The 57326-nt window shown below is 63.6% G+C and carries 50 protein-coding genes and 1 tRNA gene (1 of these 51 running past the window's edge); 20 read left to right on the plus strand and 31 right to left on the minus strand.

The annotated features are described in order from the left end of the window. Window positions 1–380: 380 nt before the first annotated feature. The gene (locus C7443_RS17470) at window positions 381–1292 is read left to right on the plus strand and encodes a carbon-nitrogen hydrolase family protein (RefSeq protein ID WP_110020014.1); all 912 of its coding nucleotides are present in this window, start codon (window positions 381–383) and stop codon (window positions 1290–1292) included. Window positions 1293–1323: 31 nt separating this feature from the next. Here the strand turns inward: C7443_RS17470 and C7443_RS17475 are convergent, their stop codons facing one another. From C7443_RS17475 to C7443_RS17500, 6 genes are all read right to left on the minus strand, one after another. Further along, window positions 1324–2316, minus strand: coding sequence for a C45 family autoproteolytic acyltransferase/hydrolase (locus tag C7443_RS17475; RefSeq protein ID WP_110020200.1), 993 nt, complete (start codon window positions 2314–2316; stop codon window positions 1324–1326). A gap of 41 nt (window positions 2317–2357) precedes the next feature. Then, window positions 2358–3812 carry a biotin carboxylase gene (locus C7443_RS17480; protein WP_110020016.1) on the minus strand — a complete coding sequence of 485 codons (1455 nt, stop codon included), beginning with the start codon at window positions 3810–3812 and terminating at the stop codon, window positions 2358–2360. Between the two features lie 149 nt (window positions 3813–3961). Continuing rightward, window positions 3962–4783 carry an ABC transporter permease gene (locus C7443_RS17485; RefSeq protein ID WP_110020018.1) on the minus strand — a complete coding sequence of 274 codons (822 nt, stop codon included), beginning with the start codon at window positions 4781–4783 and terminating at the stop codon, window positions 3962–3964. A 4-nt stretch (window positions 4784–4787) separates the two neighbouring features. Continuing rightward, window positions 4788–6035 carry an ABC transporter permease gene (locus C7443_RS17490; RefSeq protein ID WP_110020019.1) on the minus strand — a complete coding sequence of 416 codons (1248 nt, stop codon included), beginning with the start codon at window positions 6033–6035 and terminating at the stop codon, window positions 4788–4790. 57 nt (window positions 6036–6092) lie between these two features. Then, entirely contained in the window at window positions 6093–7133 is a 1041-nt protein-coding gene (locus C7443_RS17495) for an ABC transporter substrate-binding protein (RefSeq protein ID WP_110020021.1), read from the minus strand. Window positions 7134–7228: 95 nt separating this feature from the next. After that, window positions 7229–8335: an ABC transporter ATP-binding protein gene (locus tag C7443_RS17500; RefSeq protein WP_110020023.1), complete on the minus strand. Its 1107-nt coding sequence runs from the start codon at window positions 8333–8335 to the stop codon at window positions 7229–7231. A gap of 372 nt (window positions 8336–8707) precedes the next feature. On the opposite strand from C7443_RS17500, the gene C7443_RS17505 reads away from it, so the two are divergent. Next, window positions 8708–9301 (plus strand): cupin domain-containing protein, encoded by a 594-nt coding sequence (locus C7443_RS17505; protein ID WP_246004705.1) that lies wholly within the window; start codon window positions 8708–8710, stop codon window positions 9299–9301. Window positions 9302–9362: 61 nt separating this feature from the next. Beyond that, entirely contained in the window at window positions 9363–11069 is a 1707-nt protein-coding gene (locus C7443_RS17510; protein ID WP_110020025.1) for a PHA/PHB synthase family protein, read from the plus strand. Window positions 11070–11077: 8 nt separating this feature from the next. On the opposite strand, the gene C7443_RS17515 is transcribed toward C7443_RS17510, so the two are convergent. From C7443_RS17515 to sthA, 3 genes are all read right to left on the minus strand, one after another. Next, entirely contained in the window at window positions 11078–12247 is a 1170-nt protein-coding gene (locus tag C7443_RS17515) for a pyridoxal phosphate-dependent aminotransferase (protein ID WP_110020027.1), read from the minus strand. A 103-nt stretch (window positions 12248–12350) separates the two neighbouring features. Next, window positions 12351–13475, minus strand: a complete 1125-nt coding sequence (locus tag C7443_RS17520; RefSeq protein ID WP_110020029.1) for a PilT/PilU family type 4a pilus ATPase — start codon at window positions 13473–13475, stop codon at window positions 12351–12353. 83 nt (window positions 13476–13558) lie between these two features. Continuing rightward, window positions 13559–14956 (minus strand): Si-specific NAD(P)(+) transhydrogenase, encoded by a 1398-nt coding sequence (gene sthA, locus C7443_RS17525; protein ID WP_110020031.1) that lies wholly within the window; start codon window positions 14954–14956, stop codon window positions 13559–13561. 382 nt (window positions 14957–15338) lie between these two features. Between sthA and C7443_RS20640 the strand changes: the two genes are divergently transcribed. Then, window positions 15339–16079 (plus strand): PEP-CTERM sorting domain-containing protein, encoded by a 741-nt coding sequence (locus tag C7443_RS20640; protein WP_110020033.1) that lies wholly within the window; start codon window positions 15339–15341, stop codon window positions 16077–16079. A gap of 178 nt (window positions 16080–16257) precedes the next feature. Continuing rightward, entirely contained in the window at window positions 16258–18306 is a 2049-nt protein-coding gene (gene metG / locus C7443_RS17535) for a methionine--tRNA ligase (protein WP_110020035.1), read from the plus strand. 680 nt (window positions 18307–18986) lie between these two features. Here metG and prsT read toward each other — a convergent pair. The 6 genes from prsT to mutY form a co-directional block, all read right to left on the minus strand. Next, entirely contained in the window at window positions 18987–21800 is a 2814-nt protein-coding gene (gene prsT / locus C7443_RS17540) for an XrtA/PEP-CTERM system TPR-repeat protein PrsT (RefSeq protein WP_110020203.1), read from the minus strand. 301 nt (window positions 21801–22101) lie between these two features. After that, on the minus strand, window positions 22102–22779 hold the full coding sequence (locus C7443_RS17545) for an acyltransferase (protein ID WP_110020036.1): 678 nt from the start codon (window positions 22777–22779) through the stop codon (window positions 22102–22104). 231 nt (window positions 22780–23010) lie between these two features. Continuing rightward, entirely contained in the window at window positions 23011–23964 is a 954-nt protein-coding gene (locus C7443_RS17550; RefSeq protein WP_170123674.1) for a PEP-CTERM sorting domain-containing protein, read from the minus strand. A 413-nt stretch (window positions 23965–24377) separates the two neighbouring features. Then, a tRNA-Phe gene (locus C7443_RS17555) sits at window positions 24378–24453 on the minus strand. Window positions 24454–24532: 79 nt separating this feature from the next. Beyond that, a complete protein-coding gene (locus tag C7443_RS17560; RefSeq protein WP_110020040.1) occupies window positions 24533–24805 on the minus strand; it encodes an oxidative damage protection protein in 273 nt (90 codons plus the stop codon). Window positions 24806–24821: 16 nt separating this feature from the next. Then, entirely contained in the window at window positions 24822–25880 is a 1059-nt protein-coding gene (mutY, locus tag C7443_RS17565; protein ID WP_110020042.1) for an A/G-specific adenine glycosylase, read from the minus strand. Window positions 25881–25913: 33 nt separating this feature from the next. On the opposite strand from mutY, the gene C7443_RS17570 reads away from it, so the two are divergent. The 3 genes from C7443_RS17570 (at window position 25914) to C7443_RS17580 (ending at window position 28858) form a co-directional block, all read left to right on the plus strand. Then, window positions 25914–26735: an SDR family oxidoreductase gene (locus tag C7443_RS17570; protein ID WP_110020044.1), complete on the plus strand. Its 822-nt coding sequence runs from the start codon at window positions 25914–25916 to the stop codon at window positions 26733–26735. A gap of 106 nt (window positions 26736–26841) precedes the next feature. Further along, window positions 26842–27894 (plus strand): D-alanyl-D-alanine carboxypeptidase family protein, encoded by a 1053-nt coding sequence (locus C7443_RS17575; RefSeq protein ID WP_170123675.1) that lies wholly within the window; start codon window positions 26842–26844, stop codon window positions 27892–27894. 76 nt (window positions 27895–27970) lie between these two features. Continuing rightward, window positions 27971–28858, plus strand: a complete 888-nt coding sequence (locus C7443_RS17580; RefSeq protein ID WP_110020048.1) for a DMT family transporter — start codon at window positions 27971–27973, stop codon at window positions 28856–28858. A gap of 67 nt (window positions 28859–28925) precedes the next feature. Here C7443_RS17580 and C7443_RS17585 read toward each other — a convergent pair whose 3' ends face one another. Beyond that, window positions 28926–29375 (minus strand): c-type cytochrome, encoded by a 450-nt coding sequence (locus tag C7443_RS17585; protein ID WP_110020049.1) that lies wholly within the window; start codon window positions 29373–29375, stop codon window positions 28926–28928. 68 nt (window positions 29376–29443) lie between these two features. Next, window positions 29444–29791, minus strand: coding sequence for a cupin domain-containing protein (locus C7443_RS17590; RefSeq protein WP_110020051.1), 348 nt, complete (start codon window positions 29789–29791; stop codon window positions 29444–29446). A 131-nt stretch (window positions 29792–29922) separates the two neighbouring features. Between C7443_RS17590 and corA the strand changes: the two genes are divergently transcribed. Beyond that, a complete protein-coding gene (corA, locus tag C7443_RS17595) occupies window positions 29923–30885 on the plus strand; it encodes a magnesium/cobalt transporter CorA (protein ID WP_110020052.1) in 963 nt (320 codons plus the stop codon). Window positions 30886–30904: 19 nt separating this feature from the next. Here the strand turns inward: corA and C7443_RS17600 are convergent, their stop codons facing one another. Continuing rightward, window positions 30905–31378 (minus strand): MarR family winged helix-turn-helix transcriptional regulator, encoded by a 474-nt coding sequence (locus tag C7443_RS17600; RefSeq protein ID WP_110020204.1) that lies wholly within the window; start codon window positions 31376–31378, stop codon window positions 30905–30907. A gap of 97 nt (window positions 31379–31475) precedes the next feature. Between C7443_RS17600 and C7443_RS17605 the strand changes: the two genes are divergently transcribed. Further along, entirely contained in the window at window positions 31476–31844 is a 369-nt protein-coding gene (locus tag C7443_RS17605; RefSeq protein WP_110020054.1) for an antibiotic biosynthesis monooxygenase family protein, read from the plus strand. Between the two features lie 18 nt (window positions 31845–31862). After that, entirely contained in the window at window positions 31863–32327 is a 465-nt protein-coding gene (locus C7443_RS17610; protein ID WP_110020056.1) for a hypothetical protein, read from the plus strand. Window positions 32328–32365: 38 nt separating this feature from the next. On the opposite strand, the gene C7443_RS17615 is transcribed toward C7443_RS17610, so the two are convergent. The 4 genes from C7443_RS17615 to C7443_RS17630 all read right to left on the minus strand — a co-directional run bounded on the left by C7443_RS17615 (window position 32366) and on the right by C7443_RS17630 (window position 39822). After that, entirely contained in the window at window positions 32366–35947 is a 3582-nt protein-coding gene (locus C7443_RS17615) for a metallophosphoesterase (protein ID WP_110020058.1), read from the minus strand. 92 nt (window positions 35948–36039) lie between these two features. Beyond that, entirely contained in the window at window positions 36040–36804 is a 765-nt protein-coding gene (locus C7443_RS17620) for a type 1 glutamine amidotransferase (RefSeq protein ID WP_110020060.1), read from the minus strand. Beyond that, the gene (locus C7443_RS17625) at window positions 36786–38273 is read right to left on the minus strand and encodes an aldehyde dehydrogenase (RefSeq protein ID WP_110020062.1); all 1488 of its coding nucleotides are present in this window, start codon (window positions 38271–38273) and stop codon (window positions 36786–36788) included. Before C7443_RS17625 ends, C7443_RS17620 begins: the two co-directional genes overlap by 19 nt. Window positions 38274–38337: 64 nt before the next feature. Then, window positions 38338–39822: an APC family permease gene (locus tag C7443_RS17630; RefSeq protein WP_110020063.1), complete on the minus strand. Its 1485-nt coding sequence runs from the start codon at window positions 39820–39822 to the stop codon at window positions 38338–38340. Window positions 39823–40393: 571 nt separating this feature from the next. Between C7443_RS17630 and C7443_RS17635 the strand changes: the two genes are divergently transcribed. The 5 genes from C7443_RS17635 to C7443_RS17655 all read left to right on the plus strand — a co-directional run bounded on the left by C7443_RS17635 (window position 40394) and on the right by C7443_RS17655 (window position 46987). Further along, window positions 40394–41722 carry a type I glutamate--ammonia ligase gene (locus C7443_RS17635; RefSeq protein WP_146213337.1) on the plus strand — a complete coding sequence of 443 codons (1329 nt, stop codon included), beginning with the start codon at window positions 40394–40396 and terminating at the stop codon, window positions 41720–41722. A 43-nt stretch (window positions 41723–41765) separates the two neighbouring features. Further along, window positions 41766–43232: a glutamine synthetase family protein gene (locus C7443_RS17640; protein WP_110020067.1), complete on the plus strand. Its 1467-nt coding sequence runs from the start codon at window positions 41766–41768 to the stop codon at window positions 43230–43232. A gap of 71 nt (window positions 43233–43303) precedes the next feature. Next, entirely contained in the window at window positions 43304–44191 is an 888-nt protein-coding gene (locus tag C7443_RS17645; protein ID WP_110020206.1) for a phytanoyl-CoA dioxygenase family protein, read from the plus strand. 55 nt (window positions 44192–44246) lie between these two features. After that, complete coding sequence (locus C7443_RS17650; protein ID WP_170123676.1) at window positions 44247–45329, plus strand: PAS domain-containing protein; 1083 nt, start codon at window positions 44247–44249, stop codon at window positions 45327–45329. Between the two features lie 281 nt (window positions 45330–45610). Beyond that, a complete protein-coding gene (locus tag C7443_RS17655; RefSeq protein ID WP_110020071.1) occupies window positions 45611–46987 on the plus strand; it encodes a sigma 54-interacting transcriptional regulator in 1377 nt (458 codons plus the stop codon). A gap of 69 nt (window positions 46988–47056) precedes the next feature. On the opposite strand, the gene C7443_RS17660 is transcribed toward C7443_RS17655, so the two are convergent. Together C7443_RS17660 and C7443_RS17665 are read right to left on the minus strand one after the other, a co-directional pair. Beyond that, entirely contained in the window at window positions 47057–48688 is a 1632-nt protein-coding gene (locus tag C7443_RS17660) for an alpha-D-glucose phosphate-specific phosphoglucomutase (protein WP_110020073.1), read from the minus strand. Between the two features lie 79 nt (window positions 48689–48767). Further along, window positions 48768–49523, minus strand: a complete 756-nt coding sequence (locus C7443_RS17665) for a DUF1223 domain-containing protein (protein ID WP_110020075.1) — start codon at window positions 49521–49523, stop codon at window positions 48768–48770. Window positions 49524–49632: 109 nt separating this feature from the next. Here C7443_RS17665 and C7443_RS17670 point away from each other — a divergent pair, with 109 nt between their 5' ends. Next, complete coding sequence (locus C7443_RS17670; RefSeq protein ID WP_110020077.1) at window positions 49633–50241, plus strand: DUF938 domain-containing protein; 609 nt, start codon at window positions 49633–49635, stop codon at window positions 50239–50241. Window positions 50242–50250: 9 nt separating this feature from the next. Here the strand turns inward: C7443_RS17670 and C7443_RS17675 are convergent, their stop codons facing one another. Beyond that, complete coding sequence (locus C7443_RS17675; RefSeq protein ID WP_110020079.1) at window positions 50251–51018, minus strand: enoyl-CoA hydratase-related protein; 768 nt, start codon at window positions 51016–51018, stop codon at window positions 50251–50253. A gap of 75 nt (window positions 51019–51093) precedes the next feature. Between C7443_RS17675 and C7443_RS17680 the strand changes: the two genes are divergently transcribed. After that, a complete protein-coding gene (locus C7443_RS17680) occupies window positions 51094–51534 on the plus strand; it encodes a DUF3293 domain-containing protein (RefSeq protein WP_170123677.1) in 441 nt (146 codons plus the stop codon). Here the strand turns inward: C7443_RS17680 and C7443_RS17685 are convergent. Beyond that, the gene (locus tag C7443_RS17685) at window positions 51521–51727 is read right to left on the minus strand and encodes a hypothetical protein (protein ID WP_110020082.1); all 207 of its coding nucleotides are present in this window, start codon (window positions 51725–51727) and stop codon (window positions 51521–51523) included. The two genes, C7443_RS17680 and C7443_RS17685, sit on opposite strands and share 14 nt — an antisense overlap. A gap of 121 nt (window positions 51728–51848) precedes the next feature. Between C7443_RS17685 and C7443_RS17690 the strand changes: the two genes are divergently transcribed. Then, a complete protein-coding gene (locus tag C7443_RS17690) occupies window positions 51849–52130 on the plus strand; it encodes a helix-turn-helix domain-containing protein (protein WP_170123678.1) in 282 nt (93 codons plus the stop codon). A 60-nt stretch (window positions 52131–52190) separates the two neighbouring features. Beyond that, the gene (locus C7443_RS17695; protein WP_281279428.1) at window positions 52191–52490 is read left to right on the plus strand and encodes a LexA family protein; all 300 of its coding nucleotides are present in this window, start codon (window positions 52191–52193) and stop codon (window positions 52488–52490) included. Window positions 52491–52536: 46 nt separating this feature from the next. On the opposite strand, the gene fabB is transcribed toward C7443_RS17695, so the two are convergent. The 5 genes from fabB to C7443_RS17720 form a co-directional block, all read right to left on the minus strand. Further along, window positions 52537–53754: a beta-ketoacyl-ACP synthase I gene (fabB, locus tag C7443_RS17700; protein WP_110020087.1), complete on the minus strand. Its 1218-nt coding sequence runs from the start codon at window positions 53752–53754 to the stop codon at window positions 52537–52539. Window positions 53755–53765: 11 nt separating this feature from the next. Next, window positions 53766–54281 carry a 3-hydroxyacyl-[acyl-carrier-protein] dehydratase FabA gene (gene fabA / locus C7443_RS17705; protein WP_110020089.1) on the minus strand — a complete coding sequence of 172 codons (516 nt, stop codon included), beginning with the start codon at window positions 54279–54281 and terminating at the stop codon, window positions 53766–53768. Window positions 54282–54436: 155 nt separating this feature from the next. Further along, a complete protein-coding gene (locus tag C7443_RS17710) occupies window positions 54437–55696 on the minus strand; it encodes a uracil-xanthine permease family protein (RefSeq protein WP_110020091.1) in 1260 nt (419 codons plus the stop codon). An 80-nt stretch (window positions 55697–55776) separates the two neighbouring features. Continuing rightward, window positions 55777–56406, minus strand: coding sequence for a uracil phosphoribosyltransferase (gene upp / locus C7443_RS17715; protein ID WP_110020093.1), 630 nt, complete (start codon window positions 56404–56406; stop codon window positions 55777–55779). A 151-nt stretch (window positions 56407–56557) separates the two neighbouring features. Next, window positions 56558–57326: the 3' end of a L,D-transpeptidase family protein gene (locus C7443_RS17720; protein WP_110020095.1), read on the minus strand. 863 nt of this gene lie beyond the right edge of the window; the window shows 769 of its 1632 coding nt (coding positions 864–1632); its start codon lies beyond the right edge, outside the window — the gene reads right to left on this strand; its stop codon occupies window positions 56558–56560.

Genomic DNA, 57326 nt, shown 5'->3' on the forward strand with positions numbered 1-57326 from the left:
TCGCGATCGAAGCGCTCGACGCGATGCGCCTCGCGCACCCGCGGCAGCAGCCGCTCCTGGCAATAGGCGCGCGCGGCTTCGACGATCTGGCGCTCTTCGCCGTCGAGCTGCGCGTCGAGCAGCAGCGGGTCTGCCCACTGGAAACCGGTGTTGCGGATGTTGGCCATGACGTCCTCGGTCCTCGATCGCTGTTGCGGTGTTGTCGCTTGTTCTACGCTGAGCGTAACACCGTTTAAAATATCGAACAAAATTACAAACGTTCAGCTGATATGCACGATTACATCAGTTGATTGATAGGTAATTTTGTAGCAGAAAGGAAGCTGCGATGTAGCGATATATTCAACATATCGCAGCTCTCGCGGCAACTGGAGGATGCACCGATGACCCCGTTTGGCATTGCTGGCGTGCAGATGCACGTCACCGTAGGCAACAACCTCGAGGCCATGCGTCATCGCATCGACCTCGTCATGCATCTCTACCCCTGGGTGCAGATGATCACCTTCAGCGAACTGTGCATGTACGGTCCGCTGCTCACCCACGCCCAACCCCTGCCGGGCGACGCCGAGGAACAGCTGTGCACCGCGGCGGCCCACCACGGCATCTGGATCGTCAGCGGTTCGATGTTCGAGCGTCGCGAAGGACTGATCCACAACACCACCTCGGTGATCAATCCGCAAGGCACCGTCATCGGCCGCTACCGCAAGCTCTTCCCGTTCATGCCCTTCGAGGAGGGTGTGACGCCGGGCTCGGAGTTCCTGGTCTGGGACATCGAAGGCGTCGGTCGTTTCGGCATCCTCAACTGCTACGACATCTGGTTCCCGGAGAACGCCCGCTCGCTGGCGGCAATGGGCGTCGAGGTGATCCTGCACCCGGTGCTCACCCACACCATCGACCGCGACGTCGATCTGGTCATCGCTCAGGCCAACGCCGCGATGCACCAGTGCTACGTGTTCGACATCAATGGTCTCGGTGCCGGCGGCAACGGTCACTCCAGCGTGTTCGATCCGCATGGCCGGATACTGTTCCAGGGCGGTGGCCAGGAGCAGTTCATTCCGGTCGAAATCGACCTCGATCAGGTGCGCCGCAGCCGCCAGAACGGCCTGCGCAACCTCGGCCAGACCCTGAAGAGCTTCCGCGACCGGCGCATCGACTACCCGATCTACGATCGCGAGCGCGCCGACACCGGCTACCTGCAGGCGCTCGGCACGCTGGAAAAACCGGCCAAGGGCACGCCGCTGACGCTCGGCGAACCGCGGCTGCACGGCGCGCCGCCGCCGGCCATCAACTACTGAGCTGCACCGCGAGGGCCGCGTCAGCGGCCCTTCAGCGTGCCGCGGGCGGCTGCTCGCGGGCGACGAAGTCGACGACGCGCGCGCCCGGTTCGAAGTGCTCAAAGCCCTGCCACCAGGCCGGTTGCTGCGGCCAGTGCAGCGCCATGCGGCCTTCGTGCGGGTAATAGGCGGCGGTATACAGCGTGCCCCAGCCGCGGGCATGGCCGCTGCGATACAGCGGCGGCGAGAGGAAATGCGCCGTCAGCGAGTCGGCGTTCTGGTACGGCGCCTCGACGCAGAAGCGCAGGTATTCGTCACGGCGCTCGGTTTCCCAGGCGCGGGCGTGATCGGGCATCTCGATGCTGCCCTGATGATTGGTGGAAACGCGATCGCGGGTCAGCCGCGGCGGCCGGTCGGGCGCCAGATAGGCGGTGGCCTGCTGGCCGCCGGCATCGATGACGGCGACGTTATAAGACATGTACACCGGCACGCGCCCGAGCACCTCCAGGGCATCGGGCACGTCGCGGCAGAATTCGAGCAGGTAGCGCAGCACCAGCGTGATCGCAAAGCCCTCGCCGACCTGGCGGCGGCCGCCGAAGGCCAGGGATACCGCCAGGCCGTGTTCGTTCATGCCGTCGAGCACGCCCCACAGGCAGTCGCTCATCGCGATGGTGCGCGTGCCGTTCCAGCACGAGGCGAGCAGCACGCCGTCGGTCAGCCGCGGCGAGTAGTCATAGTTGCGCACCAGCACCACCGAATCGCGCGCCCAGGCCGCCTGCGAGCAGCCGGCGAGGAACGGTGTCGGGCAGTACAGCGACAACAGCCGGGCGGCACGATCGCCGCCGCCGACGCATTCGAGCAGGCGCTCGAAGGTCGGCATCAGCTCCGGCAGGTACTGGCGCAGAGCCCGCTCGCAGTCGAGGTAGCGCGGTCGTGCCGCGTCGCCCTCGCGCAAAAACCAGCGTTCGTAACCCGACCAGTGGCGCTCGAACAAACGTCTGAGCTGAGGGCCGGGCTGCGCCTCCTCCATGGCGAGGAAGCGCATCGATGTCACGGGTGCGTTGGCGGCGGGCTCGGGCACCATGATCAGAACATCTTGTTCAGCGTCGCCGGATCGGGCGGCACCACCACCACCGCCGGCGGCAGCGGTACGCAGCGGAACTTGGAGAGAATCCCCGCCGACCACAAGCGCGCCCGCGTTTCCAGCTGGCGGTCATCGGTCTGCATGCGGCCGCGGCTGACGATGATGCCCATGTCGGCGCCGTGGAAGCGGTAGTCGCCGGCGTTGTAGACGCGCAGGTAGAAGGCTTCGTCCTCGCCGCTGACGCCACCCCAGTCGATGTCACGACGGGCAAAATCGATGGTGCCGTCATCGTTCATGCGCCAGATGCCGGACGGTGGCGCTTCGCTGATGATCTCGACGTCGTCGCCGGTGTGCTTGAGGATCAGCTGGCTCCAGGTGTCGAACTCCCGCCAGCGCTGCTGCACCGCGTCGAGGTCGATGTCGTAGTCGACATCCATGAACTCCAGCAGGTGGAACAGCAGCAGCGGTACGCCGCCGTAGGTCGAGGTGATCAGATTGCTCATCGGGCTGGCGCCGGAGACGCGCGGATTGAGCTCGCCGAGCCAGACCTCGCCGGTGTCGGTATCGAGCAGCCAGTCCATGCAGAAGGTGCCGCGATAGCCTTCCTGATACAGCCGGTCGCCGAGCTTGCGCGTCATCTCGTAGACCTTTTCGCGCGAGTCACCGAGTGCGCCCGGGAACACGTCGTTGCCGCACCAGCCGCCCTTGTACGGCGTCAGCGCCTTGAAGCCGGTGATGTCGAACATCAGCGGGCCGACCAGCGTGCCGTGACGGGTGGCCACGCCCTCGATGGTGCCCGGCAGGTGATTGATGCGCTTCATCACCTTGATCTGCTCGCCGATGATGTCCTCGGCGTATTCCTTCCAGTCGGCCTCGCTGGCGATGAAGAAGGTGGTGCGCCCGGAGTCGCCGTAAGGCGTCTGCACCACCAGGTCGCTGCCCAGCCCGGCACCGGCGGCGAGCGCCAGCAGCTGCTCATAGGTATCGGCGGCGCCGAGCGCGTTGGGCACGCTGGGCACACCGGCCTCGTTGCCGATGCGCGTGGTCTCGATCTTCGAGTCCAACCGCTGGCGCAGCGCCGCCGGCGGCAGGGCGATGTCGACACCGAGCTCGCGGGCCAGCGCCTCGGTTTCCTCATCGAACATCACCAGCAGCAGCTTGCCGCCACCGGCCGCACGCATGCGGTCGGCGATTTCCTTGTGCGCCAGCAGATAGTTGTTGATGTCCTCGATGGAGCGGAACTCGCGCGGCCCGGTCTCGCGCGGCACATGAATCTTCGGATGCCAACCGTCGAAAGAGTCGTAGTAGCAGATGTACTCGAACTTGCGCACCCAGCGATCGAGACCGAGCACATTGAATGGCGTCGGCGAAACGAACCAGATCGGCGTGTCATTGGTACGGAAGTAGGTAAAAATTTCCGACAGCCCCTTCAGGTAGGGGCGATTGCTGTTATTCATCGGGGAACCCTCGACGGGGCAAGCAGTGGCAGAGACGGCGGCGGCAGCGGGCGACGGGACGGCGGCTGAATGGCGCGCCGCCCGGTAGCGGCGGCACAACGCCCGCAAGATCTCCAACAAGCGATTCAACAGGCGGGTGGGCACCTCCGTCAGATTCCGCTGCCACGCAGCTTTTCGTTACGCCGACGCAGCCATTCCATCGTCAGCAGCATGCACACCGACAACGTGATCAGCAGCGTGGCGATGGCTGCGATCGTCGGACTGATGTTTTCGCGAATACCGGCGAACATCTGCATCGGCAGCGTGCGCTGCGCCGGTGCGGCGAGGAACAGCGTGACCACGACTTCGTCGAACGAGGTGGCGAAGGCGAACAGCGCACCGGAAATCACACCCGGCGCGATCAGCGGCAGCATGACGCGGAAGAAGGTGGTCAGCGGCGGTGCGCCGAGCGAGGCGGCGGCGCGGCTGAGGTTGTAGTTGTAGCCCTGCAGCGTCGCCGTCACCGTGATGATGACGAAGGGCACGCCGAGCGCGGCATGCGCCAGGATCAGACCGCTGTAGGTGTTGAGCAGGTGCTGTTCGGCGAAGAAGAAGTACATGCCGACGCCGACGATCACGGTCGGCACCACCATCGGCGAAATCAGGATGCCCATCACCACCGCCTTGCCCGGGAAATTGCCGCGGGTCAGGCCGACGGCGGCCAGCGTGCCGAAGGTGGTGGCCAGCAGCGTCGCCGCCGGTGCCACAATGAAGCTGTTGCGGATCGAGGACATCCATTCGTCAGAGGCGAACAGCTCGTGGTACCAGCGCAGTGACACGCCGGCCAGCGGATAGCTGAGGAAGGAGCTGGAATTGAACGACAGCGGCACGATGACCAGGATCGGCACGATCAGGAACACCAGCACGCCGACGCAGAACAGGCGGAACGCCCAGAACCAGACTTTTTCCAGCGGGGTTGCGTAGGGATTCATCGACTTACTTCCTCCCGCTCTGGCCGGTGTTGTCGACCAGCTTGCCGTAGACCACATAGAGCAGCAGCGTGGCGACCAGCAGCAGCGAACCCAGCGCCGAAGCCATGCCCCAGTTGATCGTGCGGTTGGTGTAGAAGGCGACGAAGTAGCTGACCATCTGGTCATCCGGCCCGCCGAGCAGCGCCGGGGTGATGTAGTAGCCGAGCGCCAGGATGTAGGTCAGCAGACAGCCGGCACCGACACCGGCGATGGTCTGCGGTACGTAGACCTTCCAGAACGCCAGGAACGGATGTGCACCGAGCGACACCGCCGCGCGCACGAAATGCGGCGGAATGCCCTTCATCACCGAATACAGCGGCAGGATCATGAACGGCAGCAGGATGTGCACCATCGAGATGTAAACGCCGACGCGGTTGAACACCAGCTGCAGCGGCTGATCGATGATGCCGAGTGCCTGCAGGCCGCCGTTGATCAGACCACCGGACTGCAGCAGCACGATCCACGCCGCGGTGCGCACCAGCAGCGAGGTCCAGAACGGCAGCAGCACGCAGATCATCAACAGATTGGACTTGCTCGGCGGCAGCACCGACAGCCAGTAGGCCAGCGGATAGGCGAGCAGCAGGCAGCAGAGGGTCACCACCCCTGAAATCCAGAAGGTGCGACCGAAGATGTCGACGAACGCAGACGACTCGTTGACCACGATCTGGCCGTCTTCGTTGACCTCACGGTCGACCGAGGCCAGCAGGTAACGGGGGGTATACGGCTTGGCAGCCCGCTCGAAGGCCTTCCAGTAGCGCAGCTCCCCCCACTCCGGCACAGCGTCGACGACGACGTCGCGCACGTTCTGTGCGTCGGGTGCGGGCAGCTTGCGCAGTGTCTTGGTCAGCACGCTGCGAAAGCCGGAAATCTCATAGCCGAGCCGCTTGGCCGGAATGCCGATGCGGCCGGCTTCTTTCAGATCACGCAGGTCGGTGGCGAGAGCGACGAACACCGGCTCCGCCGGAATGGCATTGCCATCCCAGCCGTCGAGCGCGGCCACCGTCTTCGGCATCGCGTCGGCCAGCTCGTGGTTGTCGACGGCGCGATACAGCAGCGTGCTGATCGGCAGCACGAAACTGAGCACAAGAAAGATCAGCAGTGGCGCGATCAGCGCCAGCGAGCGCAGTTTGTATGAGCGCTCGGCCCGACGCAGCCGCACTTTGAGCGGCACGCCGTCGTCGCTGAGCGGCAGCGCGGTGGGGGTGGTGTCCATCGGCGAATCTCCGCAGTCGGTGCGGGCCCGCCCGGGGCGGCCCGCACCGGGTTCAACTCACTTGCCGGCAGCCCAGGCGTTGAAGCGCTCTTCGAGCTCCTCACCGTGGTCGGTCCAGAACTCGGTGTCGACGGCGAGCGCGCCTTCGAGGTTCTGCGGTGCAGTCGGCAGGCCGGCGGCGATCTTCGGGTCGAGCAGCGAGTTGGCGTTCTTGTTGGTCGGACCGTAGGGAATCTGCTCGGCGAACACCTTCTGGTATTCGGGCTTGTTGCTGAGTTCGATGAACTTCATCGCCGTGGCTTTGTTCTTCGAGCCCTTGACGATGGCCCAGTGGTCGAGGTCATAGAGACTGCCGGCCCAGACCACTTCGAGCTTCTTGCCTTCCTTCTGCGCCGAGGCGATGCGGCCGTTGTAAGCCGAGGACATCACCACGTCGCCGGCAGCGAGCCACTGCGGCGGCTGCGCGCCGGCTTCCCACCACTGGATATAGGGCTTGAGCTCGTCGAGCTTGGCGAAGGCACGGGCTACGCCTTCCTTGGTGCCGAGGACTTTGTAGACATCGGCCGGCTTGACGCCATCGGCGAGCAGCGCGAATTCAAGCGTGTACTTGGCGCCCTTGCGCAGACCTCGCTTGCCCGGGAAGTCCTTGACGTTCCAGAAGTCGGCCCAGGACGCCGGCGCCTTGGCGAGCTTCTCGGCGTTGTAGGCCAGTGCCGTGCTCCACACGAAGATGCCGGCACCGCACTCGCTGACCGCCCCCTTGATGAACTGCGTCTCGTCACCGAGCTTCGACCAGTCGAGGCGTTCGAACAGCCCCTCCGAGCAGCCACGCAGCAGCTCGGGCCCTTCAACCTCGACGACGTCCCAGGAGACGTTGTCGGTCTCGACCATCGCCTTGACCTTGGCCAGCTCACCGTTGTACTCGCCGGCGATCACCTTGCCGGCGCCGGAGGCATTGAACGGCTGGTAGTAAGCGACATCCTCGGCCTTCTGCGCGGCTCCACCGAAGGAAATCACGGTGATGTCGGCCGCCTGCGCCAGGCCGCTGACGGCGAGGCTCAGCGCGCACAGGCCGACGCCGATCATGGACTTCTGCATGACTTGGTTCTCCCAGATTTGGCAAGGCCAGAACGGCTGGCCTGCGGGATCGACAGCGCCCGGCGCGCAGCCGGGCACACGGTGAAACGCGCCGCTCAGGCCGCTACCGGATCGAGGGCGCGCAGATCGTCGGCATCCCAGCCCACGCGGATGGTTTCGCCGGTCTTCCAGGCACTGTCGACCTGGCTGATCGGCACCTTGACGGTGAAATCGGTGCTGCCGGCCACATCCAGGCGCAGACGCACGTGGTCGCCGAGGAAAATGAATTCGAGGATGCGCCCCATCAGCACGTTGTCGGCCTGCACATCAAAGCTGTGCAGACGCACCCGCTCCGGGCGGATCGAGCACGAGGTCGGCCGACCGGCCGTATCCACCCCGACGGCGCGCGCCTGCACCGTGGTGCCATCGCTCAGACGCACCGTCGCCCGCCGACCGTCGAGTGCAGCGACGGTGCCGGAGAGGCGGTTGTTCTCGCCGATGAAGTGGGCGACAAAGGAATTCACCGGGTGCTCATAGAGCGCCACCGGTGTGTCGATCTGCTGGATGATGCCGTCGTTGAACACCGCGACGCGGTCGCTCATCGTCAGCGCTTCACTCTGATCGTGGGTGACGTAAACCACCGTCAGACCGAGCTCATCGTGCAGGTGTTTGATTTCATACTGCATGTGCTCACGCAACTGCTTGTCGAGCGCACCCAGTGGTTCGTCCATCAGCACCAGCTTGGGCTCGAACACCAGCGCGCGCGCCAGCGCCACGCGCTGCTGCTGACCACCGGACATCTGCGCCGGATAGCGACCGGCCAGCGAGCCGAGCTTGACCATGTCCAGCGCCCGCTGGACCTTGCGTGCGATCTCATCCTTCGCCAGTTTGCGCACCGCCAGCGGGAAGGCCAGGTTCTCGGCGACGGTCATGTGCGGGAACAGTGCGTAGTTCTGGAACACCATGCCGATGTTGCGCTTGTACGGCGGCAGGCGGTGCAGCTCGGCACCGTCGAGCAGGATCTCGCCACGGGTCGGTGTCTCGAAGCCGGCGAGCATCATCAGGCTCGTGGTCTTGCCCGAGCCGGACGGGCCGAGCAGCGTCAGAAACTCGCCGCGGCCGATATCAAGGTTGAGATTCTTGACGACGAGAGATTCGCCGTCGTAGCTCTTTTGGACGTTGCGAAAACTCACCAGCACGTCTGCGCCGCCGCTCTGCTCCATGGCTCGTTTCTCCCCTCACTGTTGGGTCATGGCAAGATCGCCGCGCATCGCGCAGCTCCGGCGCAGAGACCGCCGCACCCTCGTCGGCAACGGCACCAGCTCTGCATCTGTAAGTGAAGCTCACGCTAACAACGTTTAAAAAAATCAACAACTCCCTCTTTAGTAAAACTGTCAACTTGCGTTCAAGCCTCGGATTTGGTGTGCTTTTGCGACAGATTGGTGCGTGTTGCCGCGTCGCAAGCCGAGAAATCAAAAAGTAGATTATTTTAGACGGCCTCACCGCAAGAACCGTGCCCCAACAAGGCGCATCATGTGCACCAGATGAGCACCAACCATGGTCCTCAGCCCCGTGCCAGTCGAGGAGTCACGAGCATGTCGAGCATCATGGAGAGCGCCCTGGCGGAAACCAACGCGGACACCGACTTCGATGTCGGCGCCCGTCTGCGCTCCGTGCGCGAGGCCCGCGGCCTGTCGCAACGCGAGCTCGCCCGTCGCGCCGGCGTTACCAACGGCACGATTTCACTGATCGAGCAGAACAAGAACAGCCCCTCCGTCGCCTCGCTGAAGAAGGTGCTGGACGGTCTGCCGATGACACTGGCCGAGTTCTTCGCGCTGGAGCAGCCGCCGCAGGATCAGGTGTTCTTCCGCGCCGAAGAGCTGATCGAGCTGACCAAAGGGGCGGTGTCGTTTCGCCAGGTCGGTCCGCGCGAGGGCAACCACAAGCTGCAGGTACTGCACGAGCGCTATGCCCCCGGCGCCGATACCGGCAAGTCGATGCTGCGCCACGAAGGCGAGGAAGGCGGCGTGATCCTGCGCGGGCACATCGAGCTGACCGTCGGCGAACGTCGCCAGACCCTCGGTCCCGGGGACGCCTACTACTTTCCGAGCACACTGCCGCACCGCTTCCGCAATCCCGGCCCCGAGGCCTGCGAGATCATCAGCGCCTGCACACCGCCATACCTCTGAGCGGGCGCTGCTGCAGCTTCTACACTCGGTGCAAATAAACCGAGCCAAGGAGGCTGCTGCAATGCCCGCTCAATCCACGCCCGCCAAACTGCCGGGCTGGGAAGACTTCGCCGCGATCACCGATCCTTTCGGTATCGCCGATTCGTGGCGCCAATCACTGCAGTCGTGGTTAACGCATCCTGACCAGCTCGGTGAACGCTACCAGCAGTTCGCCACTGACTGGCTCGCGGTAAACCAGCAGATCTGGCAGCGCCTCTGCGGCATCACAACCGGAGACGCCATCCCGGTCATCGAGCACGACGAGCGCTTTCATGACCCGGCCTGGTCGACGCACCCCGGCTTCGACGCCCTGAAGGAAATCTACCTGCTGCACACCCGTGCGCTGGTCGATGCGATCTACGCCAGTCCCGGCCTCGACACGAAGACCGCACAACGCGCCGCCTTCTGGGTCAAGCAGTGGCTCGATGCCGTGGCGCCGAGCAATTTCTTCTGGACCAATCCGACCGCCATCGACCACGCACTGGAAAGCAATGGCGAGAGCCTGCGCCAGGGCGCGGCCAATTTCGCCCGCGATCTGGCCGCCGGCGACGTGCTGATGGTCGATCCCCACGCCTTCACGCTCGGTCGCGATCTGGCGACGACGCCAGGCGAAGTGGTGCTGCGCAACGAACTGCTCGAACTGATCCAGTACACACCGACGACACCACAGGTACGCAGCATGCCGGTCCTGATCGTCGCGCCATGGATCAACAAGTTCTACATACTCGACCTGAAACCCCGCAACAGCCTGGTGCGCTATCTGGTTTCCCAGGGCTTTACGGTCTTCGTCACCAGCTGGAAAAACCCCGGCCCCGAAGCACGGGACACCGGCTTCGAGGACTACCTCATCAAAGGCGTGCTGGCGGCGGTCGACACCGCGCGTGAAATCACCGGCGCCGAACAGATCCACGCAGTCGGCTACTGCCTCGGCGGCACCACGCTCACGAGTCTGATGGCCTGGTTCGCCGCCGATGCCGCAACCACGCCGCCGATCGCCCACTGGACCTTGTTCACGACGCTGACTGACTTCTCCGATCCGGGGGAAATCGGCGTGTTCCTGTCGGAAGCCGCCGTCGGGTTCATCGAACAGGGCATGGCCGGCAAGGGCTATCTCGATGGCAGAGAAATGGCGCGCAGCTTCCGCATGCTGCGCCCGAACAGCCTGATCTGGCATTACGTGGTGCACAGCTATCTGTATGGCGAAGCGCTGCCGGCATTCGACGTGCTGTTCTGGAACATGGACGCCACGCGCATGCGGGCGGCGATGCACAGCTGGTATCTGCGCGAGCTGTACCTCGGCAATCACCTCGCCCAGGGAGCGCTGACCATCGCCGGGCGCAGACTCGACCTCGGCAGCATCCGGCAGCCCCTGTACGCCGTCGGCTGCGAGCAGGACCACATTGCGCCGTGGAAGCAGACCTTCCGCACCTGCGGGCTGGTCGGTGGGCCGGTGCGTTACGTACTGGCCACCTCGGGGCATATCCTCGGCATCATCAATCCACCGGTCGACCCGCCGAAACGCCGCTACTGGGTCGGCGATGCCAGCGGCTGCAGCGACGCCGAGCAGTGGCGCGCCAGCATCGCCAAAGTGCCGGGCTCATGGTGGGAGGACTGGACGGCCTGGCTGCACGAGCGCTGCGGAGAGTGGCGCGATGCACCGGCCGCCGCCGGCAGTGCGGGCCATCCACCGCTGGCGGCAGCGCCCGGGTGCTACGTGCTGGAGAAATAGCCCCCTCTTCAGTGGAGGAAGCGCTGCAGCCGATCCACACCGTCCTGCAACGCTTCGAGCGAGGTGGTATAGGCAAAACGCACATAGCGCCCCGCCTGATACTCGCCGAAGTCGATGCCCGGCGTGATCGCCACACCAGTTTCTTCGAGCACACGGAAGCAGAAGCTGTAACTGTCATCGGTGAACCGGCTGGCATCGGCGTAGACGTAGAAAGCCCCCTGCGGCATGACCGGCACCTCAAAGCCGATCGCGCGCAGCGCAGGCACCAGAAAATCCCGCCGCTGCCGGAACGCCAGCCGACGCTCCTCGAAGATCGCTTCGGCTTCGGGCGTGAATGCCGCCAGCGCCGCGTACTGCGCCGGGGTCGGTGCGGCGATCAGCAGGTTCTGCATCAGCTTTTCGACGTCGCGGACGCAGGGCGGCGGTGCCACCAGCCAGCCCAGACGCCAGCCCGTCATGCCGTAGTATTTCGAAAAGCTGTTGACGACGAAGACATCGTCGCCGCCGGCCAGCGCCGTCACCGCCGGTTCGTCATACACCAGCCCGTGGTAAATCTCGTCGACGATCAGCGCGCCGCCGTGCGCCCGCACGATTTCGCGAATCCCCTGCATCACGGCCGGCGGCACCAGCGTCCCGGTCGGATTCGCCGGCGAGGCCAGCATCACGGCACGGGTCTGTGCATCCCAGTGCTGATCGACGAGCTCCGGCGTCAGCTGAAACGCCGTATCGGCCCCGACAGGAATCCCCACGGCCTCCCCTTCACAAAAACGCAGAAAGTGGCGATTGCAGGGATAGGTCGGGTCCGCGAGCAGGCAGCGCTCGCCGGGGTTCATCAGCACACCGGCAGCGAGCAGCAGAGCGCCGCTGGCACCCGGGGTGACGACGATGCAGCCCGGATCAACGTCGACACCGTGCCGACGCGCATAGTTGGCGGCAATCGCCTCACGCAGCGCCGGCAGACCGCAGGCCGAGGTGTATCCCGTCCGCCCCTCGGCCAGCGCCTGCCGGCCAGCGGCAACGATCGGCGCTGCGGTAGAAAAATCCGGTTCGCCGACTTCCATATGGATGATGGAGCGCCCCGTGGCGGCCAGCTGCTGCGCGCGCGCCAGCAATTCCATGACATGGAAGGGGGCAATGTCAGCCATGCGCCGCGCCACACGTGGATAGACGACAGGCATTTTTCGGCTCCTCAAAAAAGGCACTGCCGCGCCGGGAAATCCCAGCGCGGCAGTGCGGGGTTAGGCGAGCGCAACGGCCGAGCCGCTTCGCTTCGCAAACGAATCAGACGTCCTTGGGCGTCACCCGCAACCCGACCGCCAGCGAATCGCTGGCACTGCCGGGCTGCATGCCTTCCGACAGACGAATCTGCAGGCTGACGTTGTTACGCGAATCGGCGTTGCGAATCGCTTCGTCCTTGCTGATCTTGCCCGCACGGTACAGTTCGAGCAGCGACTGATCGAAGGTCTTCATGCCGATTTCGACACCCTGCGCCATCGCTTCCTTGATCGACTCGAACTTGCCTTTGAGGATCAGCTCGGAGACGTAAGGCGTATTCAGCATCACTTCGACAGCCGGCACGCGGCGACCATCGACACCGATGATCAGACGCTGCGACACCACGGCGCGCAGATTGTGCGCCAGGTCCATCAGTAACTGCTGACGCGCCGCTTCTGGAAAGAAGTTGATGATGCGCTCCAGTGCTCCGTTGGCGTGGTTGGCGTGCAGCGTCGACACGCACAAGTGGCCAGTTTCGGCATAAGCGATCGCGTACTTCATCGTCTCGGAGTCGCGAACCTCACCGATGAGGATGACGTCCGGTGATTCACGCAGGGCGTTCTTCAGCGCATCCTCGTAGGTGTGGGTATCGATGCCGACCTCACGCTGCCCGACCACCGACTTCTTGTGGTGGTGGATGAACTCGATCGGGTCCTCGATCGTCAGGATGTGACCGGTTGCCGACTCGTTGCGATGATCGATCATCGCGGCCAGCGAAGTCGACTTGCCCGAGCCCGTCGAGCCAACCATCAGCACCAGACCGCGCTTTTCCATGACCAGGTTCGCCATCACGGCCGGCAGACCCAGCTCATCGATCTTTGGAATCCGCTGCTTGATGTAGCGGATGACCATCGACACTTCGCCGCGCTGACGGAACACGTTGGCGCGGAAACGTCCGATCTCACTGATCGAAAGCGCAAAGTTTGCTTCCAGATCACGCTCGAACTCGCGGATCTGGCTGTCGTTCATCAGCGAGTAGGCCACCTCCCGCACCGAGCCCGGCTTCATCGGCGCATTACTGCACGGAACAACCTGTCCCTCGATCTTGATGTGTACTGGAGCCCCGACATAGAAAAACAGATCGGATGCTTCCCGATCGACCATCAGCTTCAGGTACGGTGTGACGTCCATTGCATCTCCCTCATTGCAAGCCGGCGTCCTTACTCAATTTGCAGGCGGTCCGGAAAGACGACGGGGCCACCACCTCCCGACGTTCACCGTGCCCGATTCAGGCCATTGAGGGCTGCCACGCGATACGCCTCAGCCATCGTCGGGTAATTGAACGTCGTGTTAACGAAATACAATAACGAATTGGCTTCCCCTTGCTGTGACATGATCGCTTGACCGATGTGCACGATTTCTGCTGCCTGGTCACCAAAGCAGTGGATACCCAGCAGCTCCAGCGTATCGCGGTGGAACAGCAGCTTGAGCATGCCCACCGTCTTACCGGTGATCTGTGCCCGCGCAAGGTTCTTGAACCAGGAATAGCCAACCTCGTACGGCACGCAGGCATCGGTCAGCTCGCGCTCGGTACGCCCTACCGAGCTGATCTCGGGAGAGGTGTAGATGCCCGTCGGTACATATTCGACCAGACGGCTTTCGCATCGCCCCTCGACGAGATGCGTGGCGGCAAAGCGCCCCTGGTCATACGAGGCACTTGCCAGGCTGGGATAGCCGATGACATCGCCCACGGCATAGATATGCGGCAGTGCGGTCTGGTAGTTCGCGTTAACGTCGATCTGCCCGCGGCCATTGGGGCGAATCCCCAGGTCTTCGAGACCGATACCCTGCGCGTTGCCGGTTCGACCATTGGCCCACAGCAGGATGTCGCTCTTGATCCGTTTGCCGGACTTGAAGTGGACCACGACACCATCAGACGCCGACTCGACACGCTCGTAGGTTTCGTTATGGCGGATCACCACCCCCTGATCACGCAGGTGGTAATTAAGCGCGTGCGTAATTTCGTCGTCGAGAAAGGACAGCAGCTGGTCACGCGTGTTGACCAGATTCACCTTGCATCCCATGTTGCGGAACATGCTTGCGTATTCGCAGCCGATCACGCCCGCACCGTAAATCGTGATCGACTCCGGCGTATACGCCATGCTCAGTATGGTGTCGCTATCGAACACCCGCGGATGGTTGAAATCGACGTCCGCCGGCCGGTAGGGGCGTGAGCCCGTCGCCAGCACGAAGTGGTCTGCCCGCAGCCGCACGGGATCCTGCCCTGTCCCCCGCACTTCCAGCGTATGGGCATCGATGAACGCGGCCGTTCCCCGATAAACCGGAATGCCGTTGCGATCATAAAAGTCGCGCCGCATCGCCGTCTGCTGGGCAATAACGGATTCCGCGGTACGCAGGAGATCCGGATAGGAGAAGCGCGCAACACGCCCAAGGCTGCGAAACGCCGGATTGCGGTTGAACTCCATCATTCGATTGATGGCATGCCGCAACGCCTTCGAAGGAATCGTCCCCCAATGGGTGCAGCCCCCGCCGACACGGCCGTATTTCTCCACCACAGCGACGAGCTTGCCGCCCTTCGCCGACTTCATCGCCGCCCCCTCACCTCCCGGGCCCGTCCCAATCACGATGACGTCGTATTTCTGCTCACTCATTACGCCCCCTTCCCAAACCGCCTCGATTTCAGGGGCGCACAACAGTTGCCCCACTGCGCCACCAATCAGTCCCCACTGTCCAGCCCAGTATACTAATTGCCCATATCTGAGCATGATTCGTGCTGCATGCACGAGAAACGTCAAAATACTTTACATATTGTATTGTCCCTCTAGCTCTTATCGTACATTTTTATTTATAAAACAAATCGTTAACAACATAGGCATATCCCTTGCTGTTAGAGCTCAGGCGCGCTGCAACACTGAATTTTGGAGCCTCAGGGAAGACCAGGGCCCCATGCCGGAGACGGACTTCGGATTGTCTGGCTGCGCTTAAGACTCTATTTGAGATTCTCTATTTAAGACTTAGCCCAAGGGGTTGAACATGAAGAAACAGTCAGCTCTCGCCTTGTCGGCTGCTCTCGCCCTTTTCGGCACCGGCGCAGCCCACGCAGGGTACTACTCGTATCTTGAGAACTTCACCGGCAGCTTCGACGTATCCGGTTTCGCCGATGCCGATCCGGATACCTTCACCATCACGCTGACCAACCTGAGTGGCGTGGTGGACATCACCCTGCCGCCGGATGGCGTCTGGAGCGCAGCCCGCACCGGCTTCATCGGTGTCGACTATACCCCCGCCAACCCGGGCTACGACCTGGTGAGCAACTCCAGCAGCTGGATTCCGCTCGGTACTGCGACGGTTTCGACGGGCGGCATTACCGGTTCGCATTTCGTCTTCGACTTCGACACCGGAAGCTTCACGTCGGATGGCGTCAGCTACACCAACGGCAGCTTCACCGCCAGCGCCAGCACGCTCAACCTGCTGCTCGGCAGCATGTTCGGCCCGCTCGGTGCCGCCATCGGTACCGGCTCCGTGAGCGTTTCGCACACTCTCACCGCTGACACCTGGACGATCGACATCACCGAAACTGACGTTGGTGGCACGGGCTTCAGCGGTCTGTTCGCAACGCTTGATTCCACCGCGTATGGCGGCAACAACGACGGCCAGATCGATGGCACGTTCTTGGCGAACGCCGCTGTCCATGTTCCGGAGCCGATGAGCGTCGCGCTGCTTGGCTTAGGCTTGGCCGGCCTGGCTTGCTCGCGTCGCCGCAAGGCCAGCTGAGACGACATCTCTCTAGCGCGCTTTTCATAAGTGGTGCAAGGGTGGCCTTTGAAAGAAGGCCACCTTTTTTATTTCTCTCGCCCCCCTCCCCGCGTTGAGGTCAAGCGGACGGTGCAGTGGCCTCTCACGCGGGATATTGTTAATTTAAGAGTTTATCCATCGGTTCTTGGCCAAACTCATGACAATCCCTGTGCGCTCCATTCTTGTCACCAGCGCCCTCCCATACGCGAACGGCCCAATCCACCTCGGCCATATGGTCGAATACATTCAGACGGACATCTGGGTACGTTTCCAGCGACTGCGCGGCAACAACTGCTACTACGTATGCGCTGACGATGCACACGGCACACCCATCATGCTGCGTGCACAGGCAGAGGGCTTGTCTCCAGAAGAGCTTATAGCCCGCATTTCCTCGGAACACCAAGCAGACTTCAGCGAATTCCTTATCAGCTTCGATCAATACCACTCAACGCACTCATCAGAAAATAAATTCTTCGCCGAACTTATCTATGAGCGCCTAACAGCAGGCGGACATATCGAGAAAAAAACCATTCATCAAGCCTACGATCCAGAAAAAGGAATGTTTCTTCCTGACCGATTCATCAAGGGAGAATGCCCACGCTGCGGAGCAGCGGATCAGTATGGCGATTCCTGCGAGGTATGTGGTGCGACCTACTCCCCGGCAGAGCTGAAAAATCCTCGCTCAGCTATTTCCGGCGCCGTACCAATATCAAAAGATTCAGAGCACTTTTTCTTCCGATTAACAGACTTCGAAGCCATGCTGCGCGAATGGATCGCCAATGGTCATGTTCAGGAAGAAATGGGCAACAAACTTGTCGAGTGGTTTCGCGAGGGATTGCAGTCTTGGGATATTTCGCGAGACGCCCCTTATTGGGGATTTGAAATTCCTGATGCACCCGGAAAATTCTTTTATGTATGGCTCGATGCACCTATCGGCTATATGGCAAGTTTTAAAAAATTTTGCGAACGAGAAAATTTAGATTTTGATCACTACTGGAAACAAAATTCTGAAGCAGAGCTTTACCATTTCATAGGCAAAGATATAGCTTATTTTCATACGCTGTTTTGGCCAGCAATGTTAGATGGCGCAGGGTTTCGCAAACCAACTTCCGTATTCTGCCACGGTTTCCTAACAGTAAACGGACAAAAAATGTCCAAATCACGTGGAACCTTTATCAAGGCTCGCACGTATCTTGAGTATTTACGACCAGAATATTTGCGTTACTATTTCGCAACAAAATTAAGCGATCGTATCGAAGATATTGACTTGGCTCTTGATGATTTTCAAGCCAGAGTCAACAGCGATCTCGTCAACAAATACGTTAACATTGCCAGCCGCTGTGCTGGATTCATCAACAAACGCTTTTCAGGCGAGCTCGCTTCGGACTTGCCTGATCCAATTCTCAGACAGCAATTCGTTTCCGCCGGTGAATCTATTGCGACTGCTTATGAAAATCGTGAATTCGGTCGTGCAATGCGCGAAATCATGGCACTGGCTGACAGAGCCAATCAATACATCGATGAAACGAAACCATGGGTACTGGCCAAGCAGAAAAACAACGAACAGCTACTCCATGGGGTTTGCAGTCAAGGTATTGAGCTTTTTCGGCTTCTAACAATTTATCTTAAGCCGGTTCTACCCCAGCTTACAGCAGAGGTCGAGCAGTTCCTGGAGATTCCAGCACTACAATGGTCTGATTTAGATCTCCCACTAATAAACCACCACATGTCATCGTTCAAACCATTAATGCAGCGCATCGACAATACTCAAATTGATGCAATTATAGTCGCGTCACAAGAAACCCTCACGCAAACGCAAACGCAAACGCAAACGCAAACGATAGCTACGGAAAAAAAAGAAACACAAGAAATCATCTTGCCAACAATATCAATAGATGATTTCAGAAAAATTGACCTGAGAATTGCGCGCATAATTACAGCTGACTTTGTGCCTGACTCCGACAAATTGATAAAATTAACGTTAGACATCGGATCAGAAACCCGTCAGGTTTTTGCAGGAATAAGGCACGTTTATGAACCCAGCGATCTTGTCGGCCGCTTAACCCTTGTCGCCGTCAACTTGGCCCCGAGAAAAATGCGCTTTGGCAACTCCGAAGGGATGCTACTCGGAGCCAGCGAAAAGCAGGACGAAATATACTTACTTTCTCCTGATTCAGGAGCAGTTCCTGGGATGCGTGTTCAATAAAACTATTTTTTAATAAAACGACATCAGCCAAAATCAATGGGGATGGTCCGGTAATATTGACCACGTCAATTAGCCACCCTCCCCAACATAGGATAATCAAACCGCGCTCATCGAAGTGTGTGACTAACAGGGCCGGCAGGCTCGATGATATCACTCGCCTCAAAGTTAGTCGCATTCGCTCTGGATTTTAGACGTTTTCACCTCGCGATTCAGGCATTACCTGCCTTTAATAAGCAAAGCCAAATACAGCAACATCAACCACCACTGCACACACAACAGCCATCAGATATCGATCGCCGTTATACAAAGCGAGCCCCCCACCGGGGGATTGATGGATGCTATATGACTAGATCAGGAAATCTTGCGCAAAAGGCCAGATTATATGGAGGCCGTTACCAGCTACGCACACAGCGGATACAAAACAAAAACATGGGGCCATCGCACCTTCTAAACTTGCGCTTTAAAATATACCCCACTCCTCAGTAGTGCGGATTTAGTGAACAAACAACCACGTCAATACACGCTCATTGAAACACCCTGATCATTTTAATTTTTAGACAAAACGCTGTAAAAAATTAACCACCATCATAATAAATAACTTATAAAAACATAAAAACCACATCTCAAAAAAGTCACTGGGAACAAATATTTCCTCATATTTTCAACATTGACCAGTGAAGTCACCGTTTAACGCCAACCAACGACTTTCTTAATTCAGCAACCTTATCAGAAAGCGCCTTAGTACGTTGTGGATCTTTTTGTGCTGAAAGAGAAAGGTCAATTTTATTAAGCTCACTTTCCGCCATGAATGCTCTCCCACTAGCTAGCAATGCTTCGACCTTATGTAGCCGAATTGCAGCATCACCGTTCGAAAGTCTTAACCCTTCATCGAATGCACGCACTGCTTCATCGTAAGCTTTTTGTTTAGCCAAAATAACTCCAAGTGTATCGCGAACAGCGGCAGAGCTCGGATTATTAGCCACAGCCTCCTCTGCATATTTCCTAGCATCACTTGGGCGTGATTCTGTTAAAAGCCAAGCAAGATTATTCAATAACCGCCAATCATGCACCCCATTATTGACAACACCATCGAGTAACTGTATCGCTTGATCCTCTAAACCGATGGCCGTCAAAAGAGTGCTCAATTCGAGCACAATATCAATATCTTCCGCATGTTGCTTACTCTCCGAAATCCACTTTCTCAGCAGGCTTATCGCGTTTTCAGCATTGCCACCCTTTACTTTTGCCTTCACAAGCTCCAACAGCAATTTTTTACTAGGCTCTTGTGCATACGCCTTCTCTAACCGGCTAATTGCATCAGATACATCACCTTCACTCACTTCCATCCATGCACGCTGAATAGACAATTCAGAACTATTCGGGTAACGCTTATCTAGATCAGCCAGTACTTTTTTAGCTTTATTGTATTGAGCCTCCTGGACATAGGCCCTCATTAAAGCGATGCCTATTATCATATTGTTGGCATCCAGCGCATGTGCCTGCTCAAGACTCGCTGTAACCTGAGCCTTATCCCCCTCCAGTGAGTATGCCTTCGCCCTCAGGTACGCAACTTTAGCGGCTACCACAGCCTGTAACCCTGATGGCAGCCGAGCTAGGACACTGCGTACGCCGACACTGTCTCCCGTTGCCAGCAGAGCTTCGGCCATCCCTATCAGCCAGACAGTTTTTTCACCGTGTTCAGACTCAACCGCACGCAACAGTTCAATCGCATTTTCAGGTCGTCCATTTTCGACCGCCCAAGTAGCAAGTAACAATCTCGGAAGCAAAGCTGTCGGATTATTTTTTACTACTGTCTGCAATTGATTAACAGCATCACCAGTTTTTCCAGCCTTTATATCTAATCCTGCCAAGGCTACTGCAGCTTGTACGTTATCTGGGTGTAATTTAATTATTAATTCATATCTTGCCCTAGCATCTTCTGGTTTTTGATCTCCCAAATCCATCGCTGCGAGATTACGTTGAGCAAGTGAATTATCTGGTGAACGCTCCACAACAGAAAGAAAAGCATCACGTGCTGCTTCACGGTTGCCGAGTGCAAGCTGCGTTTGCCCTAAAGCTAAAAATCCCGTCATATCATTTGGCAAGCGATTGCGCCAACGCTCCACAGCCTGCAGTGCTTGATCGTATTTTCCTTCTTTCAACAACACTCTTACCAAGACCAAATCAGGCGTATTGTTTTTTGGATCAATGTTTATCGCTTTTTCTAAAACATCCCGAGCACTGCTCTCATTTCCAGAAGCAAGAAGAGCCGATCCATAAAAAACTAGTGCTCGCGCCGAGTTAGGATCCAGCTGAGTCCATCGTTCCGCAAAGCTCTTTCCATTACTTAAATCACCGCTCCGCAGTAATGACTCGGCATACAACGAAACAAACTCTTCTGAACCATACCCCACATCCGAAAATCTTTTTAGTATATTTTCCGCCTTCACTGGTGCATTTTGGTTTAAATAAAGTCTTGCCAACAGACGAGTTACATAAAAATTATTAGGCTGCCTCACTAAAACTTGCTGAAATGCTTCTTCAGCCTGCATCGGCTGGCCACGAAGGACGAGAATAACGCCAAAGTATGTCAGCGCAGCGGTGCTGTTGGGCTGCATTTGCACTGCAGTGCGCAAAAGATTTTCGGCAATATCGAAATGCTCCTCTCGATAAGCCAACACACCTTTTAAGAAAACGACCTCATATGCTTTCGGAGCATACTGTGCCACATGGTCTATATCGTTTTTAGCATCTTGCAATCTATTTGTATCAAGGTAAATTTGAGCCCGCTTAACATAATCCATCAAGTTATTTCGACGGGCTGCTATTGCTTTAGTGTAAAAAGCCAAAGCTTCATCTAAAGCCCCCATGGAAATTTTTATATCACCTTTTAACGAAAGTGCTTCTGGAAAATTAGGTTTTTTTAACAACAGCTCATCAGTTAATGCATCTGCTTTCTTATAGTCTCTTGTAAATAAAGCCATCAATGACTGACCGAGCTGTATTTGAGCAGAGTCTTTATTTAATCTCTCACCCTCCATAAATTCATCACCGGCCTCCTTCAAATTACCCATTTCCAACTGGGACCGGCCTCTCCATGCATACCACTCAGCGCGCTGCTCAGCGGGTAATCGACCATCAATGCGCATTGCTAATAAGCGTCGATAATCTTTTTGTCGAAAAATAGCCTCAACCATAGGTAATGCGAGAGCCTCGGAAGAAACCTTTAGCTCTTTCGCTCGCTGTAATTCTTTTTCCGCTCCCGCGCCATCGCCGACTTGCAGATACAGCAGCCCTAACAAACGCCTTGCCTCAGCATTATTTGGGTTAACACGAATAGCATTTTTAAACTCTAACTGAGCAGCAGACAGGTCACCAGCCTCTTGATGTAACACAGCTTTTTTTAAATATTCAGCGTCGCTTAAATCGCGAGAACAAGCTGTTATTAAAGCCAGCACTAAGAAAAAAACCTTTTTTTTGCAAGACAAGCTCATAACCACCTCTCAAATCTAATCCTACAATTGATTACTCAGCGAAGAATTAATAAATATATTATTTTATATTTTAAATCCCCTGCGAAGACTTAAAACCAAACAAGCACTAATCACAGCACACATTCTCATATAAAGTCAAAACTATATCAACCATGTCAAAAACTGCCAACTCCCATAAATCCAGAGCACTAAAAAATAGAGAAAGTCATATATAAAGGCAGCATCACACTTCATATTAAAACAACATGCTACTTTCTGATATAAAAACAGCATCTCACAAAAACCATTAATTAAAAACACATCAATTATGCAACATCATGACTGACTTAATTCGCTTAGCGGGAACCCCCCCCCACATTTCACCATCAGGAATGACTGTGCCTGGTGTCGCGACAGCCCCAGCAAGCAATACAGCACCTCGCCCAATTGAAACGCCAGGCATAACGGTTGCGTTAACACCAACAGTAGCCTGCGAATCGATGACAATACGTCCAAAACGAATATAACCACTATTAATTGCATGCGCTGCTATCACAGAATTTTCACCGATGATAGCCTCATCACCGATTTCAATAAGATGTGGATCTACAAGCGTTCCACCAAGAGCCACATTCTTCCCAATACGCGCGCCGAACAAATACTGAACAAAAGGGCGAACAAACATCACATTAAATGGTTTTAATGCGCCGCAGCCAAAATAATAAAGAACTGAATAGAGCTTCCAAATAAAAAACTGTATTGAATCCATAGAATATTCACCGTCTGCTAACGGATAAAAAAACAAAATCAATCTAGACATAATGACACATGAAATACCAAAAAATAAAAGAGCACACAGAACTGCTGCAAGCACACGAAAATCTCCCCATCCCAGGAAGACAGCCAAAGAAGACGATGCCAACCCACCTAAATACCCAATCAATCCAGCGATAGTTAGAACAATCGTAGAAAAGCAGTAATCCAAATAACTCGTTTTCATAACCACCTATAAAACCAAGGATTAGATCGAAAGAATTAACACCCAACAACATCACGATTCATTAGCTAGCACATCACTAAAAAAGTTCAAGACTTCATCCAATTTTAAAACAAAAAAAGAGAGGCTTGATAAGCCTCTCTTTATTTTTTTACTTTATTCAGTGAGTATTTGATCTATTTGATATTTAAACTCTTCTTAAACATCATTTAGACCGACAACCACCAGAATAAATTACTTCGTCTTACGCCGACGGTTTGCAAGAGTACCGATAGCACCCAAGCCGATACCGAGCAGCGCCAAGCTCGCCGGTTCCGGAACAGCGTTCACTGACGTATTGAAGTCGCTAGAGAAGATGAAGTCCACACCACCACTCGTCAGCGAGCCATTCACCGTACCGATATTGGGAGCAATATCAGGAGCCGCCAGCCCAGTGGTCGAATAATAACCCTGAGAAGGATCAACGCTCGTGAACGGGGTGTTGAGAGAGATGTTCGTGGTGATGAAGGTCAACAGCGGCACGCTCTTGAAGAAAGTCGTGTCGATAACTGTCGCCGGAAGAACAGAAGCGACATTACCGCTGATGCCGACACCCGTCACAGTCTGCTGGCCGCCCCAATCGTCACCATTCGCAGACTGATCAAGCGTGGTGGTCGCACCACTCTGATCAGCACTGAAGAAACCGTTCTGTGCGGTGACAGTAGACGAGAAAATCACCTGACCATCACTGAAACCGGTACCGGTCAGAGGATCAGCATCCGGCGTATCGTCGTAGTACATCTCGACGAAATTGGACCCTGCCACCTGAGCGAATGTAGAGATACCCGTTGTAGCATCAGCAAAAGTAACGGTTGCGGTATAGCCGAGGAGCACCGTGATTTCGGAGCTACCGCCCATCGTGAACTGATTATTGCTGTTCAACTGGCCGGTGGACAGCTTCGCCATCGTATACACAGTGAACGTGGTATCCAGACTGGTACCATACGTCGCATTGTAAATGTAATTCTGAATCGCCTGATTACCGCCCACAGCGATAATGCTGGTCGGCGACCAGTCCAGCAGGTCGATCGCATAGGTACCGTAGGCTGCACCGGCACCGTCCGGATCGAACAGGAGAGCAGCCTGTGCACCGAGAGGAGCTGCGAGCGCGAGGCCAACAAGGGCCGAAAGAGCATTTTTCTTGGTCATGACACTAGGTCTCCGAATTGATTCCGCTTCAGGCTGCCAGGATGCACCTGCAGACGCTTCATACAAAGCACACTGCATGCCACATGTCCGTTTTTCTTAAAAAACAGTTAGTTGAAAAACGCCCTAAAACGCCCCCCTGCCGAGACGTAAAAAATACCGACACCCCGGCAAACACACGCAGCACCCATGCGCAAGCGGGTACTTAAACGCACCAACAGCAGCAACACTGCGGCAGCTGCCCAACGGGACACCCCAGCCCTTCCGAAACAACCACAGCAACATTGTCCGCCCCTGATGGGACACACCAGGAGAACGCCAGACATGCGCTGCAGCACGCACTATTCAGTGCCGCTGAGCGGGCTTTTTTGGCAAACAAAAAGGGCCTGCGAAAAATCGCAAGCCCTTGAAAATAATGGTGGCCAGGGACGGAATCGAACCGCCGACACGGTGATTTTCAGTCACCTGCTCTACCAACTGAGCTACCTAGCCACATCCGCGATCTGCATCGCGTCGAGGCGCGCATTAAAGCGGTGTCGACCGTTTGAGTCAAGTCCTATGCAGAGATTTTCTACGCTTTCGGTGGTACGTAACCTTCCGGCACCGAAGCGCCGCTGCCGAAGAAGAACTTCTCCATCTCTTCTTCCAGGAACTTGCGCGCTTTCGGTTCAATCGGCGTCAAACGGTATTCATTGATCAGCATCGTCTGCTGACGCAGCCACAGCTGCCAGGCCTCTTTGGAGACATTCTCGAAAACTCGCTGGCCAAGCGGCCCCGGATACGTCGGGCGGTCGAGACCTTCAGCCTCGCGGCCAAGCATTACGCAGTTGACGATGCGGCTCATTGCTACGCTCCTCTCGTCAGGGTTCGTCACGGAGCGACGCCAGCAAGCGCTGTACCGGTGCGGCCAGCCCTCGGGCATCGGGAAGGCGCGAGTTATACCAAACGCGTTCCGGGCCTTCCATGACTCGATCTGATCCACCCTGCGTGCGCAGATGCAGCGCCCGGATGTCGAGCTGGAAGTGACTAAAGGTGTGGCGAAAGCCAGGGAGTTCGCGAATCACCGCGGCGACGACGCCGAGGCGCTCATGACAAAACGCCGTTGGCTCCCAATCCGGCGGGCATTCCGGCGGAGCCCACAAGCCGCCCCAGATGCCGACGGGCAGGCGCTGTTCGAGCAGAATGCGACCTTCGGCGTTCTCGACCAGCAGCATGGTGGTTGAACGCAGCGGCTGAACTCGACGCGGCCGCGGGGTCGGCAGCTCGCTTTGACGCGCCCCGAGTCGGGCAACGCAGTCGCCTCTGACCGGACACTGCTCGCAGCGCGGCTGAGCGCGGGTACACAGCGTAGCGCCGAGATCCATCAAAGCCTGGTTGTACGGCCCCGGCCGCGTGGTGGACATGCGGGTTTCGGCGAGCGCCCAAAGCCGACGCTGGACCGCCACATCACCCGGCCAACCGTCGATCCCCGCGTGCCGGGCGAACACGCGCTTGACGTTGCCATCGAGAATCGGCTCGGCCACACCCGAAGCCAGCGACAGAATCGCGGCGGCCGTCGAACGCCCGACCCCGGGCAGGGTCTGCATCGCTTCGAGGTCTGTCGGAAACACACCGTCATAGACACTGCAGACATGCTGAGCAGCGGCATGCAGATGGCGGGCCCGCGCGTAATAGCCGAGACCGGACCACAGATGCAGCACCTCGTCGAGCTCAGCCGACGCCAGCGCCCGAACATCCGGAAAGCGGGCCATGAAGCGTTGATAGTAAGAAATGACGGTACTCACCTGCGTCTGCTGCAGCATGATCTCCGACACCCAGACCCGATAGGGTGTCGCAGACTGTTGCCAGGGCAGGTCCTTGCGGCCATGCCGATCGAACCAGGCGAGCAGGCGCTCGGAAAAAGAGAGATGTGCAGTCATGAGATCCAAAGCTGACAACGGAGAAAGACCAGCGTGGCACGTGTTCTGATCGCAGGCTGTGGTGACGTGGGCACCCGTCTGGGCCTGATCCTGGCGGCAGCCGGACATGCGGTCTGGGGGCTGCGCCGCCACCCACAGAACCTGCCGGCGCCGATCCAGCCACTGGCCGCAGACCTGCACCGCGGCAGCGGACTCGATGCGCTGCCCTGCGAACTCGATGCCGTGGTCTGCATGACGGCCGCCGACGACGGCAGCGAAGCAGCGTATCAGCGCGCCTATCTCGAAGCACCGGCGCAGCTGCTCGCCACGCTCGCTCAGCGCGGCGAACAGCCGCGGTTGTTGTTCGCATCAAGCACGTCGGTCTACGGCCAGGATGATGGCGACTGGGTCGACGAAACCAGCCTAGCCGCCGCCGATACGCCCACGGCGCGCATTATGCGTCGCGCCGAAGCGCAATGGCTGGACGGCGGCGGCTGGCGCAGCGTGCTGCGTTTCGGCGGCATCTACGGACCGGGCCGCACCTGGCTGATCGAGCAGGTCCGCCGCGGCGGCAAGGCATCGAACATCTGGAGCAATCGCATACACGCCGAAGATGCCGCGCGCGCCGCCGCTCACGTGCTCGCGCTCGCCACGCCGGAGCCGACATATAACGTCGTCGATGATAGCCCGGCACCGCTCCCCGAGGTTTACGCCTGGCTCGGACAGCGACTCGGCGTCACCCCGCCCCCCAGCCATGACACGACCGTGGCCTCCCGCCGCGGCAGCAAACGCGTCTCGAACCGGCGCCTGCGCGCGAGCGGTTTCGAGCTGCTGTACCCGAGCTATCGCGACGGTTATGCCGATATGCTTGAATAAGCCCGCTGGCGCCACGTTATTTCGCCCTGCCCCGATTTTCGGGCTTCGCATACGGCAGCGCCCATGCCCGGTTTTCCCGCCCTCGTCGTCCTTCAGGGATTTTCCCATGCTTACTTCGGCCATGCTTCGCCGCGTCGGTCAGCCGCTTTGCGCCGTCCTGCTGTTCGCAGCCTCCACGCTCGCCGCTCATGCAGAGGATGAACTGCGCATCACGGCCAAGGCCGCGATCCTGCTCGATGCCGACACCGGTCAGGTCCTCTACGCGCGCGAACCGCATCTGCCCCTGCCGCCGGCAAGCACGACGAAGGTATTGACCGCGCTGATCGCCCTTGAGCGTCTGAATCCGAATGCCATGCTGCCGGTCTCGCCGAGCGCCGCCGAGGCGCCGCCGAGCCGGGTCGGCCTGCGCCCGGGTGACCGCATCAGCGCCAACGACGCGCTCTACGGCCTGCTGCTCAAATCGGGCAACGACACCGCTGAAGTCGTCGCCGAATCCATCGGCGGCTCGGTGCCCGGCTTCGCCCGGCTGATGAACGCCCGCGCCCGCCAGCTCGGCGCCCTCGACAGCCATTTCGCCAACCCGCACGGCCTGCCCAACGACGAGCACCAGAGCACCGCCTACGATCTGGCGGTGATCTTCCGCTACGCGATGCTCAACCCCCAGTTCGAACGCATCGTGCAGACGCAGAACCAGATCCTGCAGGTCGAACGCGCTTCGGCGCAGGGACGCGCGCAGCCGGTGATGGTCGCCACCCACAACCGCCTGCTCGGCACCTACGACGGCGCGATGGGCGGCAAGACCGGATATACCGTCAAGGCCAAACGCTGCTACGTCGGCGAAACCGAGCGCGGCAATCACCGCCTGATCGTCGCCGTGCTTGGTTCCTCGGCCCTGTGGGAAGACAGCCGCAAGCTGTTCGACTACGGCTTCGCCCGCTACGGGCTGGCGACGCCGCCCCAGGCGGCGCCGATTCCGGTGCGTGTCACCGCCCCGGCGCGCGCGGTCAAAGCCAGCACGCGCAGCGCCGTTGCCCCGCGCAAGGCCAGCGCGCCAAGCGCAGCCAAGAGCACGAAGCCCGCGCCGCGTGCCAAGACCGTCGCGCCGAAAAAGCCCGCCCCCCGCCCGGAAAGCCGTGTCGCCTCGCGCGGCCGCGGCTGAAGCCTGCCCACTCAACGAGTTGCGCCGCCAGCGCCCACGCCTGCCGGCGGGTGCTGGCCGGCGCTGACATCCGCCCATGCCTCAGGTTTCGCCTTACCTGCTGCTGATCGCGACCACGCTGTTCTGGTCGGGCAATTTCGTGCTCGGCCGCGCGGTCAACGCCACCATCCCGCCGCTCGCGCTGTCGTTCTGGCGCTGGGTCTTCGCCCTGCTGCTGCTGCTGCCGTTCGCCTGGCGTGAACTGCACCGGCATCGTGCGCTGCTGCTGCAGAGCTGGCGCAGCCTGACGCTGCTCGCCGTGCTCGGCATCACCAACTTCAATACCTTCGTCTACATCGGCCTGCAGGACACCACCGCCACCAATGCGGTGCTGATGGTGTCGACGACGCCGGTACTGATCGTGCTGCTGTCAGTGCTGCTGCTGCGCCAGCACATCAGCGCCCGGCAGACCGGCGGTGTGCTGGTTTCGCTCGCCGGTGTCGCCGTGATCGTCGCGCGCGGCGACTGGTCGACGCTGGTGCACCTGCATTTCAACAGCGGTGACGCCTGGATCATGGCGGCGGTGACGAGCTGGGCGCTGTATTCGGTATGCCTGCGCTGGCGCCCGGCCGGCCTGCCGGCGCTGGCCTTCCTCGCCGCGACGATGGCCATCGGCCTGCTGGTGCTGACGCCGCTGTACCTGTGGGATCTGATGCAGGGTCACCATTTCGCGCTCGATGCCGCGAGCATCGGCAGCATCGCCTACGTGGCGGTGTTTCCGTCGGTCGTCGCCTACATCTTCTGGAACCGGGCCATCGCCGAACTCGGCCCCAACCGCTGCGGCCCGTTCCTGCACCTGATGCCGGCCTTCGGCGCACTGCTGTCCTGGCTGCTGCTCGACGAGCGGCTGGCGAGTTATCACTGGGGCGGCATCGCGCTGATCGCCGCCGGCCTGTATCTGGCGACCGCCAGATCGCGCGCCTGAGGCGCCGGCAAGCATCCGGCAGAAAAGAAAAAGGCCGCCAAGCGGCCTTTTTCGGTGAGCCCGGCGCTCAGTCCTTGCGGAAAGCGTCGTGGCAGGCCTTGCAGCTCTTGCCCACTTCGCCGACCGCCGGCTTGAGGGCACCGGCATCGCCGGTCTTGGCTGCCGCCAGAAGCTTGTCAGCGGCCGCCTCGAAAGCCTGCTGATGCTCCTTGAACTTGTCGGCCTGCGACCACGCCTCGGGCTTGGTATCGCTGTCGACCTTGGCGCTGTCGGCGGTAAAGCCGGCCCACGGTTCCTTGCTCATCAGAGCCAGCAACTCGGCATGGTGCGCCGCCTTGGCGGCGTCGTACGGCACTTCGCCCTTGGCCATGCCGACCAGCGGTCCGAAGTTCCACTTGATCACCTGGAACGCGCCCTGACGATACTTGACGGCATCCTCAGGCTTGGCCGCGCTGGCCATCGTGGCCGTACCGGCAAGGAGCAGGCCAGCGATCCCGGCAGCGAGCAGCTTCTTCATGGTCTACCTCTCTCTAGTTTTGTGAATATCCCTGAATCGCCCGGTGTCAGCGGGCAGCCCGGACTGTATCAGCCGGGCGTCGCCGCCGGATTGCGGATTCGCAGATGCAGGCCAAGCCATACAGCCGCAGGCTCGGCGCTGGTGTACTCCACCCGGTGACGACGGTGCCTTTCGATGTACACCCAGTCGCCAGGTTCCATCGTCAGCTGCGATCCGTCCGCGAAAGCCAGCCGCGCTTGCCCCTGCAGCAGCAGCACCCACTCGTCGCCGTCCTGGTCATACCACTGCCCCGGCGGCGTCACCTGACCGCGCGAGAGGATGCGTTCGAGCCGCACGCCGGGCTGCTCCAGCAGCGTCTCGAAGATCTCCTGCGGGAACACCGCAGGAATGCCCGTGAACAGATTGCCTTGCTGCATGGTCCGATCTCCCGATAACGCGCAAACGGCCGCCGTCCGTAAGCGCATGTAAATGGATGCAGCGCCGGGGCTCGCCCGATACACTCGCCGCGCTGCAACAGTCTTCCGCCCCCCGCCCCGAGGAATTGCCCATGCTGATTGCCTTCGTCATCCGCGACGGACGCCTGGAACAGACGCCGCTCAGCCTTGACGAGGGAGAAATCGGCAGCGAGCAGATGGGCCAGATCGTCTGGGTCGACCTGAGCGAACCGACCGAGGAAGAGCGCGCCTGGGTGGAGCGCCAGTTCGGCCTGGAGCTGCCCGAATACCGCGAGATGAACGACATCGAGCCTTCCGCGCGCCTCTACGAGGACGAGGACGGGCTGCACCTGCATTCGTACTTTCTCAGCGATCTGGAAGAACAGTCGCGCAACATCACCGTCGCCTTCGACATCCTCGGCGGCCGCCTCTTCACGCTGCACGAGGACGATCTCTCGACCTTTCGCCTGTTCCGCCTGCGCGCCCGCCGCCAGGTCGGGCTGGTCAAGGACGTCACCGACATCATCGTCGGCCTGTTCGAGGCCAAGGTCGAGCACCTCGCCGACACGCTGGAGCAGATCTACTCCGACCTCGAACACGTCAGCCATCAGGTGCTCACCGAGGCCGACCCGGACATGGAAGACGTGCTCTCCGAGCTCGCCGAGCAGGAAGACCTCAACGGCAAGGCCCGCCTGATCCTGCTCGACACCCGCCGCTCGCTGTCCTTCCTGCTGCGCTACGGCTTTGCCGGCAGCGCCCGCGGCGAAGACATCCGCGAGATCCTGCGCGACGTCGAATCGCTGACCAGCCACACCGGCTTTCTGTTCGACAAGGTCAACTTCCTGATGGATGCGGCGATGGGCTTCATCAACATCGAGCAGAACAAGATCGTCAAGATCTTCTCGATCGCCGCCGTGGTGTTCATGCCGCCGACGCTGGTCGCCTCGATGTACGGCATGAACTTCCATCACATGCCGGAGCTGGACTGGACCTACGGCTACCCGATCGCCATCGGCCTGATGATCCTCGCCGGCATCGCCCCCTACGTGTTCTTCAAGAAAAAGGGCTGGCTGTAAGCACGCCACCGCGCCGCCATCAGCGCGCGTCTTCCGTCCCCTCGTCCTCCAGCCGCCGCCGCAGCACCGCGACGACGCTGCGCATCGCCGCGATCTGCTCCACCTGCAGCCCCTCGGCGAGTCCGTTGACCCACGGGACCTGCAGGCTCATCGCCGCCGCGTAGACCTGCCGGCCCTTGTCGGTCAGCAGCACGTGCGCGGCGCGGCGGTGGTGCGGATTGGCCGTCAGCTCGACCAGCCCTTCCTTGATCAGATCGTTGACGATGCGCTGCACGTTCTGGCGGTTGGCGCCCATGTCGCGCGCCAGCCAGGCCACCGGCTGCGGCCGCTCGGCGGCCACGATGGTACCGAGCACCTGCCAGCGCGCACTGGTCAGCCCCAGCCCGGCCACCAGCCGGTCACCGGCCGTCAGCATGCGGCTATTGAGGCGGAACAGATCAAGGATCAGTTCAGTCAGGGCCGCCGCGGCCGGCGTGCGTTCGCTGTCGCTCATCATGCACCTTGTGTCGAATAAAATTCATCAGACCAAATTGACACCATAATGTCAATTTGGTCTGATGATTAAACTCACCGCACGCAAGGAACTCGTCATGGCCCTGCTCCAGCCGCTGGACCCCGTCTTCCCCATCGCCAAACAGATCGAACTCGATGCCAGCGCCGTGGTGCTGGTCAACCTGTTCACGCTCGACCCGACCGACGAGCCGGCCTTCCTGCAAGTCTGGCAGGACGATGCCGCCTTCATGAAGCAGCAGCCGGGCTTCATCTCGACGCAGCTGCACCGCGCGCTCGGCCCGCAGCCGAGCTACCTCAACTACGCCGTCTGGGAATCGGTCGCCGCCTTCCGCACCGCCTTTGCCGATGCCGAATTCCAGGCCCGACTCGCCGCCTACCCGGCCTCGGCCAGGGCCACGCCGCACCTGTTCCAGAAAATCGCCGTGCCCGGCATCTGTGTGGCCTAAACCACGGAGCCGGCGCCGATGAACACCTCGACCCTGCATGCCGTCAGCGCGACGCTCGCACTGCTGCTGATCGCCACCTTCTGGACATCGACCCTGGTCGCCGAGCTGCTGCTCGGGGCGGATGCGGTCGTCGCCGTCAAACACGCCATCGCCCGCTACGGCCTGATCGCGCTGCTGCTGACGATGGCCGCCACCGGCGCCAGCGGCTTCGCGCTGGGCCGGGGCCGCAGCGGCCGGCTGCTCGACGCCAAAAAGCGGCGCATGCCGCTGCTCGGCCTCAACGGCCTGCTGCTGATGATCCCCGCCGCGCTGTGGCTCGACCACAAGGCAGGGCTCGGCGAGTTCGATACGGCGTTCTACGTCGTCCAGGCCGTCGAACTGCTGGTCGGCCTGCTCCAGCTCACGCTGATCGGCCTGAACGTCCGCACCGGCCTGCAACTGAGCGGCCGGCGGCGGCCACGCATACCGGCGCAGGAGAGCTGAAGCGCCAGATCACGAACCTACGCCGACCCGCTCACGACTCAGGCACTGCCGCCGCTCGCCGCGTGAATCTGCTGGCGCAAGTCCGCCACGGCATCGAGCCCTTCACGATTTTGCAACGTGTGGAACCCCGCCTCCGCCGCCGCCAGCACCGTAAGCGCTTCGGCGTACTCACCAAAGCCGGCCAATACCTGCGCCAGTCGCCAGCCGGACATCCCGATGCCGTCCGGCCGCCGCAACTGCGAATACAGTTCAAAGGCTTCGGTGAGTTCAGCCCGAATCGTCTGTGCCCCGCCCGTCTCCCACTCGCCACGCTCCAGACGGATACGTGCCATCGACCAACGGATATGTGCCAGCAAGTCGGGATCACGCAGCCGCTGTGCGAGCGGCAAACGCTGCTCATGCAGTGCGAACGCCTCATCGAGCTCACCGCGCGCTTGCAGGATGTTCGCGATCTTGCCCTGCGTCACCGCCGCCTCGCGCACCGCGCCCAAGCGCTCGTAGACCGGTAGCTCCCATTGCTCACGAATGCGCAGCGCCTCATCGAGCTCACCGCGCGCTTGCAGGATGTCCGCGATCTTGCCCTGCGTCACCGCCTTCTCGCGCACCGCGCCCAGGCGTTCAAAACTCGGCAGTACCTCTTCGCGCAGCAGGCGCAGCGCCTCATCGGGCTCCCCGCGCGCTTGCAGGATGTCCGCGATCTTGCCCTGTGTCGCTGCCTTCGCGCGCACGTCGCCCAGGCGCTCGTAGACCGGCAACTCCTCCTGCTCGCGGATGCGCAGCGCCTCATCGAGATCCCCGCGCGTTTGCAGGATGTCCGCGATCCGACCCTGCGTCACCGCCTTCGAGTGCACGTCGCCCAGACGCTCATAGACCGGCAACTCCTCCTGCTCGCGGATGCGCAGCGCCTCATCGAGCTCACCGCGCGCTTGCAGGATGTCCGCAATCTGGCCCTGCGTCACCGCCTCCTCACGCAGGTCGCCCAGGCGCTCAAAACTCGGCAGTACCTCTTCGCGCAGCAGGCACAGCGCCTCATCGAGATCCCCGCACGCTTGCAGGATGTCCGCGATCTTGCCCTGCACCGCCGCCTTCGAGCGCACGTCACACAGGCGCTCAAAATTCGGTAGCGCCTCTTCGCGCAGCAAGCGCAGCGCCTCATCCAACGCCCCACGTGCTTGCAGGATGTCAGCGATCTGGCTCAGTGCCAAAACGAGCTCTCGGATGGCACCGCGCTTGGCATCCAGACCACACTTTTCCCGCGCGGCGGTCAGCGCCCGGCTCAGATCCCCGGAGCGGAACGCCATATTGCTCAAAGTCAACAACAGGTTGGAATGCTCCTCTTCGCTACCAACGCAGCCCAGCTGGGTTTCGCAGAAGGTCTGCCAAGCCGCGAACGGACCGTTGAGCTGCGCATAGGCGACGCCGGCGCGCTCGACTCGCACCGCATCGGCCGCAGGCACCCGCGCCAGCCAGTGCACCAGCGCCGCCGACTCCTGCTGGATCGCCCGCCACTGCTTGCCCTGCAGTTCAGCATGCTCCGGCTGCTCCGGTAAGCGTGCACAGAACCACTCAGTCATCCGCTGCACCACCGCCGCCTCCGTATCGGTCCGCAGCCACTGCGCCAGCAAAGGGTGCAGGCGCACGCGCGCAAACTGCTGCGGATCGCGCTCTAGCAGGCCGAGGGTGTAGGCCTCGACGCATAACTGCTCGAAGTCCTCCTCCGTCAGGCCGCTGATCGCCGCCCCCAGCTCGGCCAGCACGCCGCCGGCAGGGGCATGGCCGAGGGCCTGCAAACCCGGCAGGTAGTCAGCCGCTCGCGCACCGAGCCGCTCGCGGAGCAGCTCCAGCGAAATCTGAAACGTGGCGTGCAGTGAAACCTGCCGTGGATCGCGCCGCTCTCCGGGCACCCGCGACGCAAGCTGCAGGCGGCTCTGATCCAATTCGTGCAGAAAGCCATCGACCGAGCGCCCCAGGCGCAGGTGGCTGGCCGCCAGATGCAGCGCCAGCGGCAGGCAGCCGAGGGCCTGCGCCAGCCGCTCCAGATCGGCCGCCACCACCGACACCGTGCCGAGCTCCTGGCGCAACTGCTCGACCGCCACCGGCAGCGCCAGCACGCCGAGTTCGAGTGCGCGCCAGCCAGCGACCGCTTTCAGGCTGAGCAGCCGGCCGCTGACCACCAGCGGACAGTCCGCCAACTCTGCCACCAGCTCGACGATGGCCTCGGCGAGCGGCTCGGCATCGACGTTGTCGATATGCAGCAGTGCCGGACCATCGAGCAGCCGGGTACGCAGCGTCACCTGCGGATCGGCGCCACCGGGCCGATCGAGCAACGCCAGCAGTTGATTGCGCAAGCTCGACAGCGTGGGGGTCACTGCGGGATCGAGCGTCAGGTGCAGGTAGCCACCGGGAAACGCCGCCTCATGCTGCTGGTGAAAACGGTCGATCAGATACGATTTGCCGATACCGGCCATGCCCTGCAACGCACATACCGCAACCGGCTGCACGGCGCCCAGCGCCGGCAACAGCGCCTCGGCCAGTTGGGTCAGTTCTTCCTCACGACCGACGAAGAGGTTTTCAACACGCGGGCGCAGCGGCTGCGGCGTCCCCCACCACGGCAGGTGACCGTCGCGCGTATCGCGGTACAGGCTGTTGTCGTTGCACCAGTGGCCGCGAGACGACCAGCCGCGCAACTGCAGATCAGCGCGCTGCGGCCGGCCAGCCGCGTCGAGCCGCAGTTCGAGGACGACGCAGGCATTCGGGTAGGCATCGGCGCCGTGGCCCTCGTACAGGCAGCCGCTCGCCAGTTGCGCCAGCCGGCGATCGGGATCGGCCCACAGGCTCGGCTCGGTGTCGTGCAGATGGCCGCGCAGCAGCACGTCGACATGCTCGGCGAGCAGGCGACGACAGTCGGCGCCATCGGCCAAATCTTCGAGCGGATGATGCAGCAGCGCGATGCGCAGGCCGGGCAATGCCTCACCACGCTCATCGCAGAGATGGCGCATCACCTGATCCTCGGTCAGGCACAGGTTGCCAGCGTCATCATCGTCGCCGGCAAGCCAGGCGCTGTCGAGGCCGATCAGCTGCAGCGGGTATCCCACGTCCAGCGTGCAGCGCCAGCCGAGATGCGGATGCGCCTGCCCAGCCTCCGGCAGCAGATGCGGCAGGCCGAAATCGCGCAAAAACGCCAGGTACGCCGAGCGCCGCGCCAGCACGGCATCACGCTGTGCATCGCTAAAACCGAACGGCGCCGAGCCACCCGTCAGCCAGCGCGACACCGTCTGCGCCGTCACCTGCGGCAGATGCGTGCGCAGCGTCTGCCATGCATCCGCTCCGATCGAGCGGTCGACATCGTGATTACCGGGCACCAGGAACAGTCGTTCACGTGACAGCTTCAGGCGGCTGAGCGTGGCGTCGAGGAATTCCCCAGCGGCGGCATATTCCTCAGCTTGGCCCCAGTCAGCGAGATCGCCGGTAAAGCAGACCAGATCGATCTGGCCGATCGCATCGAGATTATCCAGCCACGCCTTCCCCAGCACACGCCGCCGGCGCCAGTGCTCGGTTTCGCGCGGGCCGCGCATGTGCAGGTCGGTGATATGCAACAGACGCAGGCGATGCAGGCTCATCGGTGCCACTCCCTTCACGACGATGAGCCCTTGTAGCGCGGGCACCGGCGGCCTGCCATGCCGCGCGCCACTCGATGCCGCCGTGCGTGGCTTCAGCCGGCCCAGCGCTGCTCGAAGAAGCGCACCACCCAGCGGGCGACGCGCGCCGAGTCGAGCTGCAGCGCCGGGTCGGCCAGGGCGTCGAGGGCGGCGGCGGTGTGCGTGGGATCGAGAACGCCGCGCTCGTCGCGCAGGTAGGTGAGCAGCGCGGTCTCGAAGGCGCGGTCGAATTCCGGGTGCGCCTGGAAGCTCAGCGCGCAGTCGCCGTAGAGCAGCGCGGCGTGCGGGCAGAAGTCCGAGCCGGCGAGCACCTCGGCGCCGGGCGGCGCCACCGTCACCTGATCCTGATGCACGGCGTTGAGGCAGAGCTGGCCGCCTTCGTCGCCGTCCATCCACGGGTAGCCGTCACGCAGCGCGTAGCGATGCGGGCCGAGGCCCCAGCCGCGGCTGGATTTTTCCACCGTGCCGCCGAGGGCGTGGGCGAGGATCTGGTGGCCGAAGCAGATGCCGGCGAGCGGCACGCCGGCGCCGACCACACGGCGCAGGAACTGCGCCAGCGGCGCCATCCACGGCAGCGCGTCGTAGACGCCGTGGCGCGAGCCGGTGAGCAGCCAGCCGGCGCATTCGTCGGCGCTCGCCGGCAGCTCGCCCGCGTACACCGCGTACTGGCGAAAGCGCCAGCGGCCGTCGGCGGCAGCGCCGAACAGCGCGGCGAAGCGTTCGGCGTAGCTGCCATAGCGGGCGGCGATGGCGGGGGCCGGGCGGTCGGCTTCGAGGATGCCGATCCGCCGCGGTGCAATCAGCGCAGGCGTATCCATGTGCTTTTCAACTCCGTGTATTTATCGAGCGCGTGCAGCGATTTGTCGCGGCCGATGCCGGACTGCTTGTAGCCGCCGAACGGCACGGTGAGGTCGTCGGCGTCGTAGCAGTTGACGTAGACCACGCCAGCGCGCAGGCCGCGCGCCATGCGGTGCACGGTGTCGATGTTATCGCTCCACAGCGCGGCGGCGAGGCCGTAGCAGGTGTCGTTGGCGACGGCCAGCGCCTCGGCAGCACTGTCGACGCTGATGACGCTGAGCACCGGGCCGAAGATTTCCTCCTGGGCGATGCGCATGCGGTTGTCGACGCCGTCGAACACCGTCGGCTGCACGTAGCAGCCGCGGCCCGCCAGGCGCTCGCCGCCGCAGGCCAGCCGCGCGCCTTCAGCGCGGCCGATGTCGATGTAGTCGAGCACGCGCCGGGTGTGGCTCTCGTCGACCAGCGCGCCGAGGCGGGTCGCCGGATCGAGCGGGTCGCCGGGCTGCACCTCGGCGGCGGCGGCGAGGATGCCATCGAGCACGCGATCATGCAGCGAGCGGTGCACGATCAGCCGCGAACCGGCGGTGCACATCTCACCCTGATTGAAGAAGATGCCGCCGGCCACCGCCGCCGCCGCGGTCTCCGGGTCGCCGCAGTCGGCGAGCACGATGTGCGGCGACTTGCCGCCGCATTCGAGGCCGACGCGTTTCATGTTCGACTGCCCGGAATACTGCAGGAACAGCTTGCCGACCTCGGTCGAGCCGGTGAAGAACACGCCGTCGACGTCGGCGTGCATACCGAGCGCGCGCCCGGCGCTCGGGCCGAAACCGGTGACGACGTTGAACACGCCCGGCGGCAGGCCGGCTTCGAGCGCCAGCTCGCCGAGGCGGATCGCCGTCAGCGGCGACTGCTCGGCCGGCTTGAGCACCACCGAGTTGCCGGCCGCCAGCGCCGGCGCGAGCTTCCACGCCGCCATCATCATCGGGAAGTTCCACGGCACCACCGCGGCGACCACGCCGAGCGGCTCGCGGCAGACCAGCGCCAGGCTGTCGGCGGCGGTCGGCGCAATCTCGTCGTAGACCTTGTCGATCGCCTCGGCATACCAGCGGAAGGTGTCGACGGTGGCACGCACGTCGACCGCCAGGCTGTCGGCGATCGGCTTGCCCATGTCCAGGGTTTCGAGCAGCGCCAGCTCGTCGGTGTGCGCGGCGATCAGCTCGGCGAAGGCCAGCAGCGTGCGCTTGCGCGCCGCCGGCGGCTGCGCCGACCAGCGACCATCGTCAAAGGCGCGGCGGGCGGCGGCCACCGCCAGGTCGACATCGGCGGCATCGCCGGCGGGGATCTGCGTCAGCAGGCGGCCGTCGATCGGGCTGATGCAGTCGAAGGTTTCACCGCTGGCGGCGGGCAGCGCGCGGCCGTCGATCAGCAGGTGCCGCGGCAGCGCCACGGTGGCGGCACGGGCGTGCCAGTCGGGCTGGGTCTTGAACATCGGGGGGACTCCGCAAAAGGGCGGGCGGCGTGCGCCGCCCGCAGACGGGCTCGGGGGAGCCGACTCAGGCATGGCTGGCGAGCGCGTCACCGGCCGGAGCATCGACACGGGCGTGCACCGACGTCACCCGCATGTAGGCGTAACCGAGCAGCAGGCCGCCGATCGACATCAGTTCAAGGAAGTACTTGTCGTACCAGACAAGGCTGGCGTCCCACGGCCAGGCGATGACGGTGATCGCACACACGCCGTAGGCCAGCGCGGCGAGGTTGACCGGCAGGCCCCAGGCGCCGAGGCGGAAGGCGCCGCTCGGCTGCCAGCCGCGCAGGCGGGCACGCAGCGCCGCCAGCACCACCATCTGGAAGGCGATGTAGATGCCGAGCGAGGCCCAGCTCACCATCTTCAGCAGCGCCGATTCCGACAGCAGCGACAGCACCACCATGCCCATCGGCAGCACGCAGGCCACCAGCAGCGCATACGGCGGCACGTGGCGGACGTGGTCGAAGTGCGCCAGCCAGGCGCCGCCGGCGATCATGCGGTCGCGGCCGAAGGCGTAGAGCAGCCGGCTCGCCGCCGCCTGCAGGCTGAGCACGCAGGAGATGAACGACAGCAGCACCACCGCGTAGACCAGCCGGGTGCCGACCGGGCCGAAGGCATCGCCCATGATCGCGCCGACCGGATCGGCGACCTCGCCGCGCAGCACCGCGCCGATGTCCGGCACTGCAGCGATCAGCGCGAAGCAGACGAAGGTCGCCGCCGCGCCGCCGATGTAGATGGTCAGGCGCATCGAACGCGGAATGCGCCGCGTCGGGTCCTGCACTTCCTCGGCAACGTCGCCGCAGGCCTCGAAGCCGTAGTACTGGAAGATGCCGATGATGCTGGCACCGAGGAACAGCGGCAGGTAGTCGCTGCCGTGGATGCTGGCGGCGCCGAAGCTGTCGAACAGCGCGGCAAAGCCCTGATGCTGGTGGAACAGCAGCAACCAGCCGCCGACGAACAGCGCGCCGAGCAGCTCCGCGGCGAAGCCGAGCAGCGCGACGAAGGCCAGCACCCGGGTGCCGAGCAGGTTGACGACGGTGGCGAAGCCGATCATGCCGATGCCGCAGATGACGTTACTGAACGAAGACGGCTCCAGGCCGAGCAGCGCCGACAGGTACACGCCCGAGGAGAAGGCGACGCCGGCGATGGTGATCAGCAGCGCCCAGTTGTAGACCCAGCCGGTCATCCACGCCCAGCGCGTGCCCCACAGCCGCCGTGCCCAGGGGTAGACGCCACCGGCAATCGGGTACTGCGAGACGATCTCGCCGAACACCAGCGACACCAGCCACTGGCCGAGGCCGACGATCAGCAGCGACCAGATCATCGGCGGGCCGGCCATCGCCAGCGCAATGCCGAATACCGAATAAATACCGACGACCGGCGACAGATACGTAAAGCCGAGGGCGAAATTCGCCCACATGCTCATATCGCGGCGGAATTCCGATTGATAGCCCAGACTGGCGAGCTGGGCGGAATCGGCATCGGTGGCGGAGGGATGTTGCGGACTGCTCATGTGCGTAACTCCCGTGCAGGCTTTTTAACAAGGAACGGTAACGGCTTTATGTCATTCCTGATGACACAGCGAGCGGCGCCGGCAGCTTTCAAAACGCTTGAATGACGCCGTCGAAAAAACGGGCAATGGCTAATTAGCGAAATCGATGCCAAAGCCGAAACTGCCCGGTGGCCGGCACCAGAGCCGCCTGCCGGCTGGCGCCGCGCCCCCGGTTATCACCGCTGAAGCCGCAGCACTGCTGCATTTCTGCGGCACTGCTGCGCCGCTGCAGCAGGGCTGCTGCAAATCTGCAGCAGCAGCGCCGCCCGCGCAGCGCCATCACCGGCAGGCGCCGTCATTGCTCCGCTGAATTAGCCACGGCACGGCCCTGCGCTTCAGTCGATATAAACCGCGAAAACGCTTGAATTAAGGTCTTTATTCAGCTGCCGCGCAAAAGCATCGACCGGCATTTGGCACGCTTCGTGGAAATAGCCATTTCGACGACAGGCACTCAAGGCAATCGTCTTGAGTGTTCTTCATTACGGCCGGAATCAGCGGCTTTTATCAGCCACGCATTGCAGCGGATTTCATCATGAGCGCAAACGACTGGATCAGCACCGCGAAAGGCAATGGCGTCGATGCCGTGCATCTGATGCTCGCGGACACCGAAGGCGGCATCCGCGAACGGCGCATGACCATCGCCGCGCTGCACAGCCTCGACGGGCGGGCACCGAGCTTCTGCAACGTGCTGCCGCACTGGGACATCGGCGACAGCGTGTTCAACGAGGTGCCGTTCGTCGGCGAGCCGCTGGAGATCGACGCCGACAGCGTGCGCCCCTACCCGTTCGAAGCCGGCGCGGCGCTGGTGTTCGCCGACTACGCCGGCGACTCGGCGGCGCTGTCGCCGCGGGCCCTGCTGCGCCGGCAGATCGAGCGCGCCGCGCACCTCGGCCACACGGTGCTCGCTGCCTTCGAGTTCGAGTGGCTGGTGCAGGCCGCCGACGGCGTGCAGCAGCGCGCCCGTGACTGGAGCGCGGCGCCGGCCTGGGCGGTCGAGAACCGCTGCTGGGACGGCGTCACCGCCGCCGCCGAGGCCGTCACCGTCGCCGGCCTCGACGAGCTGCTGCGCAGCGCCGGCATCCGCCCCTACGCCATCGGCATGGAACTCGGCCCCGGCTGCCTGGAGGCGACGCTGAGCGCCACCGCACCGCTGCGCGCCGCCGACGAGGCGCTGCTGTTCAAGACCTTCACCAAGGCCTGGTTCCGCCAGCGCGGACAGAGCGCCTGCTTCATGGCGCAGGCCGATGCCGGCGCGCCGGGCCTGTCCGGCCACATCCACCTGTCGCTGCACGATGCGCACGGCGCCAACCGCTTCCACGACGCCGGCAGCGCCAACGGCCTGAGCACCACCCTCGGTCACTTCATCGCCGGCGTGCTGCAGCTGCTGCCGGAGCTGGCGGCGCTGCCGCTGCACACCGTCAACGCCTGGCGGCGGCTGAGCCCGCCGAACTGGGCGCCGCGCACGCCGAGCTGGGGCATCGAGAACTATTCGACGGCGATCCGCGCGGTGTCCGCCGGCGACGGCGGCAGCCGCCTCGAATTCCGCCTGCCGGGCGCCGACGTCAACCCCTACCTCGGCCTGGCGATGCTGCTCGCCGCCGGCCTCTACGGCATCGAGCACCGGCTGACGCCGCCGGCGCCGATCGCCGGCGATGCCCGCAACACCGTGCCCGCCGGCCTGCGCCCGCTGCCGCGCGACCTGCACGAAGCCGCCGTGGCGCTCGACGCCAGCCTGGTCGCCCGCGAGCTGTTCGGCAACGCCTTCGTCAGCCACTTCGCCGCCTCGCGCCTGCGCGAAGCCGCCCTGCTGCGCCGCTGCGTCAGCGCGCAGGAACGCGCGCGCTACTTCGATGCCGTCTGAATCCCCCCGACCGTCCTCCCGCCCCGTCTCCGGAGTCCGTACCATGACTGACCTGCAGACCTACCTCGCCGACCCCGCCCGCCGCGAAGCCGTCGCCCGCGTCAACGAAAAGATCGCCCGCCTCGGCATCGACTACGTCGTCTACCAGTTTATTTCCGTCACCGGCCGGGTGATGGGCAAAGGTGTGCCGGCGGCGCACTGGAGCAGCACCGCCGACAAGGGCGTGCAGCTGTGGTACGGCTCGGTCGCCGACGTCTGCGCCGACCGCCGCGGCGACTACATCGGCTATTCCGCCAACGCCGCCGAGCTGGTGGCGATCCCCGACCCGGAAACCTTCTGCCAGCTGCCGTGGAATCCGCGCTGGGCGCGGGTGTACTGCACGCTGTTCCGCAACCGCGACGAGCCGGAGAATCCCGGCGCCTTCCTCAGCAGCGACTGCCGCGGCAACCTGCGCCGCATCCATCAGGACTTCCAGCAGCGCCACGGTCTGCAGCTGCGCATGGGGCTGGAGCCGGAGATGATGTGGCTCAAACGCGGCGCCGACGGCGGCTACGCCGGCGGCACCACGCGGCCCAACGCCTACCACATCGAGCAGTTCCAGCAGCTCGCGCCGGTGATCCAGAAGGTCATGGACTACGCGCGGCGCATGGGCCTCGACGTCATCCAGGGCGACCACGAGGACGCGCCCGGCCAGCTGGAGCTGAACTTCACCTTCGACGATGCGCTGCGCACCGCCGACCGCATCATCACCTACCGCCAGATCTGCGCGCAGGTGGCCCGCGAGGAAGGGCTGATCGCCACCTTTATGAGCAAGCCGTTCATGGGCGTCTCCGCCAACGGCTGCCATCACAACGTCTCGCTGTGGAGCGGCGGCGAGGACCGGCTGGTCAGCCGCATCGACGATACCGAGCTGCCGGGCATGGCCGAGTCCTTCACCTACCGTTACGGCGGCGAGAACCATTTCGACCGCGGCACCGGCGAGTGGATGCCGGCGCAGACCGGGCTGCACTGCATCGGCGGCATGATGCGTCACCTGCCGGCGCTGACCGCGATCGGCGCCTCGACGGTCAACTCCTACCGCCGCCTCAACGACCTCGGCTTCTGGGCGCCGGTCTACGCCGACTGGGGCTACCAGAACCGCACCGTCGCCGTGCGCGTCTCGGCACCGGGGCGACTGGAGTACCGCGCCGTCGACTCGATGGTGAACCCGTACCTGATGGCGAGCGCGCTGCTGCGCGCCTTCGACCACGGCCTCAACGAGCAGCTTTCACCGGGCGAGCCGGAGCAGCGCAACATCTACGAGGCGATCGGCGCCGGCAAAGCCGTCGCCAAGCTGCCGATGACGCTCGGCTGCGCGCTCGATGCGCTCGACGGCGACGAGGTCATCCGCTCGGCGCTGCCCGGCGATATGTATCGCGTGTTCATGCATCTCAAGCGCGACGAGTGGGAACGCTTCAACGCCACCGTCACCGAGTGGGACTTCCAGCGCTACCTCGAATACCTGCCCTGAGCCCGCCGCCCGCGTGCGGCGCCCGCAGCGGGCGCCGCGGCGTTCATCCTCATCGTCACGGAGACTCCCCGATGCTCGAACTCACCCCCGCCCAGATCGCCCAGTTCCGCGAGGACGGTTTTCTCATCGTCGAGAAGGCCATCGACCTCGATCTCGTCGAGCGCGTGCGCTCGCGCTTCGAGCCGCTGTTCCTGCAGCAGGACTTCGAAACCGGCATGCGCCCGGATGAAGTCAACCTGCCGCAGGGCGACCCGCCGTACACGCAGCAGATCTGCAACGGCTGGCGCGGCGACCGCACCATCGCCAGCCTCAGCTTCAAGGCCGAGGTCGGCCGCGCCATCGCCCAGCTCGCCGGTTTCAGCGGCACGCGGCTGGTGGTCGACAACGTGCTGTGGAAGCCGCCGGCGGGCCGGCCGATCGGCTTTCATCAGGACAGTGCCTACCTCTACTGGCTGGACCGCCCGGAGCTGGTGACCTGCTGGGTCTCGCTCGACCAGACCAGCGCCGACGGCGGCCCGATCATGTACGTGCGCGGCTCGCACCGCTGGGGCAACGCCGCGCCGATCCTGCAGTTCCACGGCCCCGACGACGATCTGCGCGAAGCCCGCGAATGGGCCGAGGCGCGCGGCGAAACGCTCGACCTGGTACCGGTGGTGGTGCCGCCGGGCGGCGTCGCCTTCCACAGCGGCTGGACCTGGCACGGCTCGCGCGTCAACCGCAGCGACCAGCACCGCCGCAGCCTGGCCATTCACTGCTGCGCCGCCGATGTCCGCTACAATCCGGCCGGCTTCATGAAGGGAACCGGGCCGGTGTATTCGCGCTACATGCACTTCGGCTCCGATGTCGTCGACGAGAACTACTTCCCGATCACCTGGCACGAAAGCGGTTACCGCACGCCGGGCCTCGATGACTACATCGCACACGGCTGGAGTGGCGCGGCGGCGCAGGCGGCAGCCTGAGACGCACGGCAGGCGACGGACGGCGGCCATTCACGGCGAGAGGTGTTGTGTGTTGATGACAGTGCTGGGCGTGGAATCGAGCCATCCGTTCCAGAGCGAGCACCTGGCGCTGTGGCTCGACGTCATCGGCGCCGACGGCCGCATCCGCTGGGCCAACCCGGCGCAGCACGCGGCACTCGGCCAGCCCGCCGGCGCCCTCGCCGGCCGGCGCCTCGAAGAGGTCTACAGCGCCGAATCGGCACGCGTGCTGCGCCACGTGCTGCGCGCCGGCACGCCGGCACTGCCGACGCTCGAACTCGGCCTGCTCGGCGCTGACGGCGCGCTGCTGCGCGTCGCCGCCACCGCCGCCGGCGAGCGCGGCCGTGACGGCCGCAGCGAGCTGCATCTGGCCAAGGTGCCGCTCGGCGCGATCGAGCAGCGCCTGAGCAGCCTGGAACAGGGCCTCGCGCTCAGCGACGGCATCATCGAGCAGGCCAGCGAAGGCCATTGGTGCATCGAATACCTGGAGCCGGTCGACCTCGACCAGCCGGAAGAGGAAGTCCTGCGCCAGGTGTTCGCCCACCGCAGCTACTGGCGGGTGTTCAACCGCGCGATGGCGCGCGTCTACGGCCTGCCGCCGGACACCGATCTCACCGAGCGTCACGTGCGCCTGTACTGGCCGCGCAGCCCGGAGAACGAAACCTTCGTGCGCCGGCTGATCCGCCACCGCTTCTGCCTCGACCATGCCGTCTCGGTCGACCGCCGTCACGACGGCACACCGATCGTCGTCGACAACGACGTGCGCGCCGACATCGACGGCGCCCAGCTGCTGCGGCTGTGGGGCAACGTCCGCGAGCACCGGCCGGCGGCCGACACACCCTTCGCCGCGCTCGAACACAGCGCCGAACCGCTGCTCGCGGTCGACGCCGCGCAGCACCTGCTGTGGCGCAACGCCGCCGCCGCGCGGCTGTGTGCCGGGCTCGACGAGCGCGCCATGCGCGCCTGGGTCAAGCCGATCGCCGAACACGGTCAGGGCGTCGTCGTGCTGCCGGACGGCAGCGGCGGCCTGCACACCTGGCAGGGGCTGGCGACGACGCTGGCGCTGCCCGCCGGCCCGGCGACGCTGCTGCTGCTGCACCGCCTCGCCAGCGCCGACTGAACCGCTGCCCCGCACGCGGGCAGACCCTGCACGCCGGCGGCGCGCCCGCGCCCTGCGCGACCCATTTCTCCTCTGCAGATCAGCTGCTTGCCGGCATTTTTTGCAGTGGCTCGGGTTTTGCTTTGACTTGATGGCAGCACTGGTCACGAAACGCTATGGACAGGCGTTTCCTACCGGCCGCGCCGGACTTGGACTAAAAGCTGGAGCTTCCAGCCCGCGACGCGAGCCGCCTGCGATGCACCGCCGCCACGGTGCCCGCCGAGTCCGAGGAGTCCGCCCCGATGAACCAGCCGCAGACCGCCCTGCCGCGCGAACGCCAGTCGATGGGCTTCGGTGCCGCGCTGCCGCTCGCCGCCAGCCTGCCCGGCGTCGGCGATGCCACCAGCCTGCTGCACGGCATCTGCGACCGTCTGCCGCTCGGCCTGCTGCTGTGCGACGCCGGTGGCCGCATCACGCTGGTCAACGCCTATGCCGAGCGCTGCCTCGGCCTCGACGGCGCCGGCGTCGTCGGCATGGATCTCGCCCTGCTCAGCCGACGCAGCGCACTCGACTTCTCACCGCTGCTCGGTGATGCCGACGGCCGCGGCGGCGTGCTCTGCTCGCGGCGCAGCGGCCGCACCTATCTGGTCGACCGCCAGGCCTTCGAGGACGGCACGCGCTTATGGGTGCTGCGCGACGCCGCCGATGCCGACAGCGAGCCGGCGCCGGCCGCCAGCGTCGAAGCGCCGCGCGGCGACGATGTCCACGCCCGGCTGCTCGAACTCGGCATGCGCGCCCATGCCCGCGGCGCCCGCGTGCTGCTGCTCGGTGAATCCGGCAGCGGCAAGACCGCACTGGCCAAGCGCATCCACGCCTGCGCCAGCGCCGACGCGCCCTTCATCCACGTCAACTGCGGCGGCATCCCGGAGACGCTGTTCGAGTCCGAGCTGTTCGGCTACGTGCGCGGGGCATTTTCCGGCGCGCTCAATGCCGGCAAGCGCGGGCTGATCGAGAGTGCCGACGGCGGCACGCTGTTCCTCGATGAAATCGGCGAGCTGCCGCCGGCGAGCCAGGCCAAGCTGCTGAAATTCCTCGACGACGGCATCGTCGTGCCGGTCGGCGCCAGCAGCGGGCGCAGCGTCAGCGTGCGCGTCATCGCCGCCACCAACCGCGAGCTGAAAACCCTGTCCGCCGCCGGCCAGTTCCGCGAGGACCTCTACTACCGTCTCGCCGTGGTCACGCTGCGGGTGCCGGCGCTGCGCGATTCGCCCGATCGAGCCCAGCTGATCGACGCCCTGCTCGCCGAGGTCTGCCGTGGCCGCGAACAGCCGCTGCGGCTGAGCCCGGCGCTGCGTGCCTGGCTCGACCGCTACCGCTTTCCCGGCAATGTCCGCGAGCTGGCCAACCTGCTCGAATACCTGGCGGTGGTCGCCGACGGCGTCGCCGACCTGATGCACCTGCCGGACGAGCTGGCGCCGGCCGCCCGGCCTGCCGCCGACCCGGTCGCGGCCTTCACGGCGCCGGCCATCGACGATGACGCCGATCTGCGCACGCGCGTGGCCCGCTACGAACGCGAGCTGATCAGCGCCACGCTCGCTGGCGCCGCCAGCAAGCGCGAAGCGGCGCGCCGCCTCGGCATCGACGTCGCCACGCTGATCCGCAAACTCGCCCGCGCCTGAAACCGCAGCCATAAAAAACGCCCGGACCGTCACGGCCCGGGCGTTTGTCCTGGCGCGGGATTCAGCGCATCAGGTGATGACATCCGGCGCCGGGCGGCCGGTGCGGCTGGTGATGCCGGCGATGCGGTCGGCCAGCACGATCAGCGCGGCCAGCGCCTGCTGCGGATCGAGGCCGTGTTTGTCGGCATCGGCCTCGTGGCGCTCGATGTAGACGCGCAGCGTCGCGCCCTGGGTGCCAGTGCCGGACAGGCGGTAGACGATGCGCGAATCATCGGAGAAGGCGACGCGCACGCCCTGCTTGCGGCTGACGCTGCCGTCGACCGGATCGGTGTAGGTGAAGTCATCGGCGCTGGTGACGCTGAGGCCGTCGAGCACGCAGCCCGGCAGGCTTTGCAGACTGGCGCGCAGGTCGGCCATCAGCTCGTCGGCGACGGCGCTGTCGATGCCCTCGTAGTCGTGGCGGGTGTAGACGTTGCGCCCGTAGCTCGCCCAGTGCGCACGCACGATGTCGGCGAGCGGCTCGCGGCGCACCGCCAGCACGTTGAGCCAGGCCAGCACCGCCCACAGGCCGTCCTTCTCGCGCACGTGGTCGGAACCGGTGCCGAAGCTCTCCTCGCCGCAGAAGGTGATGCAGCCGGCGTCGAGCAGGTTGCCGAAGAACTTCCAGCCGGTCGGCGTCTCGTAGCAGTTCAGGCCGAGCGCGGCGGCGACGCGATCGACCGCCATCGAGGTCGGCATCGAACGCGCCACGCCCTTGAGGCCGCCGGCATAGGCCGGGATCAGCGTGGCATTGGCGGCGAGCACCGCCAGCGAATCCGACGGCGTCACATAGAAGCCGCGGCCGAGGATCATGTTGCGGTCGCCGTCACCGTCGGAGGCGGCGCCGAAGTCCGGCGCCCCGGCGCCCATCATCAGCTCGACCAGATCGTGCGCGTGGACCAGGTTCGGGTCCGGGTGAGCGCCGCCGAAGTCCTCCAGCGGCGTGCCGCGCACCACGGTGCCGGCCGGCGCACCGAGGCGGCCTTCGAGGATTTCGTGGGCGTAGGGGCCGGTGATCGCGTTCATCGCGTCGAAGCGCATGCGAAAGCCGCTGGCGAACAGCGCGCGGATCGCGCCGAAGTCGAACAGCTTTTCCATCAGCGCCGCGTAGTCGGCGACCGGATCGATGACCTCGACGCTCATGCCGGCCAGTTCGGTGCTGCCGAGCGTGTCGAGATCGAGCTCGGCGGCGTCGACGGTGCGGTAGACCTCGATCGCCTCGGTGCGGGCGTGGATCGCCTCGGTGATCTTCTCCGGGGCCGGACCGCCGTTGCTGACGTTGTACTTGATGCCGAAGTCCTCATCCGGCCCGCCGGGATTGTGCGAGGCCGAGAGCACGATGCCGCCGGTGGCGCCGCGGGTGCGGATCACGCAGGACACCGCCGGCGTCGACAGCAGGCCGCCCTGACCGACCAGCACCTGCGCCACACCGTTGGCCGCCGCCATGCGCAGGATGGTCTGCACCGCCACGCGGTTGTAGTAGCGGCCGTCGCCACCGAGCACCAGCGTGCCGCCGCGCAGCTCGGGCACGGTGTCGAAGATCGACTGCACGAAGTTCTCCAGGTAATGCGGCTGGCGGAACACGCTGACCTTCTTGCGCAGGCCCGAAGTACCGGGTTTCTGGCCGGAGAATGGCCGGGTGGCGACGCTCTGGATGCTCATGGGGCTCCCTTGCATGAGTCGGTGGTGGAAGGATCGGCCGAGTCTACACCGTCCCTCCGGCGCCCCGTGCTGTCATGCGTCAGGGCGTCAGCCAGCCGCCGGTGGCCTGCAGCGGTCGCGGCTCGCCGGCCCGCGCGACCCAGGCGGCGACGGCCTCGCGGCGGGCACCGGCCACCGCCGGCGGCAGCTTGAGATCCGCCTGCCAGCCACCGTCGACGGCGCGCAGCGGCACCTGCTGCCAGCCGCTGACGACGAAGTCGTGATGCAGCTGGCGGCCGCCGTTCTCGCCGCCGCCCACTGCGGTGCTCAGCCCGAAGCCGAGGCGCACCAGATGCAGTTCGAGGGCTTCGCCGCCGGCCACCGCCGGCGCGAAACGCGCGTGCACCTGCTCGCCGTCGACATCGAGCTGCAGCCTGCCGGCCGCCGCCGGCGCGGGCAGCTGGCGCAGCGCCAGATCGCTGCCGTTGAGCCAGCCGCGCCATTCGCGGCCGTCGAGCAGCATGCCCGGCGTGTAGGACTGGCTGAGGCCGCGGGCGTGCACATAGTCGCCCTGCCGCGCGCTGAAACGGGCGTCCGAGAAGCGATCGCGCCAGCCGAGCGAATTCCAGTAATCGACATGGAAGGCGAGCGGCACCAGCGTGCGCCACAGGCGCGGGTCGTCGGCCAGCGCGGAGAACCAGCGATCCGCCGGCGGGCAGCTGCTGCAGCCCTCCGAGGTATAGAGCTCAAGCACGGCGACGCGCTGCGCCGGGCTGGTGAAGGACTGCGCGAACGCCGGCGCGGTGCAGGCGGACAGCACGAGAATGCGGCAGAAAGCGGACAGGCGGGCGGGCATGGCGGGCGGACTCCGTGGGCGCGACGGTCGTGCTTACGCGCCGCCGCGTATCGCGGATGCGAGCGGTTAAGCTGTCGGCCATCGCCATGGACCTGCCCCGGAGCCTGTCATGTCCCAGCCCAGCCCCGCGAAACCGTTCGCACCCGCCTGCGAACAGAACCGCGATCCGATCCTTGCCGTGCTGCGCGAGCGCTTTCGCGGGCGCGGCAGCGTGTTCGAAATCGGCTCCGGCACCGGCCAGCACGCGGTGCATTTCGCCGCCGCGCTGCCGCAGCGCATCTGGCAGTGCAGCGAGGTCGCCGCCAATCTGCCGGGCATCCGCCTGTGGCTGGCCGAAGCCGCCCTGCCGAACACGCCCGAGCCACTGGAGCTCGACGTGCGCGCCGCGCAGTGGCCGCTGACGCAGGCCGATGACGTGTTTTCGGCGAACACCGCCCACATCATGGACTGGGCCGCCGTCGGCGCGATGTTCGCCGGCGTCGGCCGGCTGCTGTCGGCCGGCGGCTGTTTCTGTCTGTACGGCCCGTTCCTCTACGACGGCCGCCACACCGCCGACAGCAACGTGCGCTTCGACGCGATGCTGCGCCAGCAGAATCCGGCGATGGGCGTGCGTGACGTGCGCGAACTGGAGCGGCTCGCCGCCGGCTGCGGCCTGCGCCTGGCCGAAGATCTGGCGATGCCGGCCGACAACCGCACGCTGGTCTGGCGCCGCGCCTGAAGCGCCGGCTCAGTTGAAGCGCGAGAAGTCCGGTTTGCGCTTCTCGGCAAAGGCCGCGAAAGCTTCAGCGGCCTCCGGCGAAGCCAGGCGCTCGACGAAGGCGGCGCCTTCGCGGCGGATGACCTCCTCGACCAGCGGTTGACGCTGAGCCCGCAGCAGCTCGCGGGTCACCCGCACCGCCGCCGCCGGCTGCGCCGCCAGCCGCTGCGCCCGGGCCAGCGCCCGCGGCAGGACGTCGGCCGCCGGCAGAATCTCGTTGATCAGCCCGCCGGCGAGCGCCGCCCGGGCATCGAAGGGCTCACCGAGCAGCAGCCATTCGGCGGCACGCACGTGACCGGCGAGCAGCGGCAGCAGGTAGCTCGACGCCGCCTCCGGACACAGGCCGAGATTGACGAAGGGCAGCAGGAAGCGGGCGTCCTCGGCGGCGTAGACCAGATCACAGTGCGCCAACAGTGTGGTGCCGACGCCGACCGCGACGCCGGTGACTGCGGCGACCAGCGGCTTGCGGCAGGCGGCGAGCGCCAGCAGGAAGCGGAATACCGGGCTGTCCGCGCCGCTCGGCGGATTGGCGAGGAAGTCCTTCAGGTCGTTGCCGGCGGTGAAGTCGTCACCGCCGTGCAGCAGCAGCACGCGCACCGACGGATCAGCCTCGGCGGCATGGATATGCGCGCTCAGCGCGTCGTACATATCGGCGGTCAGCGCGTTTTTCTTGTCGCGGCGCCACAGCTCGATGATGGCGACGGCGCCGTCACGGCGCAGGCGGACGGTATCGGTCATGCGCTTGTCTCCTCGGGTGAAGCCTTCACACTACGGCCTTTGCCCGAATCCCGCCAAGCCACGACGCCCGCCCCCATGCCGCTGCCCGCCGATCTGCTGCGCGCCTACCTGGCGACGACCTATGCCGCCGCGACGCCCATCGGTCGCATCGAACTGCGCATCGGCCGCCGCCATCCGCGCTTCGACCGCTGGCTGCGTGCCCACGGACAGCGCGAGTGGGTGTTCATCAGCGCCTGCAACCCGGGCTCGCACCGGCTTGCCGACGCCGCGAATCGCGCCCGCCAGCGCCGCCTGACACGCGCACTGCACGCGCTCGGCCTGCATCCGCTTGCCGGCGCCGGCGAGCCTGATCCGCGCACGGATGCTCACTGGTCTGCCGAGCCGAGTTTTCTCGTGCCCGGCCTGAAGCTGCCGACGGCGGCCCGGCTCGCCGCTCATTTCGGTCAGCTCGCCATCGTCTGCGGCCGGCTCGGCAAGCCGGCCCGACTGCAGCTGCTGCGTGCTACCAGGATCTGAGCGCGACAAACAGCAGGCTCACACCGCAGACCATCAGCGCTGAACCGAACAGCAGGTCATGGCCCGAGGTCGGACGCGCGGGCTGCAACAGCGAGCGCAACAGCAGCACGCCCACCAGCAAGCTCGAACATCCCATCGACAGCAGCAGATAGGACAACAGATATGGTGCGGCCACCGTGAAGAATCCATTCATCGCACGACTCCCTGTTCGGCGCACTGAGTGCTTGTTTTACCGTTCGATCGATCTAGGATGGTAAGTATGCTTTACCGCCTGATCAAGCATGCCTGCAGGGGTCCGGCTGTACCATGCAGGCATGAGCTCGACGATAGGTGAACGCATCAGGATTGCCAGGGAGGCGAAAGGATGGTCGCAGCTCAAATTGGGCGAAGCGGTCGGGGTCAGCCGTGCCGCGGTGTCGCAGTGGGAAAGCGGAGAATCAAAGGGTTTGAAGCCGGAAAACCTGGTGGCGGCGGCCCGCGAACTGGGCGTCGACATCGAGTGGCTGGTCACCGGAACCCCGGATATGCGTGAGGATCGCAGCCGCTACCGCAGTGACGACAGCGTAAGCGGCACTGGCGTGCCACTGCTCGACTAGCAGAGCTTCATCACTCAGGGCGGGACTCGACCATTCCCGGCACCACAGATCGAGGAATGGCTGACACCACCGGTCGGCTGCAGCGCCGACAGCTTCGCGCTGCGCGTGCACGCCCCGGGCATGACGCCGCGTTTTCGTGACGGTGAGCTGATCTTCGTCGATCCGCAGCGGGATGCACGGCACGGCGACTTCGTCGTCGTCCGCCTCGCCGGCGGTGAGGTGCTGCTGCGCGAACTGCTGATCGAAGCCGGCTTGCGCATGCTGCGCGCCACACACCCTGACTGGCCGGCTCCGCTACGGACACTGGACGCGAGCGACACGCTGGTCGGTGTCGTCATCGCCCGCCTCGAACGCTTCTGAGCACAGCCCGCCACCGCGGCAGTGGCGGGCCGGCTTGCGGTAAACCTCAGCCGCGGTACTTGCGCAGCACCAGTGTGGCGTTGGTGCCGCCGAAGCCGAAGCTGTTCGACATCACCGTCGTCAGGCCGGCGTTGTCGATGCGGTTGCGGGCGATCGGCAGGCCTTCGGCCTCGGGGTCCAAGGTGAAAATGTTGGCCGAGGCGGCGACGAAGTCGTTCTGCAGCATCAGCAGCGAATAGATCGCCTCGTTGACGCCGGCGGCACCGAGCGCGTGCCCGGTCAGCGACTTCGTCGAGCTGATGTACGGCAGCTGATCGCCGAACACTTCACGGATCGCACCGAGCTCCTTGGTGTCGCCGACCGGCGTCGAGGTGCCGTGGGCATTGATGTAGTCGATCGGCGTGTCGCAGGTGGCCATCGCCTGGCGCATGCAGCGTGCGGCGCCCTCGCCCGACGGCGCGACCATGTCGTAACCGTCGGAGGTCGCCCCGTAGCCGACCAGCTCGGCGTAGATCTTCGCACCGCGGGCGAGCGCATGATCGAGTGCCTCGACGACGACGATGCCGCCGCCACCGGAAATGACGAAGCCGTCACGGTCGGCGTCATAAGCGCGCGAGGCGATCTGCGGCGTGTCGTTGAACTTCGACGACAGCGCCCCCATGGCATCGAACATCACCGTCATGTACGGGTGCACTTCTTCGCCGCCGCCGGCGAAGATCACATCCTGCTTGCCCCACTGGATCAGCTCCATCGCGTTGCCGATGCAGTGCGCGCTGGTGGCGCAGGCCGAACTGATCGAATAGTTGACACCGCGGATCTTGAACGGCGTCGCCAGACAGGCCGAGGTGGTGCTCGACATCGTCCGCGGCACCATGTACGGGCCGACGCGCTTGAGCCCCTTGCTGCGCAGAGTATCGATGGCATCGACCTGCTGCGCCGGCGAGCCGCCGCCGGAACCGACGATCAGGCCGGTGCGCTCGCTGGAGACATCCGCCTCCCCGAGGCCGGCGTCGGCGATCGCCTCGCGCATCGCCAGATAGCTGAACGCTGCGGCATCCGCCATGAAGCGCAGGACCTTGCGATCGATGAGATCTTCTTTGACGACGCGGATCGGGCCATGCACATGCGAGCGGAAGCCGAGCTCCTTCTGCCGCTCATTGAATTCAATGCCACTGCGGCCTTCACGCAGCGAGGCCAGCACCTCGGCCCGATTGACGCCGATGCTGGAGACAATGCCGAGACCGGTGATGACGACACGACGCATGGTGGGACCTCTCAGAAACCGTCGGTGGAAACGAACAGGCCGACCCGCAGATCCTTGCCGGCGTAGATTTCCCGCCCATCCACTTCCATGATCGCATCGGCGATGCCCATGACCAGCTTGCGCAGGATCACGCGCTTCATGCTGATGCGGTAAGTGATTTTCTTAGCGGTCGGCAATACCTGACCACTGAATTTGACTTCACCGCAGCCTAGTGCGCGGCCGCGCCCCTGACCACCCATCCAGCCGAGGTAGAAGCCGACCAGCTGCCACATGGCGTCGAGCCCGAGGCAGCCCGGCATCACCGGATCGCCGGTGAAGTGGCAACCAAAGAACCAGAGTTCCGGATTCACGTCGAGTTCAGCGATGATCTCGCCCTTGCCGTAGCTGCCGCCGTCTTCGGCGATGCGCACGATGCGGTCGACCATCAGCATCGGCGGCAACGGCAGCTGCGCGTTGCCCGGCCCGAACATTTCGCCGCGCCCGCAGGCGAGCAGATCTTCGTAGGAATAGCTGGATGGCTTGGTCACGTTGAAGCAGTCCTTGAGGGTTCCTGCAGGGGCCGCCACACGGGCGACCAAAAAAATGACCGCCGAGTATAACGGCTTTACCGGCAGCCCGCCTGACCGGAAACGCGATGTGACGCCGGCAGCGATACTGCCGGCGCGACGGCGACAACACCGTGTCAGGATGACCCGAGCGCCACGCGGCTGCGCGGCAGCAGCTGATTGAGCAGCACGCCGAGAATGCCGGCCAGGCCGATGCCCTTGAGCGCGAATGCCGGCGGGCCGAGGGTCATGCCGCCGAGACCGAAGACCAGGATCAGCGCGACGATCGCCAGATTGCGCGGTTCGAGCAGATCCTCGCCGGCGCGCACCAGCGTCTGCAGGCCGACCACGGCGATCGCACCGAACAGCAGCGTCATGATGCCACCCATCACCGGCACCGGCACCGAGCCGAGAAAGGCGCCGATCTTGGCGACGAAGCCGAGCACGATCGCCGTGATCGCCGCCCAGGTCATGATCGCCGGGTTAAAGGCGCGGGTCAGCGCCACGGCACCGATGACCTCACTGTAGGTAGTGCACGGCGGGCCGCCGAACATGCCGGCTACCGAGGTCGCCAGACCGTCGCCGAGCAGGCAGCGGTGGATACCCGGATTGCTGACGTAATCACGGCCGGTGATCTGGCCGGCGGCCTGCACCGCACCGTAGTGCTCGATGATCGGCGCGATGGCGATCGGCGCGATGAACAGCACCGCCTGCCAGTTCCACTGCGGCATCGTGAAATCCGGCACCGCAAACCAGGGCGCCGCCGCCACCGGCGTGAAATCGACCAGACCGAGCAGCAGCGACGTGCCGTAACCGACGACGATGCCGCAAAGGATCGGCAGCAGCCGCAGCCAGCCGCGTCCGAGCAGTGAAACCAGGATGGTCGTCGCCAGCGACAGCATCGACACCCACAGCGCCGCCGACTCCGGCACCAGCTGCGCCGAGCCATCGCCGGTCTTGCCGGTCGCCATGTTGACGGCCACCGGCGCAAGGATCAGACCGATGACGATGATCACCGGCCCGATCACCACTGGCGGCACCAGCCGCTGCAGAAAACCGATACCGCGCACGCGGATCAGCGCAGCGACGACGAAATACAGAAAGCCCGCGGCCACCAGCCCCGACAGCGTCGCCGGGATGCCCCAGGTCTGCACGCCATAGATGATCGGCGCGATGAAGGCGAAGCTGGAGGCGACGAACACCGGGATGCGTCCGCCAGTGCAGACCTGATAGATCAGCGTGCCGAGGCCGGCGGTGAACAGCGCGACATTGGGATTGAGCCCGGTGAGGATCGGTACCAGCACCAGCGCACCAAAGGCGACGAACAGCATCTGCGCCCCGAGCAGCGCATCGGTAAAGCGGAAATGGTAATCCGGCGAGGAATGGTTGACGTTCATGGACAGCACCTGGGCCGCCCGTGCCGGGAATCACCGCGGGGATCGCCAGCCGCGGGCGGCCACTGCAGGAAGGAAACGCGCTACTGGCGGGTACCGAAGATCTTGTCGCCGGCGTCGCCGAGGCCCGGCAGGATGTAGGCATCGTCGTTGAGGCGCTCATCGATCGAGGCGACGTAGAGATCGACGTCCGGATGCCGGGCGTTCATCACCGCCAGTCCTTCCGGCGCGGCCACCAGGAACAGCCCCTTGATGCGCTTGCAGCCGGCGGTCTTGAGCATGTCGCAGCAGGCGACCAGCGAGCCGCCGGTGGCGAGCATCGGGTCGAGGATCAGCGCGGTGCGCTCATGCATGCCGCCGACGATCTTGTTGTAGTAGGCGCTCGGCTGGTGGGTGATTTCGTCGCGCTGCAGCCCGACGACGCTGACCTTGGCACCGGGGATCAGCTCCAGCACGCCATCGAGCATGCCGATGCCGGCGCGCAGGATCGGCACCAGCGTGATCATCTTGCCCTTGATGCGCTCGACGGTGACCGGGCCGGCCCAGCCATGCACCGTGTCGGCTTCGGTCTCCAGATCCTGCGTCGCTTCGTAGGTCAGCAGGCAGGCGATTTCCGAGGCGAGTTCGCGAAAGCTCTTGGTGCTGATGTCGGCGCGGCGCATCAGACCGAGCTTGTGGCGTACCAGCGGGTGGCGGATCTCATGGACCGGCATGGATGAACTCCAGGACGATGGGCTGTGCGCCCGGTGGCCGCGAGTCTACCCGCAGGCCCACGCCGTGGCGGCCCGAATTACGCCGGCTCAGGCGTGCCGAGTACAGCCCACGCTACGCCCTCCGGCGCCCGATCCTTACACCCGCCCGTCCTCACAGCGCGCGCAGCGCACGCACCACGGCGCGATCGCGCTGGTAGATGTCGTTACGAAACTGCAGCACGCCCTGCTCGTCGACCCAGGCGGTCCAGTACAGCATGTGCACCGGCACCGGCTCGGGCAGCGGCACCGAGCGCTCGCGCCCGGAATTCATCGCTGCATCGATGCTCGCTTCCGTCCATTTCGGATCGTGGCCCAGCAGGTACTCGGCCAGTTCCTTGGGTTTGGAGATGCGGATGCAGCCGTGACTGAAGGTGCGCTGGCTGCGCTCGAACAGGCCCGGGTTGGAGGTGTCGTGCAGGTAGACGTCGTACTTGTTCGGGAACATGAACTTCACGCGCCCGAGCGGATTGGCAGTGCCCGGCATCTGACGCATGCGAAACGGGAAATCACCCTGGGAGTACGCGCCCCAGTTGACACTGTTCGGATCGAGCACCTGGCCGCCGCTGGTGATCACCTGCATCTTCTGGCGTGACAGCCGCTCGGGGTTGCGCTGCATCTGCGGCAGCAGCTCCTGCGATGCAATCGAATGCGGCACATTCCAGTACGGGCTGAACACCAGATACTTCATCTGCCCGGTGAACACCGGTGTCGGCTTGACCTGGGTACCGACGACGACCTTGGCCTGCAGCACCGCCTTGCCGCCCTCCTCGACCGTCAGCTCGAAGCCGGGGATGTTGATCAGGATGTGGCGATAGCCGAGGTCTTCCGGCAGCCAGCGCCAGCGTTCGAGGTTGGTCTCGATCTGCGCCAGCCGCTCGCGT

It is taken from the genome of Plasticicumulans acidivorans (genome assembly GCF_003182095.1).
In the GTDB taxonomy this organism is placed as follows: Bacteria; Pseudomonadota; Gammaproteobacteria; order Competibacterales; family Competibacteraceae; genus Plasticicumulans; species Plasticicumulans acidivorans.

What these genes read in the sequence shown, in the direction of transcription:
- C7443_RS17645 (WP_110020206.1), top strand. Translation starts at nt 43,304, where the DNA reads ATGCTCGAACTCACCCCCGCCCAGATCGCCCAGTTCCGCGAGGACGGT.
- C7443_RS17520 (WP_110020029.1), bottom strand. Translation starts at nt 13,475, where the DNA reads ATGGACGTCACACCGTACCTGAAGCTGATGGTCGATCGGGAAGCATCC.
- prsT (WP_110020203.1), bottom strand. Translation starts at nt 21,800, where the DNA reads ATGAGCTTGTCTTGCAAAAAAAAGGTTTTTTTCTTAGTGCTGGCTTTA.
- mutY (WP_110020042.1), bottom strand. Translation starts at nt 25,880, where the DNA reads ATGACTGCACATCTCTCTTTTTCCGAGCGCCTGCTCGCCTGGTTCGAT.
- C7443_RS17710 (WP_110020091.1), bottom strand. Translation starts at nt 55,696, where the DNA reads ATGAACGTCAACCATTCCTCGCCGGATTACCATTTCCGCTTTACCGAT.
- C7443_RS17550 (WP_170123674.1), bottom strand. Translation starts at nt 23,964, where the DNA reads ATGACCAAGAAAAATGCTCTTTCGGCCCTTGTTGGCCTCGCGCTCGCA.
- C7443_RS17505 (WP_246004705.1), top strand. Translation starts at nt 8,708, where the DNA reads ATGTCGAGCATCATGGAGAGCGCCCTGGCGGAAACCAACGCGGACACC.
- C7443_RS17675 (WP_110020079.1), bottom strand. Translation starts at nt 51,018, where the DNA reads ATGACCGATACCGTCCGCCTGCGCCGTGACGGCGCCGTCGCCATCATC.
- C7443_RS17680 (WP_170123677.1), top strand. Translation starts at nt 51,094, where the DNA reads ATGCCGCTGCCCGCCGATCTGCTGCGCGCCTACCTGGCGACGACCTAT.
- C7443_RS17685 (WP_110020082.1), bottom strand. Translation starts at nt 51,727, where the DNA reads ATGAATGGATTCTTCACGGTGGCCGCACCATATCTGTTGTCCTATCTG.
- fabB (WP_110020087.1), bottom strand. Translation starts at nt 53,754, where the DNA reads ATGCGTCGTGTCGTCATCACCGGTCTCGGCATTGTCTCCAGCATCGGC.
- C7443_RS17635 (WP_146213337.1), top strand. Translation starts at nt 40,394, where the DNA reads ATGAGCGCAAACGACTGGATCAGCACCGCGAAAGGCAATGGCGTCGAT.
- C7443_RS17655 (WP_110020071.1), top strand. Translation starts at nt 45,611, where the DNA reads ATGAACCAGCCGCAGACCGCCCTGCCGCGCGAACGCCAGTCGATGGGC.
- C7443_RS17515 (WP_110020027.1), bottom strand. Translation starts at nt 12,247, where the DNA reads ATGCCTGTCGTCTATCCACGTGTGGCGCGGCGCATGGCTGACATTGCC.
- C7443_RS17585 (WP_110020049.1), bottom strand. Translation starts at nt 29,375, where the DNA reads ATGAAGAAGCTGCTCGCTGCCGGGATCGCTGGCCTGCTCCTTGCCGGT.
- C7443_RS17600 (WP_110020204.1), bottom strand. Translation starts at nt 31,378, where the DNA reads ATGAGCGACAGCGAACGCACGCCGGCCGCGGCGGCCCTGACTGAACTG.
- C7443_RS17495 (WP_110020021.1), bottom strand. Translation starts at nt 7,133, where the DNA reads ATGCAGAAGTCCATGATCGGCGTCGGCCTGTGCGCGCTGAGCCTCGCC.
- C7443_RS17490 (WP_110020019.1), bottom strand. Translation starts at nt 6,035, where the DNA reads ATGGACACCACCCCCACCGCGCTGCCGCTCAGCGACGACGGCGTGCCG.
- C7443_RS17615 (WP_110020058.1), bottom strand. Translation starts at nt 35,947, where the DNA reads ATGAGCCTGCATCGCCTGCGTCTGTTGCATATCACCGACCTGCACATG.
- C7443_RS17625 (WP_110020062.1), bottom strand. Translation starts at nt 38,273, where the DNA reads ATGTTCAAGACCCAGCCCGACTGGCACGCCCGTGCCGCCACCGTGGCG.
- C7443_RS17470 (WP_110020014.1), top strand. Translation starts at nt 381, where the DNA reads ATGACCCCGTTTGGCATTGCTGGCGTGCAGATGCACGTCACCGTAGGC.
- C7443_RS17690 (WP_170123678.1), top strand. Translation starts at nt 51,849, where the DNA reads ATGAGCTCGACGATAGGTGAACGCATCAGGATTGCCAGGGAGGCGAAA.
- C7443_RS17560 (WP_110020040.1), bottom strand. Translation starts at nt 24,805, where the DNA reads ATGAGCCGCATCGTCAACTGCGTAATGCTTGGCCGCGAGGCTGAAGGT.
- C7443_RS17660 (WP_110020073.1), bottom strand. Translation starts at nt 48,688, where the DNA reads ATGAGCATCCAGAGCGTCGCCACCCGGCCATTCTCCGGCCAGAAACCC.
- C7443_RS17500 (WP_110020023.1), bottom strand. Translation starts at nt 8,335, where the DNA reads ATGGAGCAGAGCGGCGGCGCAGACGTGCTGGTGAGTTTTCGCAACGTC.
- C7443_RS17485 (WP_110020018.1), bottom strand. Translation starts at nt 4,783, where the DNA reads ATGAATCCCTACGCAACCCCGCTGGAAAAAGTCTGGTTCTGGGCGTTC.
- C7443_RS17610 (WP_110020056.1), top strand. Translation starts at nt 31,863, where the DNA reads ATGAACACCTCGACCCTGCATGCCGTCAGCGCGACGCTCGCACTGCTG.
- C7443_RS17510 (WP_110020025.1), top strand. Translation starts at nt 9,363, where the DNA reads ATGCCCGCTCAATCCACGCCCGCCAAACTGCCGGGCTGGGAAGACTTC.
- sthA (WP_110020031.1), bottom strand. Translation starts at nt 14,956, where the DNA reads ATGAGTGAGCAGAAATACGACGTCATCGTGATTGGGACGGGCCCGGGA.
- C7443_RS17480 (WP_110020016.1), bottom strand. Translation starts at nt 3,812, where the DNA reads ATGAATAACAGCAATCGCCCCTACCTGAAGGGGCTGTCGGAAATTTTT.
- upp (WP_110020093.1), bottom strand. Translation starts at nt 56,406, where the DNA reads ATGCCGGTCCATGAGATCCGCCACCCGCTGGTACGCCACAAGCTCGGT.
- C7443_RS17545 (WP_110020036.1), bottom strand. Translation starts at nt 22,779, where the DNA reads ATGAAAACGAGTTATTTGGATTACTGCTTTTCTACGATTGTTCTAACT.
- C7443_RS17650 (WP_170123676.1), top strand. Translation starts at nt 44,247, where the DNA reads ATGACAGTGCTGGGCGTGGAATCGAGCCATCCGTTCCAGAGCGAGCAC.
- C7443_RS17590 (WP_110020051.1), bottom strand. Translation starts at nt 29,791, where the DNA reads ATGCAGCAAGGCAATCTGTTCACGGGCATTCCTGCGGTGTTCCCGCAG.
- C7443_RS17640 (WP_110020067.1), top strand. Translation starts at nt 41,766, where the DNA reads ATGACTGACCTGCAGACCTACCTCGCCGACCCCGCCCGCCGCGAAGCC.
- metG (WP_110020035.1), top strand. Translation starts at nt 16,258, where the DNA reads ATGACAATCCCTGTGCGCTCCATTCTTGTCACCAGCGCCCTCCCATAC.
- C7443_RS17605 (WP_110020054.1), top strand. Translation starts at nt 31,476, where the DNA reads ATGGCCCTGCTCCAGCCGCTGGACCCCGTCTTCCCCATCGCCAAACAG.
- C7443_RS17620 (WP_110020060.1), bottom strand. Translation starts at nt 36,804, where the DNA reads ATGGATACGCCTGCGCTGATTGCACCGCGGCGGATCGGCATCCTCGAA.
- C7443_RS17630 (WP_110020063.1), bottom strand. Translation starts at nt 39,822, where the DNA reads ATGAGCAGTCCGCAACATCCCTCCGCCACCGATGCCGATTCCGCCCAG.
- C7443_RS20640 (WP_110020033.1), top strand. Translation starts at nt 15,339, where the DNA reads ATGAAGAAACAGTCAGCTCTCGCCTTGTCGGCTGCTCTCGCCCTTTTC.
- C7443_RS17670 (WP_110020077.1), top strand. Translation starts at nt 49,633, where the DNA reads ATGTCCCAGCCCAGCCCCGCGAAACCGTTCGCACCCGCCTGCGAACAG.
- C7443_RS17475 (WP_110020200.1), bottom strand. Translation starts at nt 2,316, where the DNA reads ATGCGCTTCCTCGCCATGGAGGAGGCGCAGCCCGGCCCTCAGCTCAGA.
- C7443_RS17665 (WP_110020075.1), bottom strand. Translation starts at nt 49,523, where the DNA reads ATGCCCGCCCGCCTGTCCGCTTTCTGCCGCATTCTCGTGCTGTCCGCC.
- C7443_RS17575 (WP_170123675.1), top strand. Translation starts at nt 26,842, where the DNA reads ATGCTTACTTCGGCCATGCTTCGCCGCGTCGGTCAGCCGCTTTGCGCC.
- C7443_RS17580 (WP_110020048.1), top strand. Translation starts at nt 27,971, where the DNA reads ATGCCTCAGGTTTCGCCTTACCTGCTGCTGATCGCGACCACGCTGTTC.
- corA (WP_110020052.1), top strand. Translation starts at nt 29,923, where the DNA reads ATGCTGATTGCCTTCGTCATCCGCGACGGACGCCTGGAACAGACGCCG.